The organism is Hydrogenophaga sp., assembly GCF_965657535.1.
Taxonomy (GTDB): Bacteria; Pseudomonadota; Gammaproteobacteria; order Burkholderiales; family Burkholderiaceae_C; genus Hydrogenophaga.
In genome coordinates this window covers 425023-465581 of the sequence record NZ_CBFHOP010000005.1, presented here as the reverse complement: position 1 = coordinate 465581, position 40559 = coordinate 425023, and the positions used below count along the sequence as shown (strand labels likewise).

At 63.6% G+C, this 40559-nt stretch carries 33 protein-coding genes and 1 other RNA gene (1 of these 34 running past the window's edge); 22 read left to right on the top strand and 12 right to left on the bottom strand.

Features of this window, described 5'->3' with window-relative positions; genetic code table 11:
* Positions 1 to 217 precede the first annotated feature (217 nt).
* The 3 genes from ACTG4K_RS11690 to ppk2 form a co-directional block, all read right to left on the bottom strand.
* Complete coding sequence (locus ACTG4K_RS11690; protein ID WP_439114379.1) at positions 218 to 1531, bottom strand: hypothetical protein; 1314 nt, start codon at positions 1529 to 1531, stop codon at positions 218 to 220.
* Positions 1528 to 1881 carry an ArsR/SmtB family transcription factor gene (locus tag ACTG4K_RS11685; protein WP_439114378.1) on the bottom strand — a complete coding sequence of 118 codons (354 nt, stop codon included), beginning with the start codon at positions 1879 to 1881 and terminating at the stop codon, positions 1528 to 1530. Before ACTG4K_RS11685 ends, ACTG4K_RS11690 begins: the two co-directional genes overlap by 4 nt.
* 71 nt (positions 1882 to 1952) lie before the next feature.
* Positions 1953 to 2873, bottom strand: a complete 921-nt coding sequence (gene ppk2, locus ACTG4K_RS11680) for a polyphosphate kinase 2 (protein WP_439114377.1) — start codon at positions 2871 to 2873, stop codon at positions 1953 to 1955.
* A gap of 178 nt (positions 2874 to 3051) precedes the next feature.
* Here ppk2 and ACTG4K_RS11675 point away from each other — a divergent pair, with 178 nt between their 5' ends.
* The 4 genes from ACTG4K_RS11675 (at position 3052) to ACTG4K_RS11660 (ending at position 7734) form a co-directional block, all read left to right on the top strand.
* A complete protein-coding gene (locus ACTG4K_RS11675) occupies positions 3052 to 3918 on the top strand; it encodes a GNAT family N-acetyltransferase (RefSeq protein WP_439114376.1) in 867 nt (288 codons plus the stop codon).
* Between the two features lie 49 nt (positions 3919 to 3967).
* Complete coding sequence (locus tag ACTG4K_RS11670; protein ID WP_439114375.1) at positions 3968 to 5050, top strand: glycosyltransferase family 4 protein; 1083 nt, start codon at positions 3968 to 3970, stop codon at positions 5048 to 5050.
* 104 nt (positions 5051 to 5154) lie between these two features.
* Entirely contained in the window at positions 5155 to 7233 is a 2079-nt protein-coding gene (ppk1, locus tag ACTG4K_RS11665; RefSeq protein ID WP_439114374.1) for a polyphosphate kinase 1, read from the top strand.
* An 18-nt stretch (positions 7234 to 7251) separates the two neighbouring features.
* On the top strand, positions 7252 to 7734 hold the full coding sequence (locus tag ACTG4K_RS11660) for a SixA phosphatase family protein (RefSeq protein WP_439114373.1): 483 nt from the start codon (positions 7252 to 7254) through the stop codon (positions 7732 to 7734).
* Positions 7735 to 7781: 47 nt separating this feature from the next.
* Here the strand turns inward: ACTG4K_RS11660 and ACTG4K_RS11655 are convergent, their stop codons facing one another.
* Positions 7782 to 8414: a hypothetical protein gene (locus ACTG4K_RS11655; protein ID WP_439114372.1), complete on the bottom strand. Its 633-nt coding sequence runs from the start codon at positions 8412 to 8414 to the stop codon at positions 7782 to 7784.
* 265 nt (positions 8415 to 8679) lie between these two features.
* Positions 8680 to 10164, bottom strand: coding sequence for an exopolyphosphatase (gene ppx / locus ACTG4K_RS11650; protein WP_439114371.1), 1485 nt, complete (start codon positions 10162 to 10164; stop codon positions 8680 to 8682).
* A 198-nt stretch (positions 10165 to 10362) separates the two neighbouring features.
* On the opposite strand from ppx, the gene ACTG4K_RS11645 reads away from it, so the two are divergent.
* The 8 genes from ACTG4K_RS11645 to phoR all read left to right on the top strand — a co-directional run bounded on the left by ACTG4K_RS11645 (position 10363) and on the right by phoR (position 17804).
* A complete protein-coding gene (locus ACTG4K_RS11645) occupies positions 10363 to 10950 on the top strand; it encodes a TlpA family protein disulfide reductase (protein ID WP_439114370.1) in 588 nt (195 codons plus the stop codon).
* 148 nt (positions 10951 to 11098) lie between these two features.
* Positions 11099 to 12133 carry a phosphate ABC transporter substrate-binding protein PstS gene (gene pstS, locus ACTG4K_RS11640; RefSeq protein ID WP_439114369.1) on the top strand — a complete coding sequence of 345 codons (1035 nt, stop codon included), beginning with the start codon at positions 11099 to 11101 and terminating at the stop codon, positions 12131 to 12133.
* A 109-nt stretch (positions 12134 to 12242) separates the two neighbouring features.
* Entirely contained in the window at positions 12243 to 13232 is a 990-nt protein-coding gene (pstC, locus tag ACTG4K_RS11635) for a phosphate ABC transporter permease subunit PstC (protein WP_439114368.1), read from the top strand.
* Between the two features lie 45 nt (positions 13233 to 13277).
* A complete protein-coding gene (gene pstA / locus ACTG4K_RS11630) occupies positions 13278 to 14135 on the top strand; it encodes a phosphate ABC transporter permease PstA (protein WP_439114367.1) in 858 nt (285 codons plus the stop codon).
* Positions 14136 to 14163: 28 nt separating this feature from the next.
* Positions 14164 to 14970 (top strand): phosphate ABC transporter ATP-binding protein PstB, encoded by an 807-nt coding sequence (gene pstB / locus ACTG4K_RS11625; protein WP_439114366.1) that lies wholly within the window; start codon positions 14164 to 14166, stop codon positions 14968 to 14970.
* Between the two features lie 56 nt (positions 14971 to 15026).
* Positions 15027 to 15728, top strand: coding sequence for a phosphate signaling complex protein PhoU (gene phoU / locus ACTG4K_RS11620; RefSeq protein WP_439114365.1), 702 nt, complete (start codon positions 15027 to 15029; stop codon positions 15726 to 15728).
* Between the two features lie 28 nt (positions 15729 to 15756).
* Positions 15757 to 16488: a phosphate regulon transcriptional regulator PhoB gene (phoB, locus tag ACTG4K_RS11615; RefSeq protein ID WP_439114364.1), complete on the top strand. Its 732-nt coding sequence runs from the start codon at positions 15757 to 15759 to the stop codon at positions 16486 to 16488.
* The gene (gene phoR, locus ACTG4K_RS11610) at positions 16485 to 17804 is read left to right on the top strand and encodes a phosphate regulon sensor histidine kinase PhoR (protein WP_439114363.1); all 1320 of its coding nucleotides are present in this window, start codon (positions 16485 to 16487) and stop codon (positions 17802 to 17804) included. Before phoB ends, phoR begins: the two co-directional genes overlap by 4 nt.
* 24 nt (positions 17805 to 17828) lie before the next feature.
* Here phoR and ACTG4K_RS11605 read toward each other — a convergent pair whose 3' ends face one another.
* From ACTG4K_RS11605 to trxA, 4 genes are all read right to left on the bottom strand, one after another.
* A complete protein-coding gene (locus ACTG4K_RS11605; protein WP_439114362.1) occupies positions 17829 to 19568 on the bottom strand; it encodes a hypothetical protein in 1740 nt (579 codons plus the stop codon).
* A 172-nt stretch (positions 19569 to 19740) separates the two neighbouring features.
* Positions 19741 to 20025: a type B 50S ribosomal protein L31 gene (locus ACTG4K_RS11600; RefSeq protein ID WP_304834566.1), complete on the bottom strand. Its 285-nt coding sequence runs from the start codon at positions 20023 to 20025 to the stop codon at positions 19741 to 19743.
* Between the two features lie 196 nt (positions 20026 to 20221).
* On the bottom strand, positions 20222 to 21484 hold the full coding sequence (rho, locus tag ACTG4K_RS11595; RefSeq protein ID WP_304834567.1) for a transcription termination factor Rho: 1263 nt from the start codon (positions 21482 to 21484) through the stop codon (positions 20222 to 20224).
* Between the two features lie 214 nt (positions 21485 to 21698).
* A complete protein-coding gene (gene trxA / locus ACTG4K_RS11590; protein ID WP_439114361.1) occupies positions 21699 to 22031 on the bottom strand; it encodes a thioredoxin TrxA in 333 nt (110 codons plus the stop codon).
* A gap of 123 nt (positions 22032 to 22154) precedes the next feature.
* On the opposite strand from trxA, the gene ACTG4K_RS11585 reads away from it, so the two are divergent.
* The 4 genes from ACTG4K_RS11585 to ftsH all read left to right on the top strand — a co-directional run bounded on the left by ACTG4K_RS11585 (position 22155) and on the right by ftsH (position 31826).
* Entirely contained in the window at positions 22155 to 24830 is a 2676-nt protein-coding gene (locus ACTG4K_RS11585) for a PD-(D/E)XK nuclease family protein (protein ID WP_439114360.1), read from the top strand.
* Positions 24827 to 28294 carry a UvrD-helicase domain-containing protein gene (locus ACTG4K_RS11580; protein WP_439114359.1) on the top strand — a complete coding sequence of 1156 codons (3468 nt, stop codon included), beginning with the start codon at positions 24827 to 24829 and terminating at the stop codon, positions 28292 to 28294. The genes ACTG4K_RS11585 and ACTG4K_RS11580 overlap by 4 nt, the downstream gene beginning before the upstream one ends.
* Positions 28291 to 29631 carry a TIGR03862 family flavoprotein gene (locus tag ACTG4K_RS11575; protein ID WP_439114358.1) on the top strand — a complete coding sequence of 447 codons (1341 nt, stop codon included), beginning with the start codon at positions 28291 to 28293 and terminating at the stop codon, positions 29629 to 29631. Before ACTG4K_RS11580 ends, ACTG4K_RS11575 begins: the two co-directional genes overlap by 4 nt.
* Before the next feature lie 353 nt (positions 29632 to 29984).
* On the top strand, positions 29985 to 31826 hold the full coding sequence (gene ftsH, locus ACTG4K_RS11570; RefSeq protein ID WP_439114357.1) for an ATP-dependent zinc metalloprotease FtsH: 1842 nt from the start codon (positions 29985 to 29987) through the stop codon (positions 31824 to 31826).
* Here ftsH and ffs read toward each other — a convergent pair.
* Positions 31827 to 31923, bottom strand: an RNA gene (gene ffs / locus ACTG4K_RS11565) — signal recognition particle sRNA small type.
* 108 nt (positions 31924 to 32031) lie between these two features.
* On the opposite strand from ffs, the gene dnaX reads away from it, so the two are divergent.
* The 5 genes from dnaX (at position 32032) to ACTG4K_RS11540 (ending at position 36831) form a co-directional block, all read left to right on the top strand.
* Positions 32032 to 33936, top strand: a complete 1905-nt coding sequence (dnaX, locus tag ACTG4K_RS11560; RefSeq protein WP_439114356.1) for a DNA polymerase III subunit gamma/tau — start codon at positions 32032 to 32034, stop codon at positions 33934 to 33936.
* 61 nt (positions 33937 to 33997) lie between these two features.
* Positions 33998 to 34330, top strand: coding sequence for a YbaB/EbfC family nucleoid-associated protein (locus tag ACTG4K_RS11555; protein ID WP_439114355.1), 333 nt, complete (start codon positions 33998 to 34000; stop codon positions 34328 to 34330).
* 166 nt (positions 34331 to 34496) lie between these two features.
* A complete protein-coding gene (locus tag ACTG4K_RS11550; RefSeq protein WP_439114354.1) occupies positions 34497 to 35159 on the top strand; it encodes a recombination mediator RecR in 663 nt (220 codons plus the stop codon).
* A gap of 29 nt (positions 35160 to 35188) precedes the next feature.
* The gene (locus ACTG4K_RS11545) at positions 35189 to 35593 is read left to right on the top strand and encodes an MAPEG family protein (protein ID WP_439114353.1); all 405 of its coding nucleotides are present in this window, start codon (positions 35189 to 35191) and stop codon (positions 35591 to 35593) included.
* Positions 35594 to 35775: 182 nt separating this feature from the next.
* Positions 35776 to 36831: an ABC transporter substrate-binding protein gene (locus ACTG4K_RS11540; protein WP_439114352.1), complete on the top strand. Its 1056-nt coding sequence runs from the start codon at positions 35776 to 35778 to the stop codon at positions 36829 to 36831.
* Between the two features lie 48 nt (positions 36832 to 36879).
* Here ACTG4K_RS11540 and ACTG4K_RS11535 read toward each other — a convergent pair whose 3' ends face one another.
* Positions 36880 to 38616, bottom strand: a complete 1737-nt coding sequence (locus ACTG4K_RS11535) for a transglycosylase SLT domain-containing protein (protein ID WP_439114388.1) — start codon at positions 38614 to 38616, stop codon at positions 36880 to 36882.
* On the bottom strand, positions 38613 to 39386 hold the full coding sequence (gene gloB / locus ACTG4K_RS11530) for a hydroxyacylglutathione hydrolase (protein WP_439114351.1): 774 nt from the start codon (positions 39384 to 39386) through the stop codon (positions 38613 to 38615). The genes ACTG4K_RS11535 and gloB overlap by 4 nt, the downstream gene beginning before the upstream one ends.
* 508 nt (positions 39387 to 39894) lie before the next feature.
* Here gloB and ACTG4K_RS11525 point away from each other — a divergent pair.
* On the top strand, positions 39895 to 40559 hold the 5' portion of the coding sequence (locus tag ACTG4K_RS11525) for a hypothetical protein (protein ID WP_439114350.1). It continues 508 nt past the right edge of the window; the window shows 665 of its 1173 coding nt (coding positions 1-665); its start codon is at positions 39895 to 39897; the stop codon falls past the right edge of the window.

Sequence of the window (40559 nt, the reverse complement as noted above, 5' to 3'; positions counted from 1 at the left end):
GAGCGGGGGTCGGTGCTGTCGCGCTCGGCTGCGCCGAAGGCGGCGCGCAGGGCCAGGCGGCCGATGCGGCCCATGCCGTTGATGCCTACTTTCATGTGTCGGATCCTCAGCAAGGGAGAAATGAACCGGCACGGGAGAAAAAGGCTTCAAAGCTTGTTGAATTGTTGCCGTGCGGTGTGACCGGCGTGCGACGGCCCTTGCCCTTTTGGCCCGGGTGTCACGCGGTGCCGATTACCCGGTTGGTGCCGCCCAGGCTCAACGGCAAGCTGGGCAGCACCACCACTGGCGAAAAGCCGCCGCCTTCGGTGCGGAAGTTGGTGGTCTGGCCGGCCCAGGTGCGGGCCGCCAGAAACTGGATCTGTCCGCGGTAGGTGTAGGCGCGCAGGTCGAGCTTGAGCCGGGTGGGCTGACCGTCCACCTGTACCAAGCGTTCGCTGGGTGGCACGGTGATTTGCGCCACGTAGTCGCCCGCCAAAATGTCGGCCCACACCCGCCGGGTGAGCTTGTCGCCACGGTAGGCTGCGCGGGCGCTAAACCCGGCAGCGGGCTTGAAGAACAGCGCCCGCCGCTGAGCCCACAGGGCGTCGGCGTTTTTGGTGGTGACCACCTGCGTGGTCGGCACCACGGCCTGCAACGTGGCACGGTCGGCAGCACGCACGCCCCAGGCTTCGAGTTGGGTGGGATCTGACAGGGCGATCAGGTTGCGCTTGTTGGCGTAGACGGCGTGGGTACGCGGGTTGGGCGTGACCACGGCCGCACCAGCCTGGTACGCGTGTTGCAAGGCTTCGTGACCTGGGTCTTGCAGGTAAAAGTCGGTGAGCCGGTTGTAGACCAGATCCACCGGCATGCCAGGTGGCAGGGCAGGGTGCCAGAGCGCGCCGCTGTGCCACTGCAGTTCGCGCGGGTCGGCCACCACGGCCAAGCAGCCACGGGCCGCCATCAGCGCGCGGGCCATTTCAAATTCGGGCGCCAGGTATTGTTGAGCGGGCGCGTCGTCCACGATCAACACGTTGCGCAATGGCACGTTGCCGCGCTGCGCTTGCCACTCTGAATGGAACATGTCGCTGAACAAGGTGTCCAGTGCTGGCGGTGTGTCTTGGGGTTCGGCTGGCGAGGTGCCGCAGCACGCCCGGTGTGCCCTGGCCAGCGCGGCGTTCAGCAGGGCACCGCCCGCGTTGCTGTTGATCTCGATGAGTTTTGGGCCGTGGTTGGCCAGGTGAAAGTCGTAGCCCATGAACACCCCCGCAGGTCCCCAGTCCGCCTGGGCAATCGGGTGGGCCCGGGCCAGGGCCTGGGCTCGCCAGGCGGGCAGGGCGATCACCCGTTCCAAGGCGGTCACCGCGTCGGCTATCTGGGCCCGCACGTCGGCGTCCAGAAACACCGCAGTGGCTGAAAACAGGTGCGGGTGGGTGTGCGCCAGCTGGGCCGTCAGGCCTTGCAGCGCGGGGCTGGTTTCCAGTTGCTCGCGCAAACGGCTTGCCTCCAGCGTCTGGCAGGCGCAGCCCAGGTTGAGTGTGTTGGCCAGGCTCATGTGGTCTCCCCACACACGCTGCGGGTGCAGGTTGGCGCCACTTCGCATGGCTCCTCGGCGCAGCAGTGCTCGGTCAGGTAGCCCAGCAGGCCGTTCATGCGCTCAAAGTTCGCTCGGTAAATGAGGTGGCGACCCCGCGGCTCAGCGTTCACCAGTTCGGCGCGGGCCAGTTCTTTTAGGTGAAACGACAAGGCGCTGGGCGACATGCCCATCCGCTCGGCGATGGTACCGGGTGTCATGCCTTCGGGCCCGGCCACCACCAGTTCCCGAAAAGCCCGCAGGCGCTGCACCTGGGACAGCGCGGCCAGGGCGCGCAGGGTGGTGTCTTCCTGGTGTGTGGTGGTTTTCATATTTCAACTATAAAAGAAAGGTTGAAGCAATTGGAAACCTCCCGTTGGCGCAAACTTGGGGATCGGCCCGCTCAGTACCGCTCAGGCACCACCATCGAATCGGGTACGGGCTGTCTCAGGTAGTCGGGGTTGCGCACCCGGCCAGGCAGCACCACCTCGGGCCGCGCCACCTCGGTGTAGTCAAACTGTTCCAGCAGGTGGTGGATGCAGTTCAGGCGGGCTTTCTTTTTGTCCACCGCCTGCACAACCCACCAGGGCGCTTCGGCAATGTGGGTGCGCTCGATCATGGTTTCTTTGGCCTTGGTGTATTCCTCCCAGCGCCGGCGCGACTCCAGGTCCATCGGGCTCAGCTTCCACTGTTTGAGCGGGTCGTGGATGCGCCCCAGAAAGCGCAGGTGTTGCTCGTCGTCCGTGATCGAAAACCAGTATTTGATGACCCGGATACCCGAGCGCACCAGCATGCGTTCGAACTCGGGTACCGAGCGAAAGAACTCCTCGACTTCGTCGTCGGTGCAAAACCCCATGACCTTTTCCACCCCAGCCCGGTTGTACCAGCTGCGGTCAAACAGCACCATTTCACCCGCCGCCGGCAGGTGCGCCGCATAACGCTGAAAGTACCACTGCGTGCGCTCGCGGTCGTTGGGGGCGGGCAGCGCCACCACGCGGCACACGCGGGGATTGAGCCGCTGGGTGATGCGCTTGATCACGCCACCTTTGCCGGCCGCGTCACGGCCCTCAAACAAAATCACCACCTTTTCCTTGGTGTTGGCCACCCAGTCCTGCAGCTTCACCAGCTCGCCCTGCAGCCGGAACAACTCGCGGAAGTAGGCCAGCCGTTGTGCTTTCTCATCTGGGCTCTGTGCGTGGTCGATGCCGTCCCACCCATCGGTCAGGTGGCGGTCTTCAATTTCCAGTTCCAGCTCCTCGTCGTAGCTGTCCAGCAGGTCGCGTTCCATGCGGCGAATCAGGGTTTCAGTTGGGCTGACATGCATTGCCGTGACTCCATTGTTGAATGGGCAACAAGTTACGCCGCTTGTGTGACAGCAGCGTGACCCGCAGGCGGGCGGGCCACCGTCACGCGTTCGTCATGCCGCTGACACGCACGCGTCATGCCTGCTTCCAACAATCAGCTCTGTCACCACGTGGTGACAGACCAGAGGAGCATTCCTGATGAAAGAATTACCCACGCCCACGCTGGATTTGTCGCCCGCCTCGCTGGTGCGGGCCGTGCACCAGCCGCGCACCGACTTCAAGCCCAAGCCCCTGCTGAATGCACCCACGGCCGTCGAGCCGGGCGCTGCGGTCATCGAAGTTTCCTGGGCCCGCCACCTGGGTGAGGTGCGTGAAGCCCAAAAGCTGCGCCACAGTGTGTTTGCCGGTGAAATGGGCGCGATCTTGTCCAACGCGGTACCCGGCCACGATGTGGACCTGTTTGATGATTTTTGCGAACACCTGCTGGTGCGCGACAGCGCCACCCACCAGGTGATCGGCACCTACCGCGTGCTCACGCCCGCCCAGGCCAAGCGCGTGGGCAGCACCTACAGCGACACCGAATTTGACCTGACCCGCCTGCGCAACGTGCGCGAGCGCATGGTGGAGCTGGGCCGCAGCTGCGTGCACCGCGACCACCGCCACGGCGGCGTCATCATGGCGCTTTGGGGCGCGCTGGCCGCGTTCATGGAGCGCAACCAGCTCGACACCATGATTGGCTGCGCCAGCATTCCCATGCAGCACGAAGGCCCGCACGGCATGGTGGGCGGTGGTCATGCGGCGGCCAGCATCTGGCGCCAGCTCAAAGCAACGCACCTGGCACCCATCGATTGCCACGTGCGGCCACGTCTGCCCTTGCCGATTGAGCAGCTGGACGACACCCTCGACGTGGAGCCGCCCGCCCTCATCAAGGGCTACCTGCGCTTGGGCGCCAAGGTCATGGGGCCGCCGGCCTGGGACCCAGATTTCAACGCCGCCGACCTGCCCATGATCATGCGCATTTCGGACCTGCCCAGCCGCTACCGCAAACACTTTCTGGGCGCCTAAGCCCACCAGCTGCACGCGGATCCTGCAACGGAAAAGAGGGAGACAAAAAATGAAGATTTTGTTGATCACAGATGCCTGGAAACCGCAATTGAACGGCGTTGTCACCACCCTGGTGGAGCTGGTGCGCGAATTGCAGACGCAAGGCCACGAGGTGGTGGTGATTCAACCCGGGCAATTTCGCACTGGGTCGTGCCCCGGTTTTGCAGGGCTGGGTTTGGCCCTGTGGCCCGGGAGCCGGCTGGGCCGCTTGATAGACGCCGCCCAGGCCGACGCCATCCACATCGCCACCGAAGGCCCCTTGGGCTGGTCTGCGCGGCGCCACTGTTTGCGCCACCAGCGGGCGTTTACCACCGCTTTTCACACCAAGTTCCCCGACATTTTGCGCAGTGCAATGGGCGTTCCCTTGTCCTGGAGCTATGCGCTGTTGCGCCACTTTCACCGACCCAGCAGCGCGGTGATGGTGCCTACGCTCGGCGTGTTGCACATGCTGGAGGCCAAGGGCTTTCAAAATCTGCGCGAATGGTCACACGGCGTGGACACGCGTTTGTTTGCGTTTGCCCGCGAAGCGTTCGAATACCCGTCGCTCGGGCACTTGGCCAGACCGGTCAGCCTGTGCGTGGGCCGCGTGGCAGCCGAAAAAAACATCGAAGCCTTTCTGAAACTGGATCTGCCCGGCAGCAAAGTGGTCTGCGGTGTGGGGCCTCAGGAAGCCGCCCTGCGCGAGCGCTATCCCAACGTGCACTGGCTGGGCGCCTTGCCGCGCCACGAACTGGCCCATGTGTACGCGGCGGCCGATGTGCTGGTGTTTCCCAGCCGCAGCGAAACGTTTGGTCTGGTGATGCTGGAGGCCATGGCCAGTGGCTTGCCCGTTGCCGCCTACCCGGTGGACGGCCCCTTGCAGGTGGTGGGCGACAGCGGTGCCGGTGCCTTGCGCGAAGACCTGCACGAAGCCTGGTCGGATGCCCTGCGGATCAACCGCGAGCAGGCCCGCGCTCGCGCGGTGGTGTTTGGCTGGCGCCCTGCGGCCGAGCGGTTTGTGGCGTTGCTGGCCTGGCTGCCGCGCCAGGCACAGCCGCTGCAGCGGTTTCGCCCCACCCGCGCTGCGCCAACGGCAGAGCACCGAACCGTGTAAAACTGTCACACGCTTGTCATCCGCCCGTTGAATAATTGTCAAATAGACGCACCAGCGCTGTTTGTCGGAGGGGCGAGCAGCGACTGTGCCATTCGACGGGAACCATGAGCGCCAACAGCCACAACCACCGCCTGCATTTTCTGGACAGGGACCACAGCATCCTGGCCTTCAACGAAAGGGTCATGGACTGGGCGCGACGCGCAGACGTACCCTTGCTGGAGCGGCTTCGCTACCTGAGCATCGTCTCCAGCAACCTCGACGAATTTTTCGAAGTGCGCATGGCGCCTCACCTCGCCGCTCGAAAAACCAACGAGCAGCGTGGGCTGTACACCGTGGAAACACACGACCGTGTGTCCGCCAAAGTACACGCCCTGGTGGCGCAGCAATACGCCATCTACAACGACGAACTGCTGCCCTTGCTGGAGAAAAAGGGCATCAAGCTGGTGGCGCATGGCGAGCGCAACCCGCGCCAGCGCCGTTGGGTAAAAGCGTTTTTCGTGCGCGAGGTGCAGCCGCTGCTGATGCCGGTGGGCCTGGACCCGGCGCACCCCTTTCCCCAGGTGGCCAACAAGTCGCTCAATTTCATCGTGCGCCTGACCGGCAAAGACGCCTTTGGGCGCGAAAACGAAATCGCCATCGTCAAGGTGCCGCGCATCTTGCCGCGTTTTTTCCGCATGCCGCCCATCAAGGGTTCCAAGCAGACGCACTTTGTATCTATTTCGAGCCTGATCCGCTCGCACCTGGCCGACCTGTTTCCGGGCCGCCAGGTCACCGAGTTTTCGCAGTTCCGTGTGACCCGCCATTCCGATCTGGCGGTGGACGAAGAAGAGGTGAAGAACCTGCGCACCGCCTTGCGCAAAGGCTTGCAGCAGCGCCACTACGGCGAGGCCTTGCGGCTGGAGGTGTCGGCCGGTTGTTCCGAATACCTGTCCAGTTTCTTGCAGGCGCAGTTTGCTTTGCCCGCTGAGGCGCTGTACCGCGTCCCTGGCCCGGTGAACCTGGTGCGGCTGAACCAGTTGATTGACCAGGTGGACGCGCCAGCGCTGCGCTTTGACAGCTTTCACGGCGGCTGGCCCGTTCAGCTCACGCCGGGGCAGTCGTACTTTGAACGCTTGCAACAGGGCGATGTGCTGATCCACCAGCCCTACGAGAGCTTCGACGCTGTGCTGGCTTTTCTGCGCGAAGCGGTAGAAGACCCGAATGTGCTGGCGATCAAGCAGACCATTTACCGCACCGGCGCCAAGTCCGAGCTGATGAACCTGCTGCGCGAAGCCGTGCGCCGGGGCAAAGAGGTGACGGCGGTGGTGGAGCTGAAGGCGCGCTTTGACGAAGAAGCCAACATCAACTACGCCGAGCGGCTGGAGTCGGTGGGGGCCCAGGTGGTGTACGGCGTGGTGGGCCTGAAAACCCACGCCAAGATGCTGCTGGTGACGCGACGCGAAGAAGGCCGGCTGCGCCGCTACGGCCACATTTCAACCGGCAATTACAACCCCGGCACCGCGCGGCTCTACACCGACATGAGCTACCTCACGGCGGACGACGCGCTGACCGCCGACCTGGAGCAAATATTTTTGCACCTGGCCAGTCAGAACCGCCTGCCCAAGCTCAACAAAGCGCTGATCGCCCCTTTTCACCTGCACAAAGCGATGCTGGAAAAACTGGAGGCGGCGGGCGCTGCAGCGCGCGACGGCAAAGACGCTCGGATCGTTTTGAAAATGAACGCGCTGACCGACGAGCCCCTGGCCCGCGCGCTGGCCCATGCTTCCCAGCAGGGCGCCAAGATTGACCTCATCGTCCGTGGTGCCTGCATCTTGCCGGCCCAGGTGCCCGGCGTGACCGACAACGTGCGCATCCGCTCGGTGATTGGGCGCTTGCTGGAGCATTCGCGCGTGTGCTACTTCCGGGTTGATGCAGCCGAAGAGCTGTGGCTCTCCAGCGCCGACTGGATGAACCGCAACATGCTGCGCCGGGTGGAACTGGCCTGGCCGGTGACCGACCCTGTGTTGCGCCACCGCGTCATGGACGAGTGCATCAACGCCTACTTGCACGACACCAAAGACGCCTGGCTGCTGCAGCCCGACGGCTCGTATGTGCCGGCAGGCCTGACCGGCACGGGCAAGGCTCGGGCTGTGCTGCACTCGGCGCAGGCCATGCTGATGGCACGCTATGGCAGCAAAGGCTGACCGTTTCGAAGGACGCAGATGGACCTGATTCTGTGGCGCCACGCTGAAGCCTTTGAACACCCGGACCCCGTGCTGGGCCAGCAGGGCGACCCGCAAGACCTGGCCCGGCGGCTCACACCCCGGGGCGAAAAGCAAGCCGCGCGCATGGCCGCCTGGCTGGACCGGCAGCTGCCCTCAGCGGCCCGTGTGCTGACCAGCCCGGCGCAACGCACCGAACAGACCGCTCTGGCACTGGACCGCAAATACAAAGTGCGTGAAGAGCTGGCTCCTGGGGGCGATCCGCTCGCCTTGCTGGCGTTGGCGCAATGGCCCCACGGCAAGACACCGGTGGTGGTGGTGGGCCACCAGCCCACCCTGGGGCAGGTGATTGCCCGCCTGCTAGGGCTGGCCGAAGAAGACTGCCCGGTGCGAAAAGGGGCCATCTGGTGGCTGCGCCAGCGCGAGCGCGGAGGCGCGCTGCAGACCGTGCTCTACACGGTTCAAACGCCCGAGCTGCTGTAGCGCCACGGTGCGGCGCTGCGCACCACCCCACCCGCGCTGGCTTGGGCTCATGCTGCGGTTGGCACTTCGGCCGGGGCCGCTTGCACCAGCGGCTGGGCCGCAACCGGTGAAACGGGCAGTGTCGCCGGTTTTTTGGGTGCCGCAGGTTTGTTCGCCTTGGTTGGGGCTGGGGCCGCAGCGATGGCCTTTTTGGCGGGCACTGTGCGTTTGGCCGCTGGTTTTGCGGGTGCTTTCACTGTGGATTTCACCGGCGCTTTTGCCGCAGCCGTCACGGCAGTCTTGGCAGCAGCCGATTTCGCGGCAGGTTGGGCCGCCACTTTGGCCGCGCTTTTGACAGCCGTTTTAACGGGTGCTTTGGCTGCAGCGCTGGTCTTGCGGGCAGCGGGCTTGCCAACGGTTTTCGTGGCCTTCGCCGCTTCAGGCGCAGGCGCTTCGGCGGCTGGGCGGCCCGTTTTGAGTGCGGGCACAGCGGCCAGCGCGGCCTTGTAGGCGCTGTCGCTCAGGCTTTGCAGCAGCTTGAGGCCGGCGCGCAGCAACTCGCTTTTCTTCACCGACGTGCCCAGCGCAATCGCCCGCACCTTCATGTCTTCAATCACCTCGTACTCGGCTTTGGGGATGGTGAAGCTGTCGCGAACGAGCTTGGGTTTCTTGCTGTTGGTCTTGTTGGGGGTGTTGGCCATGTGGCGCTCCGCTGGTTGATGAGCGCAAAATTATAAACCGTGTATACGGTTTATATCTTTATTTCATTGGCGTGACAAAATCGTGACAGCTGTGCGGAGGGCCTTGGGCATGCCGTTCCTGTCGGGTGGCACCACCAGGAGGCGCTCGCTCAACGCCCGCGGCGTGCCGGGTTTGCTCCTGACGTTGTGGCAAATCCGCGCCACAGCGCCACCACGGCCTGGGTCTGTGACCAACGTGATCGACTCACGTTCCCATGGCGCCGTGTTAACGGAGGTCGGCGGTGAACTTCCAGGCGGTTTTTTGCCAGGCCAGCACCTCTTCGCCCAGCAGCCAGGCCGACTGCGGGTAGCGCTTGGCCCAGCCAGGGTTGGTGGACAGCTTGAAGGCACCCGGCTTGAAGGTGAGCTTGACCGACTCGTGCTCGGGCATTTGCCGTGCATGGCACAGCAGCACGGCCAGGCGCAGGCTCATGAGCTGCTTGGCAAACAGCTCGTCGGTCAGCTCTTGTTCTAGCTTGCGCAGCTTGCCGCGCTGCCCCAACACCAGCTGGCTCATGCGGTGCAGCTCGGAAAACGAAAACCCCGGCGCGTCCACGTTGTCCAGAATGTAGGCGCCGTGGTGGTAAGACCGGTCGTGCGAAATGTGGGTGCCGATCTCGTGCAGCCGCGCCGCCCAGGCCAGCTTTTGTGAATAGCGTTCGTTTTGTGCGTCCAGCGCGGCAATCTGGGCAAACAGCGCCGTGCTCACGGTGCTCACGCGCTGCGCCTGGGCTTCGTCGGCAGAAAAGCGGGCGGCCAGCCAACGCACGGTGCGCTCGCGCACATCGCCGCCGTCGGTGTCGCGGTCGATCAGATCGTACAGCGCGCCGTGGCGCAGGGCGCCTTGGGCGGGCACCATTTGCTGGATGTCGAACAGGTCAAAAATAGCGCGCAACACGCTCACGCCACCGCCGAGCACCGGGCGGCGGTCTTCCTTCAGGCCCTCCACCTTGAATTGGTCGATGTGGCCCGCCTTGATCAGGCGCTCCACCAGCCAGTCGAGGCCAGAGCGCGTGATGACGCCCGAAGCCCAGCCGTTGGCCGCCAGCAGGTCGGCCACAGCACCCACGGTGCCGGACGATCCGTATGCCACGCTCCATTCGGAGGGCGGGAAGTTGTCCAGCGCCTGGTCGAGCACGGCTTTGGCCGCGATTTCGGCGGTTTTGAACGCTGCCGGCGTGAACTGCCCTTTGGCGAAATAGCGGGTGGACCAGGCCACGCTGCCCAGCCGGTAGGACTCCATGTGGTTGGCCTGGTAGCCTTGGCCCAAAATCATTTCGGTAGACCGCCCACCGATGTCCACCACCAGCCGTTTTTCGTCCGACTGGGGCAGCAGGCGCGACACACCCTGGTAAATCAGGCGCGCCTCTTCGTGGCCCGACACCACTTCAATCGCAAAACCCAGAATCGTCTGGGCTTTGTGCAGGAATTCGTCGCGGTTTTTGGCTTCGCGCAGGGTTTGTGTGGCTACTGCCCGCACCTGTTGCTTTTTGAAGCCGTGCAGACGCTCGCCAAAGCGGGCCAGGCATTCCCAGCCCCGCTCCATGGCGGCCAGGCTCAGGTTTTTGTTTTCATCCAGGCCGTTGCCCTGGCGCACGGTTTCCTTGATGTATTCAATGCGCTCGATATGGCCCGAGTGAAAGCGGCCAATTTCGAGGCGGAAGCTGTTAGAGCCGAGGTCGATGGCAGCCAGTAAAGTACCGTTTTGCATGGGGAGTTGGAGCCAGCCAAAAATACCCGGGCTGGCGTTGCGCGTATCGTTGAATTGCCCGGATTGTGACGCATCACAAACGCCCCAAGTCGGCAACGCCGATCGGCCAACGCGCCAGGAGCTGGCGACACCGTTCATCGGTAAGCGCTTATGCTTGCAAAATGGTGACCTGGGCGCACCAACACAGAAGGATTCGACATGCAAACCACAAAAGAAGCCATGGAACCGCTGCCAACAGCCGGCCAGCGCAGCGGGCGGCGCCAGTGGCTGGCCCGTGCCGGGGCTGCGGCCTTGGCCCTGGGCAGCCCCTGGCCTTTGGCCCGGGCCCAGCCCGCTTCAGCCGCAGCCGAAGAAGCCAGGGCGCCGGCGCTGCCCGCACTGGGCAGCGAGCTGGTGGTTCCGCCCATTCGTTTGCTCGACGGAGCCCTGTTTGACCCGGCGCAGCATGCAGGCCAGCCTTTGCTGGTGTATTGGTGGTCCAGCACCTGCCCGTTTTGCGCCCTGCAGAGCCCGAGCATGGAGAAACTGTGGCAAAGCCAGCGCGCCAAAGGCTTGCAGATGCTGGCGCTTTCTATTGACCGACAGCCCGCAGCCGCAAGCGCGTATATGAAGCAAAAGGGCTACAGCTTTCCAGCTGCCTGGGCCAGCCCCGAATGGCGCAAAAACTTCCCCAAGCCTCGGGGTCTGCCCATTACGCTGCTTCGGGGCGCTGACGGCAGGTTGCTGCTGGCTGAGCGTGGCCAAATGTTTGCCGAAGACGTGGAAGCCGTTGCCGAGCTGATCTGAGCGGGCGCGTTTGTCTGGCGCGCAGGGTGGATGGGCGCCGGTTCGTTATGTGACGGTGGCGAACAGCTTGTGTGACTGTCACAGGCTTGTCACATTGGGTGCTTAGAGTCTGGGTTGTGGATTTGCTTCAACAACCGAAAGGACTCTCATGAACACCAAACGTACCCTGATCAAGACCGTGGCTGCCGCCGCGTTTGCCTCTTTGGCCATGGGTTCTGCCCTGGCTGCCGACATCACCGGCGCTGGCGCCACGTTTCCGTTCCCCATCTACGCCAAGTGGGCTGAAGCCTACAAAAAAGAGACCGGCGTGGGTTTGAACTACCAATCCATCGGCTCCTCGGGCGGTATTCGCCAGATTCGTGCCAAAACCGTGGCCTTCGGCGCCTCCGACGCGCCGGTCAAAGGTGAAGACCTGGATCGCGATGGCATGGTGCAGTTCCCCGCCATCATCGGCGGCACCGTGCCCGTGTTTAACCTGGACGGTTTCGGCAAAGGTGATCTGCGCGTGAGCGGCCCGGTACTGGCCGACATGTTCCTGGGCAAGATCAGCAAGTGGAACGACCCCAAGCTGGCCGCTCTGAACCCCGGCAAGAAGCTGCCCGACATGACCATCACCATCGTGCACCGCGCCGACGGCTCGGGCACCACGTTCAACTGGACCGACTACTTGGCTACCGTCAGCAAAGACTGGCTCGACACCGTGGGCCGTGGCGCTGCTGTGAAGTGGCCTGCACCGACGTCTGTGGGTGGCAAGGGCAACGAAGGCGTGGCCGCCAACGTGAGCCGCACCAAGGGTGCGCTGGGGTATGTGGAATACGCCTACGCCAAGAAGAACAACATCTCGGTAATGGCGCTGCAAAACAAAGACGGCAATTTCGTGATGCCCGGTGACGACACATTTGGTGCCGCCGCTGCGGGTGCCGACTGGTTCAGCGTGCCCGGCATGGGCCTGTCCATCGTCAACCAGCCGGGTGCCACGGCTTACCCGGTGACCACCGCCTCGTTTATCTTGATGTACAAGCAGCCCGCCGACAAGGCGCAGTCGATTGAAGTGCTCAAGTATTTTGACTGGGCTTTCAAGAACGGCAAGCAGTTGGCGCTGGACTTGGACTACGTGCCGCTGCCCGATGTGCTGACCAAGCAGATCCGCGAGCGCGTCTGGTCGCAGATCAACACCAAGTAAGGTTTTGGTGGGCCGGTGAGAGCCGGTCCTGAACCACCAGACTCTCTTCGGGTGCTGGTGGTTTGTTGTTCCTCAGCTTCAGGGCCTCCCTATGTCTGCCAAAGCGATCATGCATCCGACTCAAACTACCGCGTCAACGAACGATTTGCCCAGCGCCTCGATGGTGGCTGTGGCCAAGAAGCAGCGTCAGCAAGATGCCATCTTTCACCGCTTGACGCAGTTTTTCTCGCTGTTGGTACTGGTGGCGCTGGTGGGCATCATCGTTTCTTTGTTTTACAACGCTTGGCCCACGTTTGCCAAGTTTGGCGCCCATTTCCTCTGGTATGTGGAGTGGGACATCATCAATGAAGAATTTGGTGCCGCGATCTCCATCGTCGGCACTGTTATCAGCGCCGGAATCGCCCTCGTTTTGGCGGTGCCATTGGCGTTTGGCATCGCGGTCTTTTTGACCGAAACCTGTCCGGTCTGGCTGCGTCGCCCGCTGGGCACGGCCATTGAGCTGCTGGCGGCGGTGCCGTCCATCATTTACGGCATGTTCGGCCTGTTTGTGTTTGCGCCGGTGTTTGCAGACTACTTGCAGGTGCCGCTGCAAAGCGTGCTCGGTGGCATGCCGCTGGTGGGCTGGCTGTTTGGTGGTGCCACCAACGGCCTGGGCATCATGGCCGCTGGCATCATCCTCGCTTTCATGGTGCTGCCTTTTGTGGCTGCCGTGATGCGTGACGTGTTCGAGATTACCCCGCCCATCTTGCGAGAGTCGGCCTACGGTTTGGGTTGCACCACCTGGGAGGTAGTGGGCAAGGTGGTGTTGCCTTACACGCAAAAGGGCGTAATCGGCGGCATCATGCTCGGGCTGGGTCGCGCGCTGGGCGAAACCATGGCGGTCACTTTTGTGATCGGCAACGCCAACCGCCTGCCCACTTCGCTATTTTCGCCCGGTACCTCCATTGCCTCTGTGCTGGCCAACGAATTTGGCGAGGCCGAGGGCCTGCACTTCAACACCTTGTTTGCGCTCGGTTTCCTGCTGTTCTGCATCACATTCGTGGTGTTGGCCATGGCCAAGTGGCTCATCATCCGCGCTGAAAAGGCCAAGGGCAACTGAGCCAGGGCTCACCCGATCCAACAACGACTCACAACTGTCCACACCATGCACATGAACGCCTCGCCCATTTACAAGCGCCGCATGCGCACCAATTTCGTCGGTCTGGCGCTGTCGATGGGTGCCATGGTGCTCGGCCTTGTCGCATTGCTCTGGATTCTTTTCGTGCTGTTTTCCAACGGCATTGCAGCGCTGGAGCTCAGCCTGTTCACGCAGGACACGCCAGCCCCCGGCTCCGAGGGCGGCGGTTTGCGTAACGCCATCGTTGGCAGCCTCATGATCGTTGGTCTGGCTGTGCTGGTGTCCACGCCCATTGGCATCCTGGCGGGCGTCTATCTGACCGAATATGGCGACACCAGCAAGACCGCCGAGTTCACCCGCTTTGTGACCGACATCATGCTGTCTGCCCCGTCCATCGTGCTGGGCCTGTTTGTCTACGCCATTGCGGTGGCCACCGTTGGCAACTTCTCGGGCTACGCGGGCAGTCTGGCGCTGGCGCTGATCGCCATTCCCGTGGTCATGCGCACCACCGAAAATATGTTACGCCTGGTGCCTGGCAGCTTGCGCGAGGCGGCCTTTGCGCTGGGTGCACCGCGCTGGAAAGTGTCCACCCTGGTCACGCTGCGCGCCGCCAAGAGCGGCGTGATCACAGGCTTGCTGCTGGCCGTAGCCCGCATCAGTGGCGAGACGGCGCCGTTGCTGTTCACCGCACTCAACAACCAGTTTTTCAGCACCAACATGAACGCTCCCATGGCCAATCTGCCAGTGGTGATCTTTCAGTTCGCCATGAGTCCCTACGACAACTGGATTGACCTGGCCTGGGGTGGCGCGCTGCTGATCACCCTGGCTGTGCTGGCGCTCAACATCCTGGCCCGCGTTTTCTTCCGCGAAAAAGTTCGCGCCTGACCCCCTTCTCTCGAATCTGGACACCACCATGAACGCTACTGCACTGGCACAAGCTCCTATCCAAGCGGCTGAAACGTCGAAGAAAAACGCGCTGGAAGTTCGCAACCTCAACTTTTATTACGGCAAATTCCAGGGCCTCAAAGGCGTCAACCTGGACATTGAAGAGCGCAAGGTCACAGCCTTCATCGGCCCTTCGGGCTGTGGCAAGTCCACCCTGTTGCGCACCTTGAACCGCATGTACAGCCTGTACCCCGGCCAGCGAGCCGAAGGCGAAATCAACTTCTACGGCCAGAACATCCTGGACGCCAAGCAGGACCTGAACCTGCTGCGCGCCCGCATTGGCATGGTGTTTCAGAAGCCTACGCCGTTTCCCATGACGATCTACGACAACATCGCTTTTGGTGTGAAGCTGTACGAAAACCTGAGCAAGGGCGACATGGACGACCGCGTGGAATGGGCACTGACCAAGGCGGCCCTGTGGAAAGAGGTCAAAGACAAGCTCGGCCAAAACGGCATGAGCCTTTCGGGTGGCCAGCAGCAGCGGCTGTGCATTGCGCGCAGTGTGGCTGTGAAGCCTTCGGTGCTGTTGCTCGACGAGCCCACCTCAGCGCTCGACCCCATTTCTACCGGTAAAGTGGAAGAGCTGGTGCATGAGCTCAAGAGCGACTACACCATTGCCATCGTCACGCACAACATGCAGCAGGCCGCTCGCTGCAGCGACTACACCGCCTACATGTACCTGGGTGAGCTGATCGAGTTCGGCGCCACCGAGCAGATCTTCTTCAAACCGCAGCGCACCGAGACCGAGGACTACATCACCGGTCGTTTTGGCTGATCGGTTTCACCCTTGACCGTTTCGGGTTGCCACCTTTTTGTATCGGGAGAGCTTTCATGAGCGACAAACATATTTCCAGCCAGTTCGACGCCGAGCTGAATTCCATTTCCACCCATGTGCTCGAAATGGGTGGTCTGGTCGAATCGCAGCTGCACCAGGCGGTGTATGCGCTGGTGCATCTGAGCCTGGAATCGGCCCAGCAGGTGCTGGAAAACGAGGCGAAAATCAACCTGATGGAAGTTCAGATTGACCACGAAATCATTTCAACCATCGGGCGGCGCCAGCCCACCGCGCGCGACCTCCGGTTTTTGATGGCGATTTCGCGCACCACGCAAAACCTGGAGCGTGCGGGCGACGAGGTGGCTCGCATTGCGCGCATGGTCAAGTCGATCATTGAAAGCGGCTCTCCGCGCAACCTGCCCAGCTCTGAACTGCGCGTGGCCGCTGACCTGGCTGCTGCGCTGCTGCGCAAAACACTCGACTCGTTCGCCCGGCTGGACACCGCCATGGCTGTGGCCATCATCAAGGGCGACGATGAAATTGACCAGGAATACGACGGATTTCTGCGCAAGCTCATCACCTACATGATGGAAGACCCTCGCACCATTTCACCCAGCCTGGACTTGCTGTTTTTGGCCAAATCGATCGAACGCGTGGGCGACCATGCCAAGAACATCGCCGAACAGATCATCTTCATCGTCAAAGGGGAGGACGTGCGCCACACATCCATGGACAACGTGGAGTCGGTTGCCCGATGAACAGCGCTCACAGCTTGGGGTACGCGCCATGAGAAAGCTGCCCCGCGTTCTGGTGGTCGAGGACGAGCCGGCCATTGCCGAGCTGATTGCCGTCAACCTGCGCCACAATGGGTTTGCACCCACGGTGGTGTTTGATGGCGCTGCTGCCCAGCGCGAGGTCGACGCCGTGCTGCCCGACGTGATCTTGCTGGACTGGATGTTGCCAGGCGAAAGCGGCGCGTCGCTGGCGCGCCAGTGGCGCAAGCAGGAGCGAACCAAGACGGTGCCCATCCTCATGCTGACCGCGCGCAGCGACGAGTCAGACAAAGTGCAGGGCCTCGATGCCGGCGCTGACGACTACATCACCAAACCGTTTTCCACCCAGGAACTGCTGGCGCGTATCCGGGCCGTGTTGCGCCGGCGTGCGCCCGAGATCGTGAACGATTCGGTGCAGGTAGGTGAACTGACGCTCGACGCCGGCACCTACCGCGTCAGCTTTCGGGGGCAGGAGCTCAAGGTGGGACCGACCGAATTCAAGCTCTTGCACTACCTCATGAAGCATGCTGAACGGGTACATACCCGTGGTACGCTGCTCGACAAGATTTGGGGAGACCATGTCTTTATCGAGGAGAGAACCGTGGATGTGCATGTCAAACGTTTGAGGGAGTCACTGGGCGAAGCCGCCGCCATGGTGGAGACCGTGCGGGGGGCCGGTTATCGCTTAACCACTGTCAACCACACGGGGCGCCCGGCACAGGACACCAGCTCGCCCGTCGCATGACCCGCCGTGCGATTGAATTGCTGCTCCTGGTGGCATTGGGAGCGGTGTGGGGCTGGGCCCAAGAGGCTGCTGCCTGGGCCTTTGCCGGCGCTTTGGTGGGCGCACTCGTTTGGAGCATTTTTGACGGTCTTCGAGCGCGCAATGTACTGCTGTGGCTCAACAAGTCCGACGCCGCGCGTGCCCCGAATGTGTCTGGCACCTGGGGCGAGGTGGTGGAGCGCATCCGAAAGCTCATCAAAAAGCTGGAGAAGAAGGCCCAAAACAGCGACGCCCGGCTTGAAGACTTTCTGGCCGCCATCCAGGCATCGCCCAACGGCGTGGTGCTGCTCGATTCGGCGGGTCGCATCGAATGGTCCAACCTGACCGCTGCCGGTCACCTGGGGTTTGATCCGCAGCGCGATCTTGGCCAGTATGTGCGCAACCTGGTGCGGGCGCCCGCCTTTGTGTCTTACCTGGCGGGGGGCGATTTTTCAGCCGAAATCCAGATCGACGGCCCCGGCGCACGGCCATCGCAGCCTGCCAAGATTTCGCTGCAGATTCACCCTTACGGGAAGAAACGCAAGCTCATGCTCACGCGTGACGTCACCGCCGTGCAACTGGCCGAAGCCATGCGGCGCGACTTTGTGGCCAACGTCTCGCACGAAATTCGGACCCCGCTCACGGTGCTGAGCGGCTTCGTCGAGACCATGCAGACCATTCCGCTGGAAGAGCCCGATCGCGAACGTTACCTGGGCCTGATGAGCCAGCAAGCGCAGCGCATGCAGACGCTGGTGAGCGACTTGCTCACGCTCTCAAGGCTTGAAGGCAGCCCAGCACCCGGACCAGGCGAGTGGATCGCCAGTGACGAGTTGCTGGACCACGTCATTCAGGAAGCCCGCGGTCTTTCACAGGCCATCGCCAAGCCCCCGCACGATATTCGGGCGACCGATGCGCCGCCTTTCTGGGTGTCTGGCGCCAAAACCGAACTGCTCAGCGCCATGTCCAATCTGCTGAGCAACGCTGTGCGTTACACGCCGGGCGGTGGGCGGGTCGATGCGGGTTGGCGCTTGCGCGACGACGGCTATGGCGAGTTTTTTGTCAGCGACACTGGCCCCGGCATTTCTGCGGAGCACCTGCCCCGGCTGACCGAGCGTTTTTACCGAGTGGACCGTAGCCGTTCGCGCGAAACCGGTGGCACCGGCCTGGGGCTGGCTATCGTGAAACACGTGGCGCAGCGCCATGGCGGGCAGGTGAATGTGCACAGCGTGCTCGGTGAAGGCGCCACGTTTGTGATCGCGCTGCCGCCCAACCGTGTGCGCGCCCGTGTGACGGGCTGATCTTTCACACAAACGCTTGGGCTTTTATCCCCCGACGCGTTGGTACACCACCAAGCTTTCTTTGTTGTCACTCAAACGGCGCACCGTGGCCTTGTAAGCCCAATGCGTGAGATCGACGCGTTGGTCCAATGTGCGCTGGCTGCCGGGTGTCGCGACCAGGGTGCGGCAGTCGGGCGCTGGGCCGGTGGTGCTGCGTTGAAGCATGAGCCCACCGTGGTACTGGAGCGCAGCAATCTGTGCTTGTGAAAGCCCATCGGCCACCACGCAGGTTTGCGGTGGCACCATGCTGGCAATGCGGCGCGAGATCGGCCCGTAACTGCGCCCAAAGTCCAGCAGCGGCAGCCACAGCGTCATGAGCAACAGCCAGCACAGGGTGCTGCCCGCTGCGGGCAACACCAGGCTTTTCCAGATTGCTTCGCGGTGCTTGCCCACGCGCCAGGCCACCAGCCAGACCCAGGCACCGGTGGCCAGCGCGGCCACCACAAACAGAAACAGCGAAAACTCAGGCACGTAGCCAGGAGCCAGTTTGGCCACGTTGGCGGCCGGCTTGGCGGGCACCCCCGTCATCATGGCCAACCAGATCACCCAAATCACCAGCCCGCAGCCGGTAAAGAACAGCAGGGTGAACCAGTCGATCAGCGCCGACACACTGCGCCGCAGTGTGGGCAAAGCAAAGGCTGCCAGCGCTGCCAGCGCAGGCAGTGCCAGCAGCAGGGCGCGGTCCCGCTCAGGCGACAAAAGGCTGTCGGCCACGCTGACCGTGGCAGCCCACAAGGGCAGTGCCACATGGGGTTGCAGCCATTTCTGGCGCCAGCGCCAGAGCGTCCACAACACCAGCGGCCAAGCTGGCCAGGTGAACCACAGCAGCAGGCGCCCCCAGCTGCTCCAGTTGATGTCGCTCAGCGGGGTTTGAAGTTCGGGCGCAGGCACCAGCCCGGCCAAACCCGAACCCAGCAGCACCAGCACCAGCAGCGCGGTAGCCCACCACACGGGGTTGTGCCACGTTGGGGTTGCACCGTCTTGTGCGCCGTGAGCCGAAAGGTCATCCGCAGCTTGCCGGGCTCGACGTGCCAGCAACATACCCAGCAAAAGGCCTGCGCCCAGCCAAGCGGTGATCCATGGCGCACCACTGAGCACCAGTGCCCAGGCTGACAGCGTCCACACCGCGAGCGTGCGTGCTAACGCGCGCATGTCGGTGTGCGCCAGTATGGCCGCGCTGTACAACATGGCTGAAACCATCGCCAGCCGAGCCAGGTCGGGCGTGGTTTCGTGCGACAACTGCGCCAAACCCAGGCAGGCCACCAGAGCGAGCAGGCCGGTGTCAGCCATGGCGCGAGCGTAGTCGGTCGGCTGGGCCTCGCCACCAAATGCGAAGCTCACGGGTTGTGCGGCAGGTTGGCGAGCCAGCTGGTACACGGCGTACCAAGTGCAAACCAGGGTAAGTGCCAGCAACATGCCAAAGGGTAACCTCGCCGCAATGTCGGCAGGCAAGAATGGCAGCAGCTTGATGAACACCGCACCCAGCCAGTAGGGCAGTGGGCCAGCTTCTTCAGCCGCAATGCCCAACACCTGGGGGTGCCACCAGCTGGAGTGGCCCGCCGCCATTTCCAGCATGACGCCAAAGGCGGTGACATCGGCGTTTTTCCAGGGCTCGCGCCCGAGAAAACCGGGCAGTACATAAGCCACACAGAAAAGAATGAGCGCGAGCCGTGGCAGGCGGCGCACGGCCGACTGGCTGACGATGGCAGGGGTACTGGTGTTCACTGCGCAGAATATACAGGGCGTTTCACGCGGTATGGCCGCCGGCGCAGGGGCCGGGCTGGCTGAAGGCGTTCAGGCTCTTCAACATTGAATGGGTAAAAAAAAACAGCCGGAAAACCGGCTGTTTTTTGCGGGATCGTACCAAAACCGGGAGCGGTTTTGGGCCTTGACCAGCTTACTCTGCGGCAGGTGCCGGCGCAGCCGCGGCAGCGGTGCCCTTGCCGTAACGGTTGCGGAAACGCTCGACGCGGCCGCCCATGTTGTCCACGCTTTTCTGGGTGCCGGTGTAGAAGGGGTGCGATTCGCTGGAGGTGTCCAGCTTGAACAGCGGCAATTCGCGGCCGTCTTCCATCTTCACGGTCTCTTTCGTGTTGGCGCAAGAGCGCGTCACGAATTTGAAGCCGTTGGAGAGGTCAACGAAGCAGACTTCGCGGTAGTTGGGGTGAATGCCGTCTTTCATGACGTTTCCTTAGGGGCAGGTGCGACAGCCGCAACGAAACCATTTCGTGTACTTGCCGCAAGTTGTAAAGCCTTGGATTATAGCCCGATAAAGGGCTCATACCGAAGAGCGCGTCCGAGACTGGGATCACCGCCGAAAGGTGGCCATTGGGCCGCAGTTGCCCCCTGGGTGGTGATGCCGCAGGCGGCGCGGGAGCTTAGCCTCCCCGGCGCATCATGTCGAAGAATTCCGAATTGTTCTTGGTCGACTTCATGCTCTTGAGCACCATTTCCATGGCCTCGATCTCGTCCATGTTGTACATGAACTGGCGCAGGATACGGGTCTTTTGCAAGATCTCCGGCTGAAGCAGCAGTTCTTCGCGGCGGGTGCCGCTGCGGTTGAGTTGGATTGAGGGAAAGACGCGCTTCTCATACAAGCGGCGGTCCAGATGAATTTCGCAATTGCCGGTGCCTTTGAATTCTTCAAAGATCACTTCGTCCATGCGGCTGCCGGTATCGACCAGGGCGGTGGCGATAATGGTGAGCGAGCCGCCTTCTTCGATCTTGCGAGCCGCGCCGAAGAAGCGCTTGGGGCGCTGCAGGGCGTTCGAGTCCACGCCACCGCTCAGCACTTTGCCGGACGAAGGCAGCACGTTGTTGTAGGCGCGGGCCAGGCGGGTGATCGAGTCCAGCAGGATCACCACGTCTTTTTTCAACTCGACCAGGCGCTTGGCGCGCTCGATCACCATTTCGGCCACGTGCACATGGCGCGCAGCCGGTTCGTCGAAAGTGGATGCGATCACGTCGCCGCGCACCGTGCGCTGCATTTCGGTCACTTCTTCCGGGCGCTCGTCCACCAGCAGCACCAGCAGTTCCACCTCGGGGTGGTTGGCGGTGATGGCGTGGCAGATGTGCTGCATCATCACCGTCTTGCCGCTCTTGGGGGGCGCCACGATCAGCGCGCGCTGGCCGCGTCCAATGGGCGCGATGATGTCAATGACGCGACCGGTGATGTTCTCTTCCGACTTGATGTCGCGTTCCAGGCGCATCTGTTCTTTGGGGAACAGCGGCGTCAGGTTCTCAAACATGATCTTGTGCTTGTTGTCCTCGGGGGGCAGGCCGTTGATCTTGTCCAGCTTGTTCAGGGCAAAGTAGCGCTCGCCATCTTTGGGGATGCGCACCTCGCCTTCGATCATGTCGCCGGTGTGCAGGTTGAAACGGCGGATCTGACTCGGGGAAATGTAGATGTCGTCGGTGGACGCGGTGAAGCTCGTGTCCATGTTGCGCAGAAAGCCGAAGCCGTCGGGCAGCACTTCCAGCACGCCGTCGGCATTCACCAGCTCGCCGCCCTTGGCGCGCTTCTTGATGATGGCAAACATCAGCTCTTGCTTGCGCATGCGGCCAGTGTTTTCGATCTCAAGCGCTTCGGCCTGCTTGAGGACTTCAGACACATGCAGTGCCTTGAGTTCGTTGAGGTGCATGGAATTCACTCCAAACAACTCCAGCGGTGGAGTTGCGTCAAAAAAGCGGGGGGAGGGTGCGCCAGCGTCCGGATGGCGGACGGTGCGCGAAATTTGAAGGTTGGTCTCTGTCAGGCCAACTGTTCTGCAAATTATGACAGGAAAAAAACACCACCTGAAAACCAAGGCCCGGGCGTTGCACCCGGGCAGTCCTGGCAGGCTGACCCGTGGCTGATCAGGCCAGTTGCTGGTCGATGAAGGCGGTCAGTTGCGCTTTGCTCAAGGCGCCCACCTTGGTGGCAGCCAGCTGGCCGCCTTTGAATAGCATCAGCGTCGGGATACCACGGATGCCGAACTTGGCCGGGACTTCGCGGTTGTCGTCCACGTTCATCTTGGCGACTTGCAGTTTGCCGTCGTAGGCGCCGGCCACTTCGTCCAGGATGGGGGCAATCATTTTGCAGGGACCACACCACTCGGCCCAGAAGTCGACCAGCACCGGCGCTTGTGCGTCGAGCACATCGGCCTGGAAGCTTGCATCAGATACGTGTTTGATCAGGTCGCTGGCCATGATTCATCCTAAGAACGTTGAACGGGGAGGTTAAAGTTTGGGCACGCGCATCGCAGTCGGGTAGGTCGTTGGACATACCCCATGGGGCGTGACTCGCTCCATTGTGACAGAAACGCCCGCTCCATGATGCCTCCCAGTCCCGCCTTCTCCCTCGTTGAACACCCTGCGCTGCACATCTGGCGCGACCTGGTGCAGCGCATGCAGAGCGCGATGTCCGCCAGGCAGGCGGGTGCAGGCCGCACCGTGGTTCTGGTGCCTTACGCGCAGCTCATGGACGCCGGGCGCCGTGCCTGGGCGCAGGCCCATCCCAGTGGTTTTTCACCCCGGTTTGAGTCCACCCGCAACTGGGCTTCGTCGCTCCAGCCGTTTCTGCCCGGGCCTACCGACTTGAGCATGGACACAGCCCGAGACAGCCTGGTGGCTGCGGCCTTCATCGACCGCGTGGCGGCCGGGCAGCTGGAGGCTTCGCTGCGCTCGGTCATGGTGGCTCGCCTGCTGGAAGCAGCCCGCCAGCTCGCGCCATTGGCTGCTGCGGTGCATCCCGATCAGCGGCTGGCTTGGGCCGATGCCCGCCGTGAGGCGCTGGCGCAGGGCAGCGTGCAGTCGCTGCATTGGGAGGGCTTGCTGGCCTCGCTCGCGCTGGCTTGGGTCAGCACGTCGTCTTATGCCACCGATGTGCTGTGGAGCCCTTTGGCTCAGCCCGGCACGGTCGCAGACACTTTGCTGGTTTTGCAAGGTTTTCAGCAAGACCCGCTGGCCATGGCGCTGGTGGAACTTTGGGGTGAGCGAGCGGCGGTGCTGAGCTGGCACGACAGCGATGTGCCACAACCGTTGAGCGCTGCACTGCGCCTGCATGCGTGTGGCGATGCAGAAGACGAGGCCCAGCGAGCCGCCGCCTGTGTGTTGGTGCATGCCAATGCGGGGCGGGTGCCCGTGGCGCTGGTGGCCAATGACCGGCTGCTGACCCGGCGCGTCAGCGCTATGCTGCAGGGCGCTGGCTTGGCCGTGCGCGACGAAACGGGTTGGAAGCTGTCCACCACCCGAGCGGCTGCGCAGCTCATGAGCTTGCTGCGCGCTGCGGATGGCCGCACGCGTATGGACGATGTGCTGGACATGCTCAAGCAAGCCGGTGCCTGGCCCGAAGCGCAGGTGCTGGCGCTGGAACAATTGGCGCGCGATGCCCAGGTGTCGCTGTGGCGTTCGGCGGTGGAGTCGCCGCGGCTCGCGCCTGCGCTGCCTGACGGGTTGGCCGCTGTGCTGGCGGGCCTGCAGCCTTCACGCCCGCTGGTGCGCTGGTTGCAAGACTTGGCAGCAGCCTTGGTGGCGGTGGGCCTTTGGGAGACCCTGACCGAAGACCCCGCAGGGCAGCAATTGCTGGCGGCGCTGCGCTTGTGTGAGGGTGCTGCGCACGAGCTGGAATCGGTCACCGAATCGCTGCTCGGCCCAGAGGCCGAAACCCCGCGCGCAGCCCGTGCTGGCGCAAGACCCGGCGCCCGATTGTCTTTGTCGGCGTTCACCGCCTGGGTGCGCGATGTGCTGGAGGGCGCCAGTTTCATGCCGTTCAGCGCCGGCCCGGCGGCGGTGGTGATCTTGCCCATGGCGCAGTTGTTGGGGCGCAACTTTGCGGCCACGGTGGTGCCGGGGTGTGACGAAACCCACCTCCATCCCAGCCCCGAACCGCCAGGCCAATGGACGCCTGCGCAGCGCGAAGCCCTGGGCTTGCCAGCGCGCGAGGTGCTGTCCCAATCGGCCGCGCAGGCCTGGCAGACCACCTTGACGCTGCCGCAGCTCGATGTGTTGTGGCGCACGCAAGAGCGCGGCGAAGCGCTGTTGCCCAGCGCCTGGGTGCAGGCTTTGTTGCCTGTAGCCACCGGCTCGCAAGCCTGGGGTGCTGCCGACCCCCGGCCCGAGCGGGTGCTGCAAGCCCAACCCCAGCGAGCACCCGCACCGTCGGCGGGCGATGTGCTGCCCGAATCGCTCTCGGCCAGCGCCTACCAGGACCTGCGCGATTGCCCCTACCGGTTTTTTGCCCTGCGGCAGCTGCGCCTGATGGACGCGGCCGAGCTGGAGGCAGAACCCGACCAACGCGACATGGGCAACTGGCTGCACGCCGTGTTGCGCGCGTTTCACGAACAGCGAGGCAACGCGCGGCCTGGCACCGCTGCAGACCGTGCCGAACTCGACCGCCTGGGTGACGCCATGGCCGAAACCATGGGCTTGAACGGGGGGGAGGGTGGCGCGGGATTTCTGCCCTACCAGGCCGTGTGGCCTGCGCTGCGCGACGGGTACCTGGACTGGCTGGCCGGCTTTGAAGCCACCGAAGGCCACGCTGGCCCGCGGTTTGAGCAGGCAGAGGCCGCGCTCACTGCCCATGCGGGCGCCTGGAAGCTGTACGGCAAACTGGACCGCATCGACCAGCAAGACAGCCCCGAAGGCGCCATTCCGTTTGTGATTGACTACAAAACAGAAGGCCGCCCCAAAACCTTGGAGCGTGTGAAAGAGCCCTTGGAAGACACCCAGCTGGCCTTTTACGCCGCGCTGCTGCCCAGCGAAAACGTGCGCGCGGCTTACCTCAGCATCACCGACAAACGGGGCGAGAACGCCAAAGACGCGGCCACCGTACTGATTGAGCAACCCGATGTGTTGATGGCCCGGGAGGACCTGGTGGCCGGGTTGGCGCACGACATGGCCCGTATGGCCGATGGCCAGGCCATGCCCGCGCTGGGCGAGGGGCGGGTGTGTGACTTTTGCGCTGCACGCGGGTTGTGCCGCAAAGATTTCTGGAGCGAACTAGCATGACCACCGCCGCTTACCGCATCAACGGCAAGCACGTGCCGCGCGAAGCGTTTTACGCCGTCGCCTGCGACCCGGCGCGCAGCATTGCCGTCGAGGCCTGCGCGGGTGCAGGCAAAACCTGGATGCTGGTGTCCCGCATCTTGCGCGCCTTGCTCGATGGCTGTGCGCCGCAAGACATTCTGGCCATCACCTTCACCAAAAAAGCCTCGGGCGAAATGCGCGACCGGCTCAACGCCGAACTGCGCCGCTGGGCCGGTTTGTCCGACGACGCACTGGCCAGCGAGCTGCGCGCCCGAGGGCTGACCGACGCCGACGCGCTGCGCCGCACGTCAGAGGCCCGCAGCCTGCACCCGCGCCTCACCGCGCTCGGCCGCCCGGTGCAGGTGCGCACCTTTCACGGCTGGTTTGCCGCACTGCTGCGCGGGGCGCCCCTGTCGGTGCTGCAAGAACTCCACTTGCCGCCCCAATACGAGCTGCTGGAAGATGACGCACAGGCGGTGGCCCTGGTGTGGCCCCGGTTTTATGCAGCCCTGGCAGCGAACCCGGACGACCGGCAAGACTTCATGGACAGCGTGGCCCAGCACGGCCGCCACCAGACGCTGAAGGCGCTGGAAAAAGCGCTGCAAAAGCGGGTCGAGTTTGGTTTGGCGGACGCTGCTGGCGTGGTGGAAGCGTCGGTGCAGGCATTTGCTGCCCTGTTTCCGCGCTGGGCCGGGCTGGCTTCACCCGAGCTGGCTTTGCAGGCTCCTGGCGCGCGCGCGCGCTGGCTGGCCTGGGCCAAGGCCCTGGGCGGCGAAACCAACAAAACTCCCAAGGTGGCTGCTGCGGGCGTGGTGGATGCGTTTGCGCTGGCCGACGAGCCGGCGCTGATGCCGCAGCGCCTGGCCCTGCTACGCAAAGCATTTTTTGTGGCGGCTGAAGACCGGCTCAACACCAACCTCGCCAAGTTCGCCGCCGCGCAAGAAGCCGAGCCCGAGCTGCAAGACTTGTGCAGCGCCCGGCGCCAGCACCAGGCCTGGCAACACCACCAGCGCATGGCGCGCTTGTCGCGTGTGTTGCTGGCGGCCTACGGCACGCTCAAGCGCGAGCGTGGCTGGATCGACATGAACGACGTCGAAGGCGCCGCCTTGCGCCTGCTGGGAGACGCCGAGCTGTCAGGCTGGATGCAGCAGCGGCTGGACGCCCGCGTGCGCCATGTGTTGATTGACGAATTTCAAGACACCAACCCGCTGCAGTGGCAGGCACTGTATGGCTGGTTGTCGGCCTACGCAGGTGCCGGGCCGGGCGAGGCACCCTGTGTGTTTTTGGTGGGCGATCCCAAGCAATCCATCTACCGCTTTCGCCGCGCCGAGCCGCAGGTGTTCAAGGCTGCGCAGGCGTTTGTGGTGGACGGCCTGGCGGGTGCGCTGCTCAGTTGCGACCACACCCGCCGCTGCGCCCACGGCGTGGTGGACGCCCTGAATACCGCCATGCTGGCGGCGGTCCAGGCGGGCGAATACAGCAGCGACTACCGAGAGCACACCACCGAAAGCGCCGAGCCGGGCGCCGTGCTGGCGCTGCCTCAGCTGGCCCGCAGCTTGCGCGAGAGGCCCGGGCGCAGTGCCGGTGGCGAACCGGTGTGGCGCGACAGCTTGACCATGCCCCGCGTGTTCCCGGAAGACACCATGTCGGCCCTGGAGGCCCGCCAGGCGGCCGACTGGGTGGCGAGCGAAATCGCGTTGGGCCGCGTCAAGGCCGACGACGTGATGGTGCTTTCGCGCCGGCGTGAGCGCCTAGGCTGGATGCACGCGGCCTTGCTTGAGCGCGGCATTGCCAGCGAACAACCCGAAAAACTCGATCTTTGCGAAGCGCCTGCGGTCCAAGACGTGGTGGCCTTGCTTGACGTGCTGGTATCGCCCCGACACGACCTGAGCTTGGCCCGCGCGCTGAAGTCGCCGCTGTTTGGTTGGGGCGACGACGCGCTGGCCCAGCTGGCGCGCTTGCGCCTGCGCTGGTCGGTGCGCGGCTCGGCTGGCGGCGACGCGGTGGGTCTGCCGGACCAAGGTGCCGTACCGCTGGCGACCATGCCCGCCAGCGTCAAGCCTTCATGGTGGGACGTGTTGCACCGCTTTGCGGCGCTACCGGCCGAGGAGCAAGCAGCGCTGCTGCAAGGCCCTGCGCACAGCAGCGCTGCCACAACGAAACAGACCTCAGACTTTGTGGCCACCGCCCAGCGCCTGGCGCTGTACCGCAGCTGGGTGCAGAGCCTGCCGCCGCACGACGCCCTGTCTTCGCTGTACGACCACGGCGACGTGTTGGCGCGGTTTGCGCAAACCGTACCGGCGAGTCAGCGCGCTGGCGTGCTGGCCCAGCTGCGCGACCTGCTGGCCCACTCGCTGGCCCAAGACGGCGGCCGTTTCCTCACGCCGTACCGCCTGGTGCGCGCCCTCAAGGCCGGCGGCATCAAGGCCACACCCACCCAGACGCCAGGCGCCGTGCGCCTGCTCACCATCCACGGTGCCAAGGGCCTGGAAGCGCACACCGTGCTCATGCTCGACACCGATTCCGGTGCGTCCAAACCCGATAACATGGGCGTGCTGGTGGACTGGCCGGGCGAGGACACGGCACCACGCCGTTTTGTGTTTTTGTCCAGCGAAAAATCACCGCCAGCCTGCGCCGCGGGCGTGTTGCTGGTGGAGCAGCAAGCGCGGGCGCTGGAGGAACTCAACGCGCTCTACGTGGCTCTCACCCGCGCCGAGCACCGGCTGGTGATCTCCAGCTTTGAGCCACACCAGCGCGGCAGCACCGTGAGCTGGTACCAGCGCCTGCAGTCCCTGGCTCAGCCGCTGGATGCACCGGACGTGGCCGATGCACTGGCGGGTAATCCCGAGGCGCAGGGCGCCGCCATGCAGTTTGTGCTGCCCAGCCTGCCGGCCTATGTGCCGCCACCGGGCTGGGTGCCTGTGCCCGAAAGCGAACAACAGCAACCCGCCGAGCAGAGCGACGAACCTACCCGCATGGGCCTGGCCTTGCACCGCTTGCTGCAGTGGTGCCCCACGCCGGCTGCTGGTTTTGAATGGACGCCCACCCACCTGCAGGCCGCCGCCCGCGAATTCGGCCTGACTCTGGCGCAGGCGCAAGCCGCGCAAGCCATGGCGCAGCGCATCGTGGCGGGCCAAGCCGCCTGGGCCTGGGACGCTGACCAGCTTGACCACTGGGGCAACGAAGTGGAGCTTTTTCACCAAGGCGCGTTGCTGCGGCTGGACCGGCTGGTGCGCCAGCGCGGCAGCTCCAGCGCGCCGGGCACCTGGTGGGTGCTCGACTTCAAAACCGCAGAACACCCCGAACGCCAGCCCGCGCTGCTGGCGCAAATGCGCCGCTACCACCTGGCACTGGCCGACACCCGGCCCGGCGAGGCAGTGCGCCTGGCCTTCATCAACCCCCAGGGCCTGCTGCTGGAAATCACGCCCGACCTGCTTGCTTCATGACCGATACCCCAACCCCGTTTCCATCCGCATCTGCTGCTCCTGAATCCGCTTGCTTGTCGGTCGACGTTGCCATCGTGGGCGGTGGCCCGGCGGGTTTGATGGCCGCCGAAGCGCTCAGCCGCGCCGGCCTGGCTGTTCATGTGTTTGACGCCATGCCATCGGTGGGCCGCAAGTTTTTGCTGGCGGGCAAAGGCGGCATGAACCTCACCCACGCCGAACCGCTGGAGCCCTTTATCGGCCGGTATGGCCAACGCGCCGAGGCCATTTGGCCGCTGCTGCAAACCTTTGGCCCGCAGGCGGTGCGCGACTGGGCCTCTGGCCTGGGCATCGACACCTTTGTGGGCAGCTCGCAGCGCGTGTTTCCCACCGACATGAAAGCCGCACCGCTCCTGCGCGCCTGGCTGCACCGGCTGCGCCACCCGCAGGGCGGTGGTGTGCCGGTGCAGTTTCACATGCGCCACCGCTGGCTGGGCTGGGCGGGCGCAGGCACGGCACAAGCGCTTTTTCAAGCCCCGCAAGGGCCGCTGACCGTGCAGGCGCGCGCCATGGTGCTGGCGCTGGGTGGTGCCAGCTGGGCGCGACTCGGCTCGGACGGCGCCTGGGTGCCCTGGCTGCGAGCAGCCGGCGTGCCCGTGGCGCCTTTGCAGCCCAGCAACTGCGGCTTTGACGTAGCGGGCTCTCCGGTGCACGGCACGGTGGCGGGCTGGAGCCCATTCTTCAGCAGCCGCTTTGCCGGCCAGCCGTTCAAGTCGGTAGCCATTCGCTGCGCGGCCAGCGACGGGCAGTTTTTTGAGCGCAAGGGCGAATTTGTGGCCACCGCCACCGGCGTCGAAGGCAGCCTGGTTTACGCCGCTTCCAGCCTGTTGCGCGACGAGATCAGCCAACACGGCAGCGCCACCTTTGAGCTGGACTTGCTGCCCGACCGCAGCGCTGACTTCGTGTTGGCGCAGGTGGCCCACCCCCGTGGCTCGCGCAGCCTGTCGGCTCACCTCAAGAGCCGGCTGGGTCTGGACGGCATCAAGATGGCGCTGCTCAACGAGCTGCTCGACAAAGACAGCTTGCACGACCCGCACCGGCTGGCGACGGCCATCAAGGCCCTTTCCGTCCGACTGGTGGCAGCCAGGCCGATCGACGAAGCCATCAGCACCGCAGGCGGCGTGCAATGGCCAGCGCTGGACGCCGCGCTGATGGTGAAAGCCTGGCCCGGCGTGTTCTGTGCCGGTGAAATGCTCGACTGGGAAGCCCCTACCGGTGGCTATTTGCTCACCGCCTGCCTGGCCAGCGGCGTGGTGGCGGGGCAGGGCGCGGTGGCGTGGTTGGAGGGTGCGGCGTCCTAGCAGTTGTCGGTCTGCATTTGCGCTTCAACCCGGCTGCACGGGTGGTTTCTGGCGATATCGCCCGGTTTTTTCGATGGTCAGCACTGGTTTTCCCCCCACTTGGGCGCCTGCCAAGTGCATGCCCGCCGCGCTGGTTTCATTTGTGCTGAAACTTTTCGGCGGCTGGAAACCGCTGTTCAAGCAGCAAAACCTGAAGATCAATGCGTGTTGGTTGACGCGGCTCAGCGCCAATTGCGAAAGGTCCGCCGCCCAGGGCGTTGGTGGGACCTGTGGTGTCCTGGGCTAGTTAAGATGATTTGGCGGTATTCAATGCCCGTTTCATTTGCATTGACCCCGAGACAGGAGCCCGACCGATGCCAGCCGATCCCAAGACGCCTTTGAACGTGGGTTACTGGTTGCTGGCGCTGTTGGCACTGGTGTGGATTCAGTCCACCTGGCAGGCCGCACGCACCGTGGAACCCGTGCCGTACAGCCAGTTTGAACAGGCGTTGAAAGATGGGCGTGTGGCCGAAGTCACGGTGGGCGAGACGACACTCACCGGCAAGCTGAAATCCCCTGAACCTGGCGGCAAAACGGTGATTGTGGCCAACCGTGTCGAACCCGACCTGGCCTCGCGCCTGGCTGCCTACGACGTGCCCTACACCCGTGTGATTGAAAGCACCTTGCTGCGCGACCTGCTGTCCTGGGTGCTGCCCGCGCTGGTGTTTTTTGGTCTGTGGTTTTTTCTGATCCGGCGCCTGCTGGACAAGCCCGGTGGCGGCATGGGCAGTTTCATGAGCATCGGCAAAAGCCACGCCAAGGTGTACGTGGAGCGCGACACCGGTGTGACGTTTGCCGATGTGGCGGGCGTGGACGAGGCCAAGGCCGAATTGCAGGAAATCGTGGCGTTTCTGAAAGACCCCCAGGGCCGCGGCCGTCTGGGGGCTCGCTTGCCCAAAGGGGTGCTGCTGGTCGGCCCGCCGGGAACCGGCAAAACCTTGCTGGCCAAGGCCGTGGCCGGTGAAGCGAGCGTGCCATTTTTCAGCATTTCCGGTAGCGAGTTTGTGGAAATGTTTGTGGGCGTGGGGGCGGCCCGCGTGCGCGACCTGTTCGAGCAGGCGCGGGCCCGCGCCCCGGCCATCATTTTCATTGACGAACTCGATGCCCTGGGCCGCGCGAGGGGCGCCGTGTCGCCCATGGGTGGGCACGACGAACGCGAGCAGACACTGAACCAGCTGCTGGCCGAACTCGATGGTTTCGACAGCTCGTCAGGCCTGGTGTTGCTGGCGGCCACCAACCGGCCCGAGGTGCTGGACCCTGCGCTGCTGCGCGCCGGCCGTTTTGATCGCCAGGTTCTGGTGGACCGCCCGGACAAGGCCGGCCGGGTGCAAATTTTGAAAGTTCACATCAAGAAAATCCGGCTCGACCCACAGGTGGACCTGGAACAGGTGGCGCAACTCACCACCGGGTTTTCTGGCGCAGACCTGGCCAACTTGTGCAATGAAGCCGCGCTGGCTGCCACACGCCGCAATGCGCAAGAGGTGGCCCTGGTGGACTTCACGGTGGCGGTGGAGCGCATCGTGGCCGGGCTTGAGAAGAAAAACCGCGTGCTCAACCCCCGTGAGCGCGAGGTGGTGGCTTACCACGAGATGGGCCATGTGCTGGTGGCCATGAGCCTGCCTGGCACCGACACCGTCCACAAGGTGTCCATCATTCCGCGCGGCATCGGAGCGCTGGGCTACACCATTCAGCGGCCCACCGAAGACCGCTTTCTGATGACCGCACAAGAGCTGGAACACAAAATCATGGTGCTGCTCGGTGGGCGGGCCGCTGAAAAACTGGTGTTTGGCCACCTGTCCACCGGCGCTGCGGACGACTTGGCCAAGGTGACCGACATTGCCCGCGACATGGCGACCCGCTACGGCATGGTCGAGTCGCTCGGCTACGTCACCTACGAGGCCCAGCGCCAGCCGTTTTTGGACGTACCCGGCCTGCTGCCCGGTGGCTGGCAACCCAGCCAGAATACGCAGCAGCACATTGACGCAGCCGTTCGGCAGATCGTGATGACCGGGTTTGACCGGGCCACAGCCTTGCTAGAGGAAAAAAGGGACTTGCTTGAACGCTGTGCGCGTGAACTGCTGAAGCGCGAAACACTGGACGAACAAGCCCTGCGTGCGCTGACCCGGCAGGGGCCGGGTGATTCAGACAAAGAATAAGGTGACGAGCCTTGACCCCGGCACTGGCTCTACAGTTAGGGCTGCTTGGTTCCCCACCTGACCCGGTTGGCCGCTTCACCATGCGGGAAGGCCCGTCAGCGTCTATTGTAGGCGAAGCGGCGGGCGCTTGCGTCGAACGCGCGCTTGCGTGCGGTCGGTTGCCGCCTTGCCGTGGCGCAGCCGGCGGCGCCTTAGAATGGCGGCCATGTCTTATGTCGTCCTGGCCCGCAAATACCGCCCGCGCAATTTCACCGAAATGGTGGGGCAGGGCCATGTGGTTCAGGCCTTGTCCAACGCGCTGACCACCCAGCGTTTGCACCACGCTTATTTGTTCACCGGCACACGCGGCGTGGGCAAAACCACGGTGTCGCGCATCCTGGCGAAGTCGCTCAACTGTCTGGGCGCTGATGGCCAAGGCGGTATCACCGCCGAACCGTGTGGTGTGTGCCAGGCCTGTACCGATATCGACAGCGGCCGCTTTGTGGATTACACCGAGCTGGACGCGGCTTCTAACCGGGGCGTGGACGAGGTGCAGGCGTTGCTTGAACAAGCGGTTTACAAGCCGGTTCAGGGCCGCTTCAAGGTCTTCATGATCGACGAGGTGCACATGCTGACCAACACGGCGTTCAACGCCATGTTGAAAACGCTGGAGGAGCCGCCGGAATATCTGAAATTTGTGCTGGCCACGACAGACCCGCAAAAGGTGCCGGTGACCGTGTTGTCGCGTTGTTTGCAGTTCAATCTGCGGCCCATGGCGCCTGAAACGGTGTTAGAGCATCTGCAGCAGGTGCTGCAGGCTGAAAACGTGCCTTCCGAGGTGCAGGCACTGAGGCTGGTTTCCCGCGCCGCTCGCGGGTCCATGCGCGATGCGCTGTCGCTCACCGACCAGGCCATTGCGTTTGGTGGTGGGCAGCTGCAAGAAGCCACCGTGCGCCAGATGCTGGGCGCTGTGGACCGCTCGTATGTGCTGCGTCTCATTGACTCACTGGCCCGCAGCGATGGGGCTACGGTGGTGGACACCATCGACACCCTGCGGCTGAACGGCCTGAATGCAGCTTCCACACTGGAAGAAATGACCAGTGTGCTGCAGCACATGGCGGTGTTGCAGGCGGTGCCCGGCCGTGTTGACGCGTCTGAACACGAGGATCCGGACGCTGCCGAGATCATTCGGTTGGCGCGAACGCTGCCCGCTGACGAAACCCAGTTGCTCTACAGCCTGTGCCTGCACGGCCGCGGCGAGCTGGGTCTCGCGCCCGACGAATACGCGGCATTGACCATGGTGCTGTTGCGCTTGCTGGCTTTCAAGCCTTCGGCCGCTGCGTCAAGCCGCTTGGCTGAAAAAAAAACTCTGAATTTTCCCCCGTCGGCCCTGCCAGCGGGGCCAGTCACTAGCCCGCAAGTCTGCTCGCTGCCCGAGCGCGCACTGCCTGCGCCACAGGCACCAGCGCGGCCGACCGCCGTCGCACCCGTGGCTGTCGTGGTTGCTGTGCAAGCCCGGGCCGCTGAGCCGGCGGCTCCTTCGTCAACGCCAGCGCCAGAGCGCAACGCCCCACCACCGGCTGTGCCGCAGGACGAAGGGCCACCCTGGGAAGAGAGTGTGCAGACCTCGCGTCGCGTGGTCGCCATTCCTGTGCGCGATGCGGGCGAGCCTGGTCGGCTGGATCAGCTGCGTGTGCGGGATGCGGTTGAACCCCCCGCTGTGCAGGCCGCACCGGTGACGTCGGCCGAGGGCGATTTCTGGTTTGATGCCATTATGCAGCTGGTGCGCGCCGAGACCATCGGCGCCCTGGTGCGCGAGCTTGCCTTGCAGTCGCAGTTGGTGGCACGCGATGCTGGCCAATGGGTGCTGCGCGTGGAGCGCGAAACACTCAACCAGGCCAACGCCCGCGAGCGTTTGTCTGTGGCCCTGCAAACGCTGGGCCACGAGGTGCGTCTGGCGGTCGAAATCGGCACCGTGAACGACTCGCCCGCGCTGCGGGTGGCCGCCGAAGCGGCGCGGCGCCAGCGCGAAGCCGAGGCCCACATCTTGGGTGATCCGTTCGTGCAAACCATGATGCGCGACTTTGGCGGCAAAATCGTGCCCGGTTCGATCAAGCCGCTGGCTGACTGATCGATTCAGATCCCATTCATTCGTCTCATTCGTCTATTGACTTCAAACCAAAAGGAAAATCATGTTCAACAAAGGACAACTCGCCGGTCTCATGAAGCAGGCCCAGGCCATGCAGGACAACATGAAGAAGGCCCAGGACGAACTTGCGTTCATTGAAGTGACCGGGGAATCGGGCGCCGGCCTGGTGAAGGTGCTGATGACATGCAAGCACGACGTCAAGCGCGTGACCATCGATCCCAGCCTGCTGGCCGATGACAAAGATATGCTGGAAGATCTGGTTGCCGCTGCCTTCAATGCCGCCGTGCGCAAGGCCGAAGAAACGTCCAACGAAAAAATGGGCAAGCTCACGGCAGGCATGCCGGGCCTTCCGGGCGGCATGAAGTTTCCTTTTTAAGCGGATGGTGTCGCGGTTCAAGGCGGCCTCGGTGTGTCCCCTCCGGGCCACCTTCAATGGCAGCAGCGCGCTTTCTTGCGCTTGAAGGCCCACTTTGCCCTTTGTGCCGCTCCCCGTAGCGGTTTGTTGTGTGTCGGCGCGCTGATGGCGCACCCAAGAAATCTCCATGGCCGAAATTCACTCTCTTGAACTGCTGGTGCAGGCCTTGCGCCGCTTGCCGGGGGTCGGTGTGAAATCGGCCCAACGCATGGCATTTCACCTGTTGCAGCACGACCGCGAGGGCGCGCTGCAGCTTGCGCAGGCGCTGCAGCATGCCGCTTCCAACGTGAAGCACTGTGCGCTGTGCCATACCTTTACCGAAGACGGTGTCTGCCCCACCTGCCGAGATCCACGGCGGGACCGCAGCTTGCTCTGTGTGGTGGAGACGCCGGCCGATCAGGCCGCCATGGAGCGCACCGGCGCCTACAAGGGGCTTTACTTTGTGCTCATGGGCAAGCTCAGCCCAATGGACGGGGTGGGCCCGCGCGAGATTGGCCTGCAAAAGCTCTTTGATCGCATAGACGCGCTGGCGCCAGAGCCTGACAGCGAAGGGCCAGAGGACAGCACGCCAACGGACGCCGCTTCGGGACAGATGCCCTGCGAGGTGCGCGAAGTGATTTTGGCCACCAATTTCACCGCCGAAGGCGAGACCACGGCCCATGTGATTGCCCAGGCGCTGAAGGGGCGCGCGGTGCAGGTGACCCGGTTGGCCCGGGGTGTGCCGGTGGGCAGTGAACTGGAGTATGTGGATTTGGGCACCATTGCCCACGCCCTGGTGGATCGCCGCTGAGCGTCCCCCTGTTTGCAGGAAAAAAACCGATGAAACTCGCTGGATTGACGGTGGCGTACTGGGCTGTTCTGGTAGCGGCTTTGCTGCCTATCTTCTGCGCCGGCCTGGCCAAATGGGGTATGTTCTCCAAGCCGCGCCGAGCGGGTGGTTTTGACAACAACAACCCACGCGCCTGGCTCGCCAACCAACAGAGCTGGCGGGCCCGGGCCAACGCGGCCCAGGCCAACAGTTTTGAAGCGCTGCCGTTTTTCATTGGCGCAGTGACCATTGCCCATCAGCTGGGTGCCGACCAGACGCGGCTGGACGTGCTGGCTTTTTTGTTTGTGGTGTTGCGCTTGGTCTACATCATGATGTACGTGGCCGATATGGCCACCGCGCGCACCCTTGCCTGGGTGCTGGCGCTGGCGGTCAACATCGCTATCTTGTTCGCCTGAGCGCCAGCGGCGGCTGCGCTGCCATCGACAGACTGGCCCAACCTCGACTGATTGCCCGAGCGTTACTTTTGCTTGCATTTGTCCTCGGTGGAAACCCGCTCGGGATTCGTCCCGATGCGGCACCGCGCCAGCTCGCATAACCTTGTTCCAAGTCAAAAAACAAGTGTGCAAAGGGACGTGTGATGTGGAACCGCCGTGGGTGGTGTCGGTTGAGCGCTTCGGCGCTGTTGGGCGGGTCACTGTCCAGTGTCCGGGCGCAAGCGAGCCCGGCCCCTGCAGGCCGTCAGGGTGCGGCGCGCGTGGTGGTTGCTGTCGACAACAAGGCTTCGTTTTGCTATTTGCCGCTCACCATTGCCGAGCGCCTGGGGTATTTCAGTGCCGAGGGGCTCGACGTTCAGATCCGCGAGTTTGCAGAAGCCAACCAGTCGGTGCAGGCGGTCTTGTCGGGTGCAGCCCACCTGTATTCGGGGGGGTACAGCAGCACCATCGGTTTGCAGGCGCGCGGGCATTCGTATCAATCGATTGTGTTACAGGGGCGCGCGCCCCAGATCGTGTTGGGCGTTTCGCAGAACACCATGGGCTATTACCGGCAACTGCGCGACCTGCGCGGAAAAAAAATCGGCATCATGGGGCCGGGCTCGACCTCGCACCGGGTGGCCCGGCTGTTGCTGGCCAGGGCGCGTTTGGGCGCGCAGGAGGTGCAGTACATCAGCCTGCCCAACGCTGCATCAGCGATCGGGGCGTTTCGCGGCGGACAAATCGACGCGATCTGCTACAGCGACCCGGTGATCACCGCGTTGGAGCAGGGTGGTGCGCTGCGTGTGGTGGCCGATACCCGCACCGTGCGCGGCAATGCCGAGGTGTTTGGTGGCCCCATGCCTGCGGGTAGCCTGATCGCATCGGCCGAGTTCATCGGGAGTTATCCCCGTCTGTGCCAGGCCATGACCGATGCCATGGTGCACGCGCTCAAATGGCTGCAGACTGCGGGTCCGTCGGACATCATCAAGACCGTGCCGGAACGCTATTTTCAAGGCGACCGTGCGCTGTACCTGGCGGCTTTCAGCCGTGCCCGTGAGGCCTGGGCACCCGATGGTGTGATGCCCGACAGGGGCCCCGATACCGCGGCACGGGTGCTGGCGCAGTTTGACGACACAGCCCAGCGCTTGCAGCGGGTGGATTTGGCACGCACCTTCACCAATGAATTTGCACGCAAAGCCAAGGCCAAGTACCGGGCTTGAATAGACCCGTGTGTGCCCCTGGGCTTGCTCCATCCAAGGGCGCAGCTGTCAGGGATGCTTGGTGTTCTTCGTTGTGGCCGCTACTTTGGTGTCTGACTTTTTGCTGGCAACTTTGTTTTTGCTCGCTGTGGGTGCCGTGCCCTTTTGAACCACTTTGGGTTTGACCTGCTTCTTTATGGCCACCGTTTTAGGGGCACGCGCGGTTGTGTTTCGGGTGGTTGCTTTTGCTGGGGTGGCCTGCCTTGGGGCCGCTGAGGCGGTGGCCACACGCTGGGGCAGCATCAGCGTGATGCGCTGGCCAGACTTCAGCCTTGCGTTCACTGCCAGCTTGTTCCAGCCCGCTGCGCTGACCGCACTCACGCCGTATCGGGAAGCCAGTTGGGCCAGGTTTTCGCCTTTGCGGGCCCGCACCGAGGTGCTTCGCAGCACCACTTCAGGTTGCAAGCTCAGGTGTCCGTTATCGGCCACATGCATGGAAACGTCGCTGTTGTGCTGACCGGTGCGCGGCACCAGCAGGCTGGAGCCGGCGCGCACCAGCATGCGGGGTGGGATGTTGTTGACACTGCGCAGTTCGCTTTCGCTCATGCCCACGCGCTTGGCCGCCTGTGCTGCGGTCATGGTGCTGGGCACCACCCAGGCGGTCCAGCTCGCCAGCGGCCCGTCGTGGGTTTGCAGGTTGCTCTGGAATACCGCCGCACTGTCCCACGGCAGCAAGATGTTGGGGGTGCCTGCCGCCATCACCACCGGGTGCCGCAGCGATGGGTTCAGTGCTCGAAAGTCCTGCTCGCTGATGCCGGACAGACGTGCGATGACGGCCACGTCCATGTCACGGTCAAGTGCGACGGTGTCAAAGAACGGGTGGTTCCCGATCAGGGGCAGCTGGGTGCCAAAAGCGTCGGGGTTGGCAATGATGTTTTTCACCGCCTGCAGCTTGGGAACATACATGCGCGTTTCCATCGGCATGCTCAGGTCGTTGTAACGGGTGGGCAAGCCTTCGCGCTGGTTGCGGGTGATGGCCCGGTTGACGTTGCCTTGCCCCCAGTTGTAGGCCGCCAGCGCCAGATGCCAGTCACCAAACCGGTTGTGCAGTTGCTGCAGGTAGTCGAGCGCTGCGCGGGTGGAGGCCAGTACGTCGCGCCGGTCGTCGCGAAAAACGTTTTGTTTGAGATCAAACGATTCACCCGTGGCGGGCATGAACTGCCACATGCCCGCAGCCCGCGCGCTAGAAACCGCCTGGGGGTTGAATGCACTTTCAATGAACGGCAGCAGCGCGAGTTCCATCGGCATGTTGCGCCGCTCGATTTCTTCAACAATGTGGAACAGATAGCGGCTCGAACGCTCGGTCATGCGCTGGATGTAATCGGGCCGGCTGGCATACCACTGCTCCCGGTCGCGCACCAGGTCGGTGTCCAGGTCGGGCATGGACAGACCGCGGCGGATGCGGTCCCACAAGTCCGACGGTGCTGCCAGCGTGACCACGGCGGGTAGGCTGGTGTTGGCGGTGCCGATGGCGCTGAGCGGCACGCCAGCGCGGCTGTTCACAAAGGGCTGCCGCGGGGTGTGTGCGGCCTCGGTGGACTGGCTGGCACTGCCCACTGGGGCATCACCACCGTCCTTACCAACGGTGGCACAACCACTGAGGGCCAGCAATAAAAAGGCAACGATCGCAGCCTTGGCTCGGAAAAAGCCTGCCAGGGTCGCAGTTTTCACGTTGGGGCAAACACTTTGTAGAGAGACGGTTGGGTTGAGCAAGGCAGAGCGGGCGGCTAGCGCGATAGGGTTCATCTGAAAACGTTTTTCCATGCCCGAAGCGCGGCGAAAACGCTCACGTCATCGGTCGAGGTCAGGGGGTCGTGGGAGGCGACCGCTTGGCGAACAGCCGCCTCACGGCTGCGAAGAAAAGGGTTGATCTGCTTCTCCAAACCCATGGAGCTGGGTAGCGTAGGAGAGTTTTGCTCCCGCAGTTGCAGGCAACGAGCGACATAGGCCGCGAGTTCTGCGTTGTGCGGCTCCACCGTTTGGGCGAATTTCAGGTTGGACAGCGTGTATTCGTGGGTGCAGCAGACTTGGGTGGTGTCGGGCAGGTGGCTCAAACGGTCAAGGGAGTTCAACATCTGCGCGGGCGTGCCTTCAAACAGCCGACCACACCCAGCCGAGAACAGCGTGTCGCCGCAGAAAAGCAGCGGCGAGCCGCCCACATCAGGGCAGAAGAACGCAACATGCCCCGCCGTGTGCCCAGGCACCTTGATGACCTGAAACGGCAGACCTAGGGCCATCACCACTTCGCCATCGTCTACGCGTTGCAAGGGTTCTGGCATGGGTTCAAGCGTTGGGCCAATCACCCGAGCACCCTTGGCCAAGCGCAACGCTGCCACGCCACCGGTATGGTCTGCATGGTGGTGGGTGATGAGTATGGTGTCGAGCTGCAGTTTTTGCTGCGCGAGCCACGCCAAAACGACCTCGCTATCGCCCGGGTCCACCACCACGGCACGCTGTGCATCGTGCAGCACCCAGATGTAGTTATCTGTGAACGCGGGGATGGGCAGCAATTGCATCGTTTTGTCTTGCGTTTGAAATGTCGTGCGGCACGTGGTTGGGCGGCTGTTCGGACTGGTTTCAGCCCGATGAGTGCAACTTACAAGTATGGCAGAGCCAGCCCGCTGTTCGGACTTTTTCCGGCACCAGTCGTCGGCAATGTGCAGTGTTGCGTGCGCTTGAAAGCCCGACTGTCGGTTGATGTCAATGGCTCAGTGTCTGGCCACGCCTTCGATGTGAAATACCCTACCCAAGGTTCCCAAGCGGATGCCTGTTCTTTGTCGGATGCGCTCTGTGGATGGGCTGAGGCGTTGAAACGGCTCTCGATATACTCAACGGGCTTGGCAGGCTGCACGGTAGACAGCATCGAAGCGAAAAGGCTTGCTCCAATTCAACCTGCTGGCGCCGATGCGGTGCTGCCAACCAGGCCCTCCGCCACATTCTTGGTGCATGGGTACTGCGAAACAACCGCCCGTGACTTGCGAAAGGCCCATTTCCATGAACCGATCCGGCGTGCGGCGTCGGCACGTGTTTTTCATCACGGGCTTCGACCCCAAGCCAGCTGCCCACTACCACGCGCTGTACACCCGAGAGGCTGCCCGGCAGTCGAAGGTCAATGGCATGGACATTTCAGTCGGACCTCGTGTGCGCAATGCGGAAGGCAACAGCCTGTGGTCTGTCCAGGCTCGGGATGGGCAAGGCCATTGCGAAACCCTGTACGAATACGTCCGTTGGGATGACATTGTTCGGGCCTGCTGGCCTCGGGGCGGCTTCGCTGTGTCTGCTGACGCGTTGCGCGGTGCCTGGGCGGTATTGGGCAGCGGCGAACTCGGCCATGTCTGGCGTGTTGCCCCCAGGACCCTGGCCGCCATGATGTATGCCTTTGGTTTTTTATTGGGTGGACTTGCTCTGGCTGTTGTTCTCGGACTTGTGGTGCTGTTTTGGGGTGTTTCCGTCGCCGGCTTGGGCTATGCACCGGCTGCGTTGCTCGGAATGGCGGTGATGGTGGGTGGGCTGTGGGCCTTTGTGCGTCTCGAGGCGCGTTTGCACTCCACCTGGATGGCTCGAATTCTTGCGTTCAGCGACCGGTGGTCAAGAGACAGCGTGGAGGGCTTGCAACAACGCCTGGACCGCACAGCCGCGGCAGTGGCTCGCGCTCTGCAGAACGAGGACAACGACGAAGTGCTTGTGGT

Coding starts and splice junctions, on each gene's coding strand:
- dnaX (WP_439114356.1), top strand. CDS start 32,032: ATGTCTTATGTCGTCCTGGCCCGCAAATACCGCCCGCGCAATTTCACC.
- ACTG4K_RS11675 (WP_439114376.1), top strand. CDS start 3,052: ATGAAAGAATTACCCACGCCCACGCTGGATTTGTCGCCCGCCTCGCTG.
- ACTG4K_RS11655 (WP_439114372.1), bottom strand. CDS start 8,414: ATGGCCAACACCCCCAACAAGACCAACAGCAAGAAACCCAAGCTCGTT.
- trxA (WP_439114361.1), bottom strand. CDS start 22,031: ATGGCCAGCGACCTGATCAAACACGTATCTGATGCAAGCTTCCAGGCC.
- pstS (WP_439114369.1), top strand. CDS start 11,099: ATGAACACCAAACGTACCCTGATCAAGACCGTGGCTGCCGCCGCGTTT.
- ACTG4K_RS11555 (WP_439114355.1), top strand. CDS start 33,998: ATGTTCAACAAAGGACAACTCGCCGGTCTCATGAAGCAGGCCCAGGCC.
- ACTG4K_RS11660 (WP_439114373.1), top strand. CDS start 7,252: ATGGACCTGATTCTGTGGCGCCACGCTGAAGCCTTTGAACACCCGGAC.
- ACTG4K_RS11580 (WP_439114359.1), top strand. CDS start 24,827: ATGACCACCGCCGCTTACCGCATCAACGGCAAGCACGTGCCGCGCGAA.
- pstC (WP_439114368.1), top strand. CDS start 12,243: ATGCATCCGACTCAAACTACCGCGTCAACGAACGATTTGCCCAGCGCC.
- ppk1 (WP_439114374.1), top strand. CDS start 5,155: ATGAGCGCCAACAGCCACAACCACCGCCTGCATTTTCTGGACAGGGAC.
- ppx (WP_439114371.1), bottom strand. CDS start 10,164: ATGCAAAACGGTACTTTACTGGCTGCCATCGACCTCGGCTCTAACAGC.
- ACTG4K_RS11550 (WP_439114354.1), top strand. CDS start 34,497: ATGGCCGAAATTCACTCTCTTGAACTGCTGGTGCAGGCCTTGCGCCGC.
- ppk2 (WP_439114377.1), bottom strand. CDS start 2,873: ATGCATGTCAGCCCAACTGAAACCCTGATTCGCCGCATGGAACGCGAC.
- phoU (WP_439114365.1), top strand. CDS start 15,027: ATGAGCGACAAACATATTTCCAGCCAGTTCGACGCCGAGCTGAATTCC.
- ACTG4K_RS11600 (WP_304834566.1), bottom strand. CDS start 20,025: ATGAAAGACGGCATTCACCCCAACTACCGCGAAGTCTGCTTCGTTGAC.
- ACTG4K_RS11535 (WP_439114388.1), bottom strand. CDS start 38,616: ATGAACCCTATCGCGCTAGCCGCCCGCTCTGCCTTGCTCAACCCAACC.
- phoR (WP_439114363.1), top strand. CDS start 16,485: ATGACCCGCCGTGCGATTGAATTGCTGCTCCTGGTGGCATTGGGAGCG.
- ACTG4K_RS11540 (WP_439114352.1), top strand. CDS start 35,776: ATGTGGAACCGCCGTGGGTGGTGTCGGTTGAGCGCTTCGGCGCTGTTG.
- rho (WP_304834567.1), bottom strand. CDS start 21,484: ATGCACCTCAACGAACTCAAGGCACTGCATGTGTCTGAAGTCCTCAAG.
- ACTG4K_RS11670 (WP_439114375.1), top strand. CDS start 3,968: ATGAAGATTTTGTTGATCACAGATGCCTGGAAACCGCAATTGAACGGC.
- ACTG4K_RS11575 (WP_439114358.1), top strand. CDS start 28,291: ATGACCGATACCCCAACCCCGTTTCCATCCGCATCTGCTGCTCCTGAA.
- pstB (WP_439114366.1), top strand. CDS start 14,164: ATGAACGCTACTGCACTGGCACAAGCTCCTATCCAAGCGGCTGAAACG.
- phoB (WP_439114364.1), top strand. CDS start 15,757: ATGAGAAAGCTGCCCCGCGTTCTGGTGGTCGAGGACGAGCCGGCCATT.
- ACTG4K_RS11690 (WP_439114379.1), bottom strand. CDS start 1,531: ATGAGCCTGGCCAACACACTCAACCTGGGCTGCGCCTGCCAGACGCTG.
- ACTG4K_RS11545 (WP_439114353.1), top strand. CDS start 35,189: ATGAAACTCGCTGGATTGACGGTGGCGTACTGGGCTGTTCTGGTAGCG.
- ACTG4K_RS11685 (WP_439114378.1), bottom strand. CDS start 1,881: ATGAAAACCACCACACACCAGGAAGACACCACCCTGCGCGCCCTGGCC.
- ftsH (WP_439114357.1), top strand. CDS start 29,985: ATGCCAGCCGATCCCAAGACGCCTTTGAACGTGGGTTACTGGTTGCTG.
- ACTG4K_RS11645 (WP_439114370.1), top strand. CDS start 10,363: ATGCAAACCACAAAAGAAGCCATGGAACCGCTGCCAACAGCCGGCCAG.
- pstA (WP_439114367.1), top strand. CDS start 13,278: ATGCACATGAACGCCTCGCCCATTTACAAGCGCCGCATGCGCACCAAT.
- ACTG4K_RS11585 (WP_439114360.1), top strand. CDS start 22,155: ATGATGCCTCCCAGTCCCGCCTTCTCCCTCGTTGAACACCCTGCGCTG.
- gloB (WP_439114351.1), bottom strand. CDS start 39,386: ATGCAATTGCTGCCCATCCCCGCGTTCACAGATAACTACATCTGGGTG.